This is a genomic window from Mesorhizobium alhagi CCNWXJ12-2, from assembly GCF_000236565.1.
GTDB lineage: Bacteria > Pseudomonadota > Alphaproteobacteria > Rhizobiales > Rhizobiaceae > Allomesorhizobium > Allomesorhizobium alhagi.
Genome location: NZ_AHAM01000278.1, coordinates 1 through 52,557 on the forward strand (window position 1 = coordinate 1; position 52,557 = coordinate 52,557).

Sequence of the window (52,557 nt, forward strand, 5' to 3'; positions counted from 1 at the left end):
GCCGAGGTTATCAATCGCCGCATCGGGTTACCCAAGAAGAATACGCAAGGCAGCGCCTCCTCATCCGACGCGGCGTCCGCACCCGAGGTTTTTGATCCGCCAGTCGGGGTCATCACCACGACGGAACGCCGGCGGTGGGTTGGCGGCGTCATGCATTTCTAGCTGGAGTCCTGATATGATCGACGTTCCTCGCCACCCTCTCCACAATCAAACGCCTCGTTTCGACATTCTCACGGCCGCGGCCGTCCTGGCGATGGTTCTGACGGTAGATCCCGCGTTCGCACAAGGGTCAGGCTCCGGTCCGTTCGCTCCGCTCGAGACGGCAGTGCAAATGATCGTCGACTTTATCACTGGCCCGTTCGGTCGCCTGCTCGCGATCATAGCCGTCATTGGCCTCGGTTTTCTCGCGTTTGCGGGACGTCTGTCCTGGTTCACCGCTGGCGCCGTCGTGCTTGGTATTGGGCTGGTCTTCGGAGCGCCAGCGATCGTCGACCAGATGATCTCGGCGGTCGGGAATTGAAGCGATGAACGACGTATCCGACGACAGGCCGCAACTCACGCCTTTGGTGATCGGCCTGACGCGGCCGCCGATGATGTGGGGTATCCCGCTCAACGCGTTTTATATCATCCTCGGCGTCACCTTGGTCGCGTTCCTGGTAACCACCAGCTTCTGGTCGGCGCTCGCGGGACCCTTCATCTATCTCGTTCTGTTTGCCTTCTGCAGCCGGGATATCCGCACTCTTGATCTCACTCAGGTCGCGTGCCGCCGCACTCCGCGGACCCCGAACCGGCTGTTCTGGCGCACCAACTCTTATGGGCCATGACCGATGCTGAATATCGTCGCAGAAGAACTTGGGTTTGGGCAGGAACGTCGCCGTGAGCGGGCGATTTCCACGCACATCCCCTATATGCGCCATGTCGCGGATACCGTGATCGGGCTGGAAAGCGGCGCGATCCTATCGGTGATTAAACTCGACGGCCTGTTCTTCCAGACCGAGGATCAGGCCGAGCTGAATATGCGCGCCAGCGTGCAGAACACGATGATCCGCGCGCTCGGCTCAAGTCGCTACTCCCTGTGGTCGACCGTCATCCGCAAAGAGGTGCACCCGTCGCTCGGCGGCTCGTTCTCCGATCCTTTCTGTGACCTGCTCAACAAACGCTATATGGCCGAATTGCGTGCCAAGCGCATGTTCACCAACGAGCTCTACCTCACCATCGTGCGCTCCGGCATGCGCGGTGCGTTGGGCGCGGCCGAAACCTTCTCGCGCGTGCTCGACCGGTCGTCGGGCCGCGGCGTTCTCGAGCAGCGTGCTCACGAGCGCATCAATGAGCTCGAGGAGGTCGTCGGGAATGTCGTCCGCGAGCTGCAGAAATACGGCGCGCGTCCGCTCGGCATCGTCCATCGCGCTGAGGAGCCATACTCGGAACCCTGCGAATTCATCAACACAATCCTGACCTGCGGTCTGTCGCGGCCGATGCGCCTGCCGCGGATGGGAATCCGAAGCTATGTCGGAACCTCGCGACTGCATTTTTCCAAACGGACCTTGCAGGCACAAGGGCCGACCGAGGCCGACAATCGCTTCGGGGCGGTGCTCTCGATCAAGGAGTATCCGCCGTTTTCGGGGCCGGGCATGCTCGACGGGCTGCTCCAGATGAACCACGAGTTCATCCTGACCCAGTCCTTCACAATTGCCGACAAGCCAATCGCTCAGGAACGGATCTCACGGCTGCAGCGGCAGATCCGCGCTTCGGACGAGGCTGGCAGCACGGTCGAGACAGACATCGATTTTGCGCTGAACAGTCTTGTCAACCAGGAGGCGGTCTTCGGCTATCACCATTTCAGCCTGCTCTGTCTGTCGCGCGATCTCGGCGGCCTCGACAAGGCAGTCGCTGAACTCGGCTCCTGCCTCACCGATATGAACATCAACTGGCTGCGGGAAGACCTCAACATGGAGGCTTCATTCTGGGCGCAGCTTCCGGGCAACCACAGCTACATCGCACGCTCCGCGATGCTGTCGAGCGCCAACTTTTCCGGCTTCTCCTCGATGCATAATTTCGCGACAGGGAGGGCGGCCGGTGTTCATTGGGGACTGCCTATCTCGATCCTCGAGACCACCTCCCAAACCCCTTACCATTTCAACTTTCATCAGCGAGACATTGGCCACTTCCTGGTCACCGGCCCGACTGGCTCGGGAAAGACGGTGGCGTTGACCTTCCTGCTCGCCCAGGCGTTCCGCATAACTCCGGAGCCGAAGGCCGTGTTCTTTGACAAGGACCGCGGCGCCGAGATTTTCGTGCGCGCGGTGGGCGGCGCGTATGAAGTTCTCGAACCAGGCATCATGACCGGTTTCAATCCGCTCCAGCTCGAGAACAATTCGGCCAACCGTGATTTCCTGCTTCGTCTTCTGCGGGCAATGCTTCAGCCGGCGGACGGCCGCGGGTTCAGCCAGGAAGAGGAGGATACGCTCGAGCGAGCGATCGGCCGCATCTGCCAGGAGCCGGTCGAGCGACGGACGCTGGCCAATCTGTCCGCCCTGCTGATGGGCCGCTCGCGCGCGGACGCCAACGACCTGCAGGCGAGGCTGAGACCATGGTTCGAGGGCGAGAAGGCCTGGCTCTTCAATGCCGACCGCGATGTCCTGTCGTTTTCGGGCCGTCGAATCTTCAGCTTCGACATGACGCATATCTTGGACAATCCGGAAGTGCGCACGCCCGCCCTCATGTACCTCTATCACCGGCTCGACGAGCTGCTCACTGGCGATCCGGTCCTCATCTTCATGGACGAAGGTTGGAAGCTGCTCCAGGACCCGACCTTCTCCGCCTACATCGTCGACAAGATGAAGACGATCCGCAAGCTAAACGGGATCGTCGGCTTCGGCACCCAATCAGCAGCTGACATTGCGCGAGCGCCACAGTCCCATGCGCTGATCGAGCAGTCCTCGACCAACCTGCATTTCCCCAATCCGCGCGCCGACGAGGAGAGCTACGTCGGCCGGTTCGGATTGACGGCGAAGGAGTTCAGTTTCATTCGCAACACCCCGCCGGAGCGGCGGAGCTTCCTGATCAAGCACGGCAACGATTCCGTCATTGCCAAGCTCGACCTCTCGGCAATCCCGGACATCGTAAAAGTGCTGTCTGGGAGGAAGGACACCGTCGAGGCCTGCGCCGCGCTGCGCGCGCGTTTGGGTGATCAACCGAGCGCGTGGCTTCCGGAATTCTGTGGCTGGGAGCGCACGGCATGAGCAGACGGCTTCCCCTCCTACTTGTCCTCCTCGCCTCGCCGGCGATGGCCGACATTCCGACGATTGACGGAACAGTCCTTGATCCGCGCAAGGAGCGTTATAAAATGACGACCGGCATCGAGGAAACCGATCGCGATCGATACACCAGCAACCAGGGTGTCACCTGCTCTGTCTATCGTCCCGGGCGAAGGGATCATCCGGTGGCTGCCGCGAACGCCAACGCGTCGATCGCCGGTCTGGTTAGGCGCATCGCCCGTGAAGAAGGGATCGACGAGAACCAATTCCTCGCACTGGTCTATCAGGAGAGCCGTTTCAATCCATGCGCAAAGTCGAGCGCCGGCGCCATGGGGCTCGCCCAGCTGATGCCAGGTACCGCTGATGGTCTTGGCGTCAATCCGCACAATATCGAGGAAAACCTGCGCGGCGGCGCCCTCTACTACAAGCAGCAGCTGCAGCGCTTCAACGGCGATGTCTCGCTGGCGCTTGCAGCCTACAATTCCGGCCCTGGCAACGTTCAGAAATACGGCGGCATTCCACCGTTTCGCGAGACGCAGGGATATGTCGCCCAGATCACCCGGAAATGGCTGCCGGCATTTGGTGGGTCCGACCAGTCCGGAATTCCCCACAACTACGGTGGTGGGAGTGCGACGTTTGAGGGTGCGCGAGACAGCACGCTGAAGGCCATGGGTTTAACGGCCGCCATCGAACGGGGATCGGGCGATGTCGCTTCTTGGCTGCAGCAGTTGGCAGGGATGGCGACGGGCACAATACATGACAGCTGGGACCACAATTCCGGCGCCCGCAACGCCAATATGGAAATGCTGAACCAGTTGATCCTGCTGGGGACCGCATTCGCCGACCTGACGAATTCGCGCAACGCCATGACGCTCGGCGACATGTCCGGCGCGAGCCGCTCCGGGCGTTACGAAGGCCCTGATACTGAAGATACTACGCCGGTCGCGGGCGTCTGCGATGAGCGGCAGGGCCTCGCTTGGGATGCAAACGCCAAAGCCTGCGCCCAAAAGCTCGACCTGGAGGCCGGGCTGCAGCTCACGCCACAATGAAGGAGGCGATCATGAAGCGCTTATTTGTTGTCCTGATGACGAGCGGAGCCGCCGTCTTGCCTGCGGCAGCCGACATACCCGTCATCGACAAGACGAACTATGCCGTCGCAAAAGAGACTGCCGACACAACGTCAAAAATCCTCGACACCAACAAGGGTATTCTGACCACAGTCGAGGAAACGCTGAAAGCGGTCACGGGTGACCGCGGCAGCGATGCCGGATCGCTCAAGGATCTTGCGATCGGCAACGGCTTCAGCGTCTCGTCGGTGCCAACCTTCGATAGCCTTCCGCAGAATGGCGTTGCCGACTTCGGACCGATGGGATCGGACATAGCCCAGGCGGCGACGCTATTCATCAACGGCTTGCAGCTCGTCAAATCGCTTTCGGGCAAGGACAACAGTTCGCTGGCTAGCGACAAATCCTACCAAGAACTCATGAAAACCGTGCTCGGCGTTTCGGCATTGATCACCGGTTCGCACCAGGCTGTGGAGACGAGACGCACAGCGCTCGAGAATGCAGGGCAGGGGATCGGGCAGGCCGAGGACATCAAGGGCTCTATCGACCAGAACACGCAGCTTCAGGTTCAGACTGGGCTAACGCTCAACGAGATGATCGGGGTTCTGAATGGTGGCGTCCAGTCGCTGCATGCGGAGAACCAGCGGCGCCTCACCGACATCTCAAACACACGCAAGGCATTGACCTACGAATGAGGGATGCGCGTGCAACTGTTGTCGGATTGGTTCTCGTTCTATCGGCGCTTGCAGCCGGATGCGGGACGCCAAAAGAGAAGACCGCACCGTGCAATCGACCGGCCAACCTGTCGAGCTACGCTTCCGAAGCCCGTCAGGGCTGTGGGCCGATGGCGGCGATCAACAACGATCCACGAGCCGCCCTTGCGGCAATCGATGAATTCGCGGAGTAGGGCAGAGCGGTGGAAGATTTCATTGGCGAACTGCTCCAGCGGATCGACGCGTCCGGCGAGAACTTTTCGCAACGCGCCTTCGAGGCGCTCAGCAACGACATCGAGCCCCTGCTTCGTCTCCTCTTCACCCTGGCGGTGCTGTTCTACGGCGTGCAATTGTTTCTCGGCACGTCCCGCATCAGCGTCGCCGAGATCATCGGCCGTATCGCACGCCTGTTTGTGATTCTGGTGCTGGTGAGCACCTGGGCGAACTTCAACGCGCTTTTCTATGACTGGCTGACCAAGGTTCCGGAGGCGGCAGGACGGGCCATCCTGGCCGCCTCGGCGACGGGCGTGACCGAACCGACCAACGGCCTCTCCCAAATATGGAAAACAGCCAACCTTGCTGCGGCCGCCTTCTCCGAACAGGCCGGTTACTTGTCCGTGCTGCCGGCGCTGATCGGCATGATCATCATGGTTTTCGCAGGCCTGTTCGTGGCGATTGCGCTTGGCATTCTCGTCCTCGCCAAGGTCGTTCTTTGGGTTCTTCTTGGCACAGCGCCGATCTTCGTCGCCTGCATGTTTTTCAACGTAACGCGCACCTATGCGCTCGGATGGCTGAACCAGTCGCTGCTCTACGCAATCATCCCGCTCTTCGTTTACGTGATTGCCGCGTTCCTCATCGCGGCGATGGAGCCTGAGCTGACGAAGATCGATCAGGTTTCGGGAAATCGGGAGCTGAAGCTGAGCGACTTTGCTGCTTTCATCATGCTTTGTCTCGCGGGCAGCTTCGTCCTGATCCAGGTTCAATCGTTCGCCCAAGGAATTGTAGGAGGGCTGGCCACACCCGTAGGCGCTCGCTCGCGGCAGATCGCCGGCCGAGGAATTTTCCAGAGCCGCGGGGCGGTTGGGCGATCGGCCGAACAGACCCAGGCCGCCGTGCATCGCGTGCAGGCGAGACTTCGCGCTCCGCAATCCTCAGCCGGCAGCGCCATGCAGCGCACGATCGCCGCGAACGGGACGCCAAGATAGACCCAGAGCGCCCACGAGAATGACACCGTTTCAACCAGGTATCGAAACGACGAATGGTCGAAAATTCCGAAAAAACACTACACACCTATTTCCAGCATGGCGACGTCTGGGAGCAGGAGATCATCAAGCGGGCGGCGCGCTCGGCCCGCGTCGCCTGGTTTTTCGCCGTAGTCTTCGCCGGGATCGCGATGCTCAGTCTGATCGCGATGGTGCTGATGCTACCGCTAAAAAGCTTCGAACCGTACGTCGTCACAGTCGACAGTACGACAGGTTTTGTCGAAGTGAAATCCGGTTTGACACGGCCAGCCAATCTAACCGAGCAGCAGGCGGTAACTCAGGCGAATGTCGTCCGCTACATCCGCAATCGCGAAGGCTACGATCCCTATGCGATCGAGGAATATTTCGGGATCGCCGCGCTGTTGTCCACGGACGAGGCAGCCCGGGAGTTGCAAGCGCTGTTCAGCGCCGCGAACCCGCAGAACCCGGCCAAGATTTATGGTCGCCTGAAGCGTGTGCTCGTCGATATCAAGTCGGTAACCTTCCCGAACGCCAGCACGGCAATCGTGCGCTTCTCGACCACCGAGAAGAGCGACACGGAATCTATCATCCGCCATTGGATCTCGATCGTCCGCTTCCGCTACACCGACACACCCATTCGCAACGAATGGCGGTTCGAGAACCCCCTTGGGTTTCAGGTCTACGCATATCGCCGCGACCAGGAAACGGTTACGCCGGGGGAGGGGTGATGGACGTACGCCCGGCCGCAGCAGCCTTCCTGATGATCAGCAGCCTGTCCTGCCCAGCCACGGGCGCTCAGACCCCGAAGGGTGGATCACTCGACCCACGCGTGACCAGCGTCACCTATCAGGAAAATAATGTCGTCCAGGTGTTCGCCACTTACGGCATCTCAACGATGATTGTCTTCGACGAGGAAGAGAGATTTGAGACGATATCCCTTGGCGACACAGAGAGCTGGCAGGTAGTCCCCGCAGAAAAGGGAAACATCCTCTTCGTCAAGCCGATTGCCAAAGATGTGACGACCAACATGAATGTCGTCACGACCAAGCGCATCTACTATCTCGAACTCCGTGATTTTCCACCCGATGCCGGCCGCAAGGTATTCGGAATCCGCTTCCATTACCTCGAGAAGAACCTGAATGCCGCGCTTCGCAAGGAAGCCGAGCAGCGCGCCGCGTGGCCGAACATCTCCGGTATCGACAAGGCGAACGTCAACATCGACTACTCCTTCTCGGGCGATGCGCGGCTGAAGCCGCTGATGGTGTTCGACGACGGCAGCAAGACGTTCTTCAAGTTCGACGCTCAAGTGCCCGCGATCTTCGCCGTCAACTCCGACTTTTCGGAAACGCTGATGAATTTCCGCAGGGAAGGGGAGTACATCGTGATAGACGGCACTTCGGCCCAGTTCACGCTGCGCGACGGCGATCAATGGATCTGCATCTTCAATCTGCGAAAGCCTGATTTCGGCGCGCCTGATCCCGGCATTTTCGGGCCCGTCGAGGATGATCAGGCAAAGCGACGGCGCAGGAGCGGCAACTGATGAAGCGCGCGCTCGAACTCGAAGCCCTGGGACAGGGTGACGATGCTGTTATTGCCGATCATTCGGTCCGCCGCAACCAGCTCATCGGCGGCAGCCTTCTCATCCTGTTCGGGCTTGTTGCCGGCTATTTTGTCGTCGCAGGCCGGCAGCAGCCAGTGCGAGACATGCTGCATGGCGACGAGGAGTTCACCACCACCACGTTCCGCCCGCCATCCTTTGTTCGCGAGAGAGAGCCGGTTCCGGCGGAGCCAGCGCCCGAGGTCGTCCAACTGCCTCCTCCTCCGCCCCCGCCTCCCGCGCACGAAGAGCCCGTCGATACGACGGGATTCGACGTTCCGCCGCCACCTGCACCCGCAACGGCAGCGCAGCCCCCCGATGTCGCTGAACCGCAGAAGGAGGGGTTCCCCGAGCGCTACCGCTCCAACATGGTCGTCTATGACAACATCACGGCTGAGGGCGATTCGAGAGGTATATTGGGCGGCGACGGAGAAGGTCCGTCCGTCGCAGGCGAGGACCGCAGCAGCGAGTTTCTGGCGGCGGCCGCGAGCCTCGGCGACCGTTCTGCCAAGGCAAGAAGGATCGAACGCATCGACGCCCTGATCCCGGAAGGAACACTCATTCCAGGCATCCTGGAAACCGCAATCGTCAGTGACCTGCCTGGCCAGATCCGCGCCACTGTCTCGGATGACGTCTACTCCTTCGACGGTCGTCGCATTTTGATCCCGACCGGCACGCGCCTGATCGGTGAGTACCAGTCGGATATCGTGCGCGGGCAAAAGCGCATCTTCGTCGTCTGGAGCCGCATGCTGCGTGACGACGGCGTCAGTGTGCGTCTCGATTCGATCGGCGCCGACAGTCTCGGCCGGTCAGGTCTTACAGGCCGGGTAGACAACAAGTTTCGCGAGCGCTTCGGCGCGGCGATTCTACTGTCGATCGTCGGTGGTGGCGCGAGCTACCTCACCGGCTATGGCAGTCAAGCGGCCACTGGCGACAGTGACGCGGCCGAACGCGAGGAAATCGCTCGCTCGACTATTGCACAAACCTTCTCGGACATGGCCAACCAGGCGCTCGGCGACAGCCTCAGGATTCCTCAGACGATAAGCGTAAGCCAGGGCCAGCGCATTTTCGTGTTCGTGCGCCAGGACCTCGATTTCTCGGAGTTGTACGAAGACCCGGTCACCGAAGCGCTGAAGGAGATCCGTCGTGAACTTGGTCTCAACTGAACGCGTCCGAAATGACCGGCATTACTTTCTCTATCGTGCGCTCGCGCCTCTGAACCCGCTCCTCGATGACAGCAAAGTTGTCGAGTTATCGGTCAACCGACCCGGTGAGGTCTATGTGGAGCGGCTCGGCGCTGACCATATGGAGTTCTCCTCCGTTCCCGGACTCACCACCTCGGAAATCATCAACATTGGCGAGCGTGTGGCGGCCGCTACCAGCCAGTTTGTCAGCCCGGCAAAACCAATCCTAAGCGCTGCCCTGCCTTCTGGCGAGCGTATCCAAATCATTCTTCCGCCTGCGGCGCCTGATGGCGGAGCGATCTCGATCCGCAAACAGGTCGTGAGCGATTTCACGCTCGACGACTATCGCGACAACGGCGCCCTCGACCATGTCGCGGTTGCCGTCAAAGGCCTGAGCGAAACGGATCGTCTTCTCATTGGCCATCTTCGCAGCGGTGACATCTACGGATTCATCCACACTGCCATCCGGGGTCGTGTGTCCATCCTGATCAGCGGCGGCACCTCAAGCGGCAAAACGACATTCCTCAATGCCTGCCTCAAATCCGTCGACGGCCACGAGCGCATCATCACCCTGGAAGACACGCGCGAGCTTTTCCCACCGCAGCCGAACGCTGTCCATCTGGTCGCCTCACGAGGCGATCAGGGAACAGCCAGCGTCACGATTCAGTCTCTGCTCGAGGCGGCGCTTCGAATGCGGCCGGACCGGCTTTTCGTCGGCGAGGTGAGGGGATCGGAGGCATTTGCCTTCCTGCGCGCAATCAACACCGGCCACCCCGGATCAATGTCGACCGTGCATGCCGACACGCCGCTCGGTGCCTACGAGCAGCTCGCTATGATGGTCATGCAGTCCGGCCTGTCCTCGGCGTATCCCAAGGCGGACCTGATCTCCTATATCAGCCAAGTCATCCCGATCGTGATTCAGCTTCGCCGCGACGGCGGCCGGCGCGGCGTCTCGGAGATCTTCTTTGCCCGCGATGGTGTGGCGGATCCATGACTGGCTCGTTGCGCCTGTGTTATCTGGCATTCTGCCTGGCGATTGCCTGCATCGTCTGGATGTTCGGCTACGGTCTGGCGCTGCAGTTCTTCTACAAAGACGGCCGGATCATTCAGACGATGATCACGACCAATCCCTTCGTGCCATTCCAGCAGTTGATGCTCTACGCCCACAACCCGATTTTGCAAACGATAGCGCTCGGCGCGATCGTGCCGGCGGTCGGTGTTGCCGGGATCATCGCTTATGCCGGTGTTCGTCCTAACAGCAATCCGCTCGGGGACGCGCGGTTTCAGAATGCAATGTCGTTGCGCCGCGGCAATTGGTTCCGCCGGAAGGGACACATTCTCGGAAGGTTCGGGCGTCAGATGCTGCGCGTCAATGACGAGCGCCATCATCTCGTTATCGGGCCAACTCGGTCGGGGAAGGGGGCTTGTTACGTGGTGCCGAACGCGCTGACCCACGAAGGTTCTATGGTAATCACCGACCTGAAGGGAGAGATCTTCCGCAGTACGGCTGGCTACAGGAGGTCAAGAGGCAACCAGGTCTTTCTGTTCGCGCCTGGTTCGGATCGTACACATCGCTACAATCCACTCGACTTCATCCGGCCGGACCGTGGTGACCGCACCACCGATATCCAAAACATCGCGAGCATTCTCGTTCCCGAAAACTCTGAATCGGACAACTCGATCTGGCAGGCGACCGCTCAGCAGGTGATGGCCGGCGCGATAAGCTACATCAGTGAGAGCGTCCTTTACCAAGGAAGACGCAACCTCGGTGAGGTTACCTCCTTTTTCAACTCAGGCGCCAACCTCCAGGCTCTGATGACCTCCATCAAGGAGAAAGAGCCTTACCTTTCGCGCTTCACGTTGGAGAGCTTCAACGCCCACATCGCACTGTCGGAACGAGCTGCGGCCTCCGCGCTGTTGGACATCCAGAAGGCCTTACGGCCGTTTCGCAACGAGCGCGTGGTGGCGGCGACCAGCGTCACCGACATGGATCTGCGCGCGATGAAGCATCGGCCGATCTCGGTCTACCTCGCCCCGAACATCACGGACATCACGCTCCTGAAACCGCTGTTGGCGCTGTTCGTCCAGCAAACGCTCGATATGCTGATGCTGGAACACCGACCGCGATCGGTGCCGGTATACTTCCTGCTAGATGAGTTCCGCCAGTTGAAGAAGATGAGCGAGATCACGGGCAAGCTGCCCTATGTCGCCGGCTACAACATCAAAATGGCCTTTATTATCCAGGACCTCAAGAATCTCGATGATATCTATGGCGAGACCGCACGCCATTCCCTGATGGGCAACTGCGGATATCAACTCGTCCTGGGCGCCAACGATCAGGTCACTGCCGAAACAGTTTCGAAGGGACTCGGCAAGCGAACCGTTCGTTATAGGACTGAGTCCCGCACGATCGAGCTGATAGGCCTTCATCGCCGCACCAAGGTGGAGCAGTTGCGCGAGCGTGATCTGATGATGCCGCAAGAGATCCGGCAAATGCCCGCGGATAAAATGATCATCATGGTGGAAGGGCAGGGGCCAATACTGGCTGACAAGCTGCGGTTCTTTGCGACCGCACCGTTTGCTCAATTGGAGGCGTTCTCCAGAGCGCATGTGCCCGACGTCCCGGTCATCGAATTTCTTCCGCATGCGCCGGTGCTCGCGACGACAGAAGCCTACGCCAGAGTAGGTGCCGAAAATGAACCGATCCCTGCCGCAGGCGATTTGCACCGCAATCTTTATTCAACGCCTGGGCACGTGGTCCGTGAAGATGCGGCTGTACGAGCTGCAGCCCATGTTGCACAAGGCGATCCTAGTGCAAAAGTGATTGAGGCGCGAATCTCAAGCCGTTCGGGCGCTGCTTCGCAATTGGCGAAGCCCACTCGACCGCCAAACGGAAAGGATTGCTCCGACTTTTCAGCTCTAGATTGGCCGTCTGGACCAGCTATAGCGGCACGGTTCGTTCCAGCCGCACGGAAACTGAAACGACTCGTCGAAAAGGCGCAAGCGTCGCAAACGAAGGAAGCGGGGAGCCGCGATTGGTCGACTATATTTGACGAGACCGTACCTGACGACCAAGAGGAGCCGGAACTAGCGATGGACGATCCGCAATCTTAACCGCGTGGTCGTATCCCGTCAGGCAGGCTCCTCGACGGTCTTGAAGCCGCTCGCCAGCGCACCGTTGACAGTGCTGCTATGGCGTGGGGCGAGGATTGGGGCCGCCGGCTATCTGGGGTCGACATTTCTTAATCTCCGGTTTCCTGACTACCGGTCAAAAGAGCCTCGACTGCGGACTTCACTTTCTACGGCAAAGTCCCGTTAGTGCTCGCGCACCAGGTCGAGCGCCGCGTTGCGGAACGCCTCGCTGCGGCGTCAGTTGCTCGGCCATCACGAACATAGGCCTGCAGCAGCCGGTGGACTTGGCTGCGGCTGAGATGAAGCAGTTCGGCCGCCTGGACGACGCTCAGCCGACGCTCACGGATCTTCTGGACGGCTTCAAGCCGATGCAACTCTTTCTGCGACAAGGTGACCAAACAAGGCATGACGGCTCCGCAAAACCTGGCCGATGACCAGCTGTGAAAACGTCAGCCTTCCTTTCCTGGCTCGTGTTCGCCAGTCCCAGAGAGGCGAGGAGTGTCGCATCTCTAACTGGCCCATGTGTCGCATTACTAAATGGCTGCTACATGTCAAAGTCGCATAACATATCTTATGGAACTTTCTAACATATTGAAATCATTTGGCTTTCTCGAGACGCCAGTCAAAGCAGCTGATATTCAGCCCGAAACGCTCGATCCACATCCGCACCGCCTCAGCTTCAGCGGCTGCCGACCGGCATCGCCATCGTCTCGGCGTCGCTTGTATCCGTATGCACCGCCTCGCGGATCAGTCGCTCTGTCGTCGCCTCGAAGTGGCTCCATAGATCAGAGTGCAGTTCGGAAAACTGCCGCCACACCACCGTGTCGATGAACCGTCGCGGCGCACGCACCATGATCGTCGTGCGCCGCTGCCGCGGATAACGGTAGGGCCGGATGCCATAGCGCCGGCACAAAGCCACAAACAGTCGAACCGCCCACGGGTCAGGCATCGAGAATTGCATCTCCACCGCAGGATCCTGACGGCCGATCTCCGAAAGCCGGGCCTTCAGCCGCTCGCTGGCAGCCCCGGCCGCCTCCCTCTCGCCAGCCGTCCCAGCGCCGAAATAGAGCGCTTCTACCTTGCGCAGCTTCTCGCGCAACTGTTCTTCAATTCCGATCATTCGTCGCCGACTGCCATTGGTCTTCACACAACGGCAGCATTCCCCGCGGCAACCGTCAACACCACCAGCCCCTGCTCCACAAGTTAATCCGTCAAGGTGGGTAACTCGCGGCGGTTACGATGGACTTGGCACTCAGCCGACGAAGCAAATTCTGATTGGCAGGATCCAAGCCTCGATTGTCTCGTAGACGTCAATCGCCGACGCTTCGATCGACCGCAGCACGCGCCCAAAATAGATCAGCGGCGCAATAGTCGCAAAGGCCAATAGAAGCCATGATCCTGGCCACCCACTATCATTGTTGGGCAGTTTGTCTGGAGGAGGGCCATATCTGTACGGCCAGTTCTCTTCAACTGGGGGCTACCTTTCATGATCGTCGTGTTCTCGATCATTCCTCTCTTCCATCTCGCGTTTCAGTTCGCGCAGGCGCGGGACATGTTGCTGTGGCGGGTCGGAGCGCGTAGCTTCTGAATTGGCTCGCTCTGCCCGCCTACCGGAGCGTTCCCGATCTCTTGACGTGAGACTTTCATCTCCAAGAACGCGGCGGTCGTCTTGGGTCTCTTGTTCTCCTTCGATATTGCGACTGGTTTCCTCGTGGCGTGTAATGTCGCGAATCTGTTCTGCCTCGGCTCCGATCGCAGCTGGCGCCCTATCGGACGATCTCTGGGTGAGCGAATTGCTAGTTGTCGATGCTGTCGCGTCAGCTGGTTCGGTAACCTCTCGGTCTGTCGGCCTGTCCTCGCGCGTGCGGCTTTGCCGATTGACCCGTTCGTTTCTCTCGATGGTCGTCTGTAGGTCTCGGTCGCTTGTAGCCACCTCCCTCAGCCAGGTGTTGCCTGCGAGGGCAAGCCGCGCAGCTGGGTCGACCTCACGGTCGAGGGCGTTTTCTGTATCACGTCCGTCTTCAACGGCTCGGTCAATTGACCGTCGAGCGGCTTCGATTTCCACCATGACGTCATCGCGGTTCTCAACCGCTTCTCGGCCGTGCTTCTTGACCACGCGATTCCGCTGGTCTGGGTTTTCGCTTGCAGTGCGCACTGGTTCACGAACATCGGCATTTACCTGCTGCTCCGTGAACTCGAGGTATTCCCGCCGGATGTCGACCACGTCTCGCGCCGCCGCGGCAACCTCCTCGAATTCCCTCCGTTCCGATGGTCTGACAGTAGTCTCAACATCAGCCAGGACAGCTTCGACGCGCTTTTCGTAGGCCTCGAATTCGAGGCGTGTCATCTCACGCATGGGTGCCTCTTCGCCTCCTATGAGTTCTCGCAGCATTACCATATTGGTACTGAGATTCGTATCTGCAACGCCTTTGTTGGCGTTTTCAACGTCGATTTGACGTTCTCGCAAAGCCGTGTGGATTCGCTCGATCTGGCCGCCGGCGAAGTCAGCAACCGAGGTTCCGCCATCCTCCCGTGCGAGTTCGCGCCAAGCCTGCGCGGCTTCAGCTGCGTATTCGGTACTTCTGTCGGAGCGCGCCGCCTGAGGTCGATTGGATCGCTTAGCTTCGTAGCGCACCTGTGCAAATTCACTCGTGCCCTCATGCTCGGTCCTGCCAGCATAACTGACCGGCCGGACCTGGTTGCGTGTGTATGCGGGAGGGCTCGCAAGATCTCGGCGGTCGGTCAGCTCCATTGCGATGCCATGTTCCCTCGCCTTCTCCGCCATTAGCGAACGCCACTCCCGGAAAATCTGCGGACTCGTCTCGATCCGCTCGCCGGTCTCCGATCGCATGGTAACGATGGCGTGCGCATGGATATGAGGACGCTTGCCGCCCTGCCCCATTTCCTTCGGGTCGTCGTAGGCATCATGCATGGCGAAGATGTACCGGTGACCGATGAACTGCTCGCCAAGGAAATCTCGAACCGCATTGTGGAATGCCGTCTCGTCGGTACCGGGGCGCGCCGAGACGATCAGGTGCATGACGTCCCTGCCCTTGCGGCTGTGCAGATCCTTGCGCCATTCCTTCTGCACGAGGTCGCTCGCCCGTTCGAAGCTCTCGATCGATCGGCCTGCGTCGTCTCGTACCTCGCCCTCGTGGGGCCGGACCAACTCGCGAACTCTCGCTGTCCCGAATTCCACGCCGTTACCGTAGCCGTGAAAGCGGAAGTGTGCGTCGACAGCGTTGCCAATGTCGCTTTCGTCAAAGCGCTGCTGAACGATCGATGAAGCCTTCACGTCCCCGGTCAGCCGCTCGCCATCCCGGTCGCGGAGCACGAGTACCCCGCGCACTTCCAACCCGCCGCCCTTCTCCTTGAAGGCATAGACAAAGTGGCGATCTCCGAAACCCGAGCGCAGGATTTCGCGCACGAGTTTGTCGTGGCCCCGGCCCGCCGCCGCCGCCGCCCGCTCTATGGTGACGCGGAACATGCCGAAGTCCCGACTGGCGGCGCGGTTGTCGAACAGGTGCTCCCATTCGGCGCGCTGTTCCGCGAGGGCGGTCTTTCCGGCGAGACGCTCACCCCTCTCGTTCTCGACGGCCAGTTTGCCATTCCGGGAGGCATAGCTCATCATCGCGACCGCACGTGCGCCACCGCCATAGGAGGCGAGCTTTACGACTGCGGGCTGGCTTCCGCGCGCCAGCGCCGCGAACCGGGAGAGCATGGACAGGCCGCGCACGCCCGCGTTGCTGCCAGGGGCCGAAGACCCGCCGCGGCTACGCTGCCGCCTGGCGCCTCCCCAGTCATCATCAGGAAGACGCGCCACCCCTCCCCTTCGCGGCAAATCCCACTCGACCTCCCTCGGCCGCCCCATCTGGATGTCATGAAGGAGGGCTGCGCGCCGTCGCTCCCACTCCCGCTCGAATGCGCCGAGGAAGAATTCCATCAACCGGACCGACCGCGTCGCGCGGTCGCCGCGCGCTGCGTCATATCTGCTAGTTCGACCACGACCGTGTTGGCGACAGCCCGCGCATCGGCGACCACGTTTGCCACGTCCGAAGCCCCTACTGATCGTCCGGCGTTAATAGCGCGAGCGACTTGATTGAGGTTGCTGCCGATGGCTCGCATGTCCCGAGCGAGCAGCCCAATGATGGCCCGATCGGCTTCGGTCAGGAATGGGCGCAGACCCGCACCCTCGAGCGAGAGCGACCTGATAAAGGCCGAAACGGACAGACCGGCGCGCTCAGCCGCCGCCTCGACGGCACAAAACTCGTCCTGCGACAACCGGATGTGCGCCACCTTCTCCTTCCGGGTGCTTTTGACCGCGGCGGATGTGTTCGTCGCCTTCATCGCCATCAGCGTCGGTGTTTACGGCCGCAGGCCGCGGATCGAGGGCCTGTCCCTCGATCGTCAGGAAAATGTATCACATTTTTCCGTATCCTGCCAACTCATTTTGACCTCCGTTTTAGCGAATTCTCTCCATCTTTTCTTTTTTACATAGTCATATCGGTTATGTTTTTTTACAATCATGCAGTCGTAGAGACATGTGAATCCACGATCCTACAAAGATGGATTCGTGCGTGAGTAGAAACACATTTTCATGGAGGGAGCAGATGCCGATCGTGATCGCAGCCATCAACGGCAAGGGAGGCGCCGGCAAGTCGACGGCGCTCATGAACATCGCTGGCGAATATGCCTTGCGGGGCAAGACTGTCGCCATGATCGACATGGACGCCCGCAGCAATCTGACCAGATGGTGGAGCGATTGCCGCGAGAAGGATGCTCAGGCCGAGGGCATCGACGTGGTCGGACACAAGACCGCTAAGGCGCTGAACGGCTTCCTCGGCCGCAACGGGGAAGGCTTCGACTACATCCTCATCGACACGCCCGGGGAAGACACCGCGCTTGTCGATCCGGTCATCGGATGGTCCGATCTGGTGATTTCACCCATCCAGCCGTCGAAACGTGAGGTGCTGGGCGCGATCGATTGCTTCGAGGCGATTTTGCGGGTCAACGAAGCGCGTGGCCGCAGCTGTCGGCATGGCGTACTGAAAACACGTATTTCTCTCACCGTCCGCTATACGGAGCTCTATCGGAAAATTCGTCCGATCATCGAGGACAAGGTCGGCACGTATCTGTTCCGGACCGAGATCATGGAGAGGAACGTTTACAAGGATATCCAGAACGGCATCGGTACGCTTCAGATGCAGGACACGACCGAGGCGGTCGCCAAGGCTCGTCGCGAGACCCAAAATCTCGTTGGCGAGATCGACGCTCTGTTGAGCGGTGCAGATGGTTTCGGGAGAACGTCATGAACCGTCAGGAGAACCTTTCGCTGGACGAGTTCGCAACGGCGCCGAGAAAGCGGGCTGCAGACCGGATGGCGCCCATGACGAACGCTGAAGCTGCCGACGAACATTTCGGCAGGCCTTCACCGCCGGATCAGCCGGATGAAAATTTGCGACAGCTGGAAGCCAGAAAGGCGTTGCGCCAGGTGAAGCGGGAACGCAAGAAGGGAGAGAGCCACTTCGTCAATGTCAGCCTCGACCGGCAGACCAAACGGCGCTTGAAGTTTGCCTCGTTCAACGCGGAGACGTCGATGCAGGCGATCATGGAGCGGGCGATCGTGAAATATCTTGACGAACTCGGTTTGTGATCGAAGCAGGAAAGAGCTTTCCTCCATCAACCGCGGAGCAAATTGATTTCGAGGCATCCGACCTGCTAAGGATGGATCAGATTGGTCCTGATTTTGCGACATCAGGGCAAAGTGGGGCGATTATCCACGTCATGCAGACGTGGTTTCTCGCGGGCAACAGGAGCAGGCCGAAGCCGTCGCCATGGCAATCAAGGATGTACAAACCTACATCGACGAACATGGGCTCGTCGAGACGAGTGATGATGAGTCCGAAAAGCCCATCTACCGAAAGCCCGGATTTGAAGGGGTCAAAACCTTCAACGAGATGGAGCAGGCGTTCAGCCGGTTCATCCGCGAGCGGCGCGACGCCAACAGGCTGAACCGGGCGCAGATGGGCATGATGGTGGGGCTCCATGAGACCATTTTCGCGCGATATGAGCGAGCCTTTTCCAAGCTGCAGGCGACGCGGCTGATCCACCTTTGCGAAATACTTGATTGCTCGCCGATCGAGATGCTTCATGTCGCGGCTCCGCATTTTTTCGGCGGCAGTCGCCATGAGGCAGACGACAAGCTGAAGCTGATCATGCGCATTTTGAACATGCCTCCTGCCACCGCTTCCAATCTGCTCAACCTTGTCGAGGGGCTTGTGCGCGACAGCACACACGGCGACAGGCAAAAAGAACGGTAGACGGGTTTAGATCGCCACCGGCGTTGATTCACTGTTTTCCATGCAGGACGACATGGCCCTCGCGGCTGTGTAGTGGCCGCTCTTAGGCCATATCCGGGGGCCCGCCGATGGTGACGGCGAACCTCGACCGAGATCTGCCCCCTTCCATAACTGCCGTGAATCGATTGGCGCTTATTGATTCAAAACATGCGTTGGACGGCAGAGCGCGCGCCGGTGAAAAGTCCAGGAATGAGCGAACCTCCCGGACCGCGATTTTTCCGTCGCATCGATCCCGCGCGCAATATGGCGCGGTTCTACGTGGTGATGTTGCAGCCGACCCTCTTTGGCGAGATGGCCGTTGTGCGCCAGTGGGGACGCATCGGCACGCGCGGCCGTGAGAAGACGGAGTATTTTAGAGGCGATGCAGAGGCGATCTCAGCGGCCACAAGGCTTGCTGAACGCAAGATGCGACGCGGCTATGCAGACCTGCGCGACTGACCCCGACATCAAATGCAAATGGGATATCGGATCCCAAAAAGGAGCCAGAGCATTGGACGACATAATCTCAGCGCTATGACGCGGAGCGGCTTAATCCGATTCGGTTTATGTTGGATTCGACATAAGCCGAAGAGCACGAATGGGTCTTCGGGGTCGGCCGAGACGATCAGCCATGAAGCAGATGCATCGGGCGTGAAGAACTTGACGACCGGCATGGAGTCGAAATCGGCATCCTGTCGGTACCGTGAGCCATTCTCCAGCAGAGTGGCGCGGATGTCGTCGGTGACGAGTTCCACTGTAGGACTCCTTTGTCATTGGCGGCTGAGGCCGGCCCCGCGACATTGCGGGGCCGGCGAGTGCGGCGGTCAGGCAGGGTCGTTCCAGAGGATCACTTTCTTCGCGGGATCGCCCCCCGGGGCGGGAGCCACGTTGCCAAAGATCACACCGATCTCTGGCGCTTCGAGCTTTGTCGAGATGTACTCTTCTCCGGTCCGCTGCGAGACCCGGTTCCAGGCGGCGCCCATCTCGAAGCCGTTGCGGCGATTGACGATGCGGTAGTCGGGCGCGTTGTCGCTCGACTTCTGGTCGTTCGGGACGATGGCGATCGAGGCGCTGACGCGCAGCGTCGCAAACACGCCCTCCAGAGTGCCATCCTGCTTCTGCGTGAGGGTTGCGATCGTGGTGGCCATGGTATTTCTCCTATCGGTTGCATCGGGACCATTCCCGATGGCGCCGCAGGAGAGGGCCGCCCACCGCGGTCACCGAGCGCAGCGAGGGGAACCCCCTTGCGGGGTTGGCCGCTAGGCGGGCGGGCTTCTACAAAGGCGACATGAAAAGGGAATGGTCCGGGTGCGGCCGATCCAGGAGCGGACGCCAAGGCCACCTGGCAAGCTCACCGAAGCAAGCTCACCGAAGCTGTGTCCGAACGCGGCGGCTTGCGCCACGTCGGCCGTCAGCGCCTCGATCGCCAGCGTCACGACCAGACTCCACAAGCGTGGGCATGCGCTCGCCTGCCGCATCTACAACCGCCCCATTGATGGAGACAACTCGGCTGGAACCGGGTCTCGCAGCGGATGGGAAAAGGAGGCCGCCGGGCCGGCAAGCGATGGGAATCTGGGCTTCGGCAATTTGGCTCTTGCTCTGGACGGAGACCATTTCCGATTGGCGCCTATCGACAGAGATTGACGCATTCTGATAGCCGTATCCGCCGCCCCGCATGACCGCGGGGTCGATCTGTGCGTCCGGCGCCGGGCCCTCCAAGCGGAAAATGTCTCCGCGACCCTTTCGGGCGATTTTTCATCATGACTGGCTTGCAGAAACGGCGAGCGCGTCCTGATAGGGATAGGATGAGCCGTCGATTCTGTCGCAATCGGGCTCATCGACGACGGCCCAGTTCGGCCCGCGCTTGCTCAATACGCGGTGCGTCTCGAAAGCTCGACGGGCTTGCTGTTGTGCGACCACAGCTCGTTGCGTCAGTCCCGTGCGATCGCGAGCATCGGCGAACCGATGCTCCGCAAAAAAGCGGCGCTTATGCGCCGCTCTCCGTGAACCGCCAGATCGGGATGCCAAAGCGGCGGGCCTTGTCGCACAGGTTTTCCGTGATGCCGGAGCCGGGGAAGGCAATGATGCCTGCCGGCATGACCGACAGCAGCTGGTCGTTGCGCCGGAACGGCGCCGCCTTGGCGTGCCGGTTCCAGTCCGGCTTGAAGGCGATCTGCGTGGCGCCGCGGGCTTCGGCCCAGCAGGCTGCGATGCGCTCGGCGCCACGCGGGCTGCCACCGTGGAGAAGAACCATGTCGGGATGCTTCTCGCGCGCCCTGTCGAGCGCGGCCCAGATCAGCTCGTGGTCGTTAAAGTCCATGCCGCCCGCGAAAGCAATCTTCGTGCCGGCCGGCAGCAGAACCTCTGTCTCGGCGCGGCGGCGGGCGGCGAGAAAGTCGCGACTGTCGATAACCGCCGCCGTCACGTTCGCGTGGTTGACCTTCGAGCCGGTACGCGGCCGCCATGCGGAGCCGGTGTGCGCCTTGAACAGGTCGGCCGCCATATCGCGCATGAACTCGAACGCGTTGCGGCGGTCGACAAGAGTGAGGCCTTCTTGCGTGAGCCGCTCCAGCTCGACGGACTTAACTTCGGTCCCGTCCTGCTCACGCTGGCTGTCGCGCTGGGCGTCCTCATTGCGGTCGAGGTCGCGGGTGATGCGGTCGCCTGCGCGATGGAAGAGATTGACGAACGACCAGAGCAGATCATCGAGGTCGGGCTCGAGACGCGTGTTGCCCAACATGCCGGCGAAGGTCTCGAATGCAGCTGCAAGTGCGTCGCTGAGCGCCGTCTCGTCCGGCAGCGGCCGCGGGTCCGGGTCGTCCTGGTGAAAGCGGTGGCCGTACAGCTGCATCTCGATGACGACGCGCTCGGTTGGGGACGAGGCGTGGTGGGGCTCGTAGCTGTCGTCGAATGGAAGATCGAGGTTCATGGCTTGTCTCCGTCGGGTTGAAGACCGCGCCTTTCGCGGCCTGACGGCGCACCCGTGCCGCGCGCCGGCTCCGGCGGGCACCGCGAGCAAAGCCGAGCGGCCGAAGCGCAGCGGAGGACGGCGCAGCCGTTGCGGCCGGCGCCGGGGTGTGGCGGGTCGCCTCTCAGGCAGGCCGCGAGCGCGGTCCCTCCACCCGCCGCGGCCAACCACGAATCGCCGGTTCCGGCGGCGGCGCCCTGCCCCGCGATCCGGTGCCGGGGGTCAGCCGGAGGGCAGATGCAGCCGCGCGTCTTCGGGGGCGAGTTGATCCCGCAGCCATCCCCGCGAGACGCCCTAGCCGCCGCAGGTCTTCGTTGAAGTCGCCAAGCCGTGGGCAAAGCACGAGCGTGACGACGCCGGCCTCGCCTGCTCGCCGGCGCAGTCGCTCGATGCCGCGCCGCCCAGCGGCATTGCGTCTGCCGCGATGTAGAGACGCTCGCAGCCGGGCGGGGAGGATCAGGGCCGCAAGGTGATTGGCCGAGGTTGAGGCGAACGCCACCCAGTTCGACGTGAGCCTAGTCGATTGACGTTGATCAAATCGTTCAGGTGAGCCCGATGGTATGGAAGTGCTCGTTAACTGCCACGGAGATCATCAATGCTGCGCAGCATCGTCGTAGCCCTCGACGGATCGGCTTCTAGCGTCGAAGCTGGACTGTTGGCGCTTGAACTTGGCAAACGCCACCGCGCTAACGTCGAAGTCCTTGGCATCGTCAATTCGGCATGGATCCAGCGTCCTGAGCCGGTTCCGATCGGCGGCATGGCATACAAAAAGGCGCTCGACCTGACATTGCTCAAGGATGCGTCCGATCGCGTCAACGCCGTTCTCAGGACCTTCAGTGAGCGTGCAAAGGACGCAGACTTCGCCGCCTTTGAAACGAAGAGGGTGGATGGCGATCCACGAATTCAGATCGAGTTCGAAGCAACCGCTCATGATTTGGTGGTGGTCGGTCGTAACAGCCTGTTCGACGAGGACGGAGAGCTTTATGAAATGCCGTTGTGCATTGATCGGGTCATTCGAGGCGAACCCCGGCCGGTGCTTCTCGTCCCTCCCGACGGCAAACCGGGTGACGTTCTGGCCGCGCCAGTGCTGATTGCCTTCGATGGGAGTCCCGCGGCATCACGGACCCTACATATGTTCGCGTTGCTCGGGCTCGCTGCGGAACGGGAGGTCCATGTCCTCACCGTCGACAACAGTTCCGAGGATGCCGCGGTCGCGACCGCTGCCCGCGCCTGCGCTCTCCTGCGACGGCACGGCGCCAAACAGGTTCATGGAATTGGATTGGGAGATCTTCAAGCCGGTACACCGGCAGAAGCGATTCTTGGGACGGCGAAAGCTTTGGGCGCGGGCATGATCGCGATGGGTGCGTACGGGCACAGAGGAATCCGCGAGATCTTCGGCTCCTGTACGCGCGCCGTCCTGGCAAATTCGTCCAAGCCCCTGTTTTTGTATCACTAGTCTTCTTCGACTTGCAACCGACGTCTGCCGTCAAAACTGTGGCGGGATGCACGCGGGAACTGCGGCCGTCAGCCGCCTTTTAATCCTGCGCGTTGCAAGCCTTTGCGCATGCACGAGCACGAGCGCATCAATTGCCACAACAGGCTGCTGCTTTCATTCTCGATCCTCAGGACCACAGGGCCTTCGTTCAGGCCAAAGCTAAAGATACCATTGGGACTTTCCGGGATGCGTCGGATTGAAGGGCTTTGAAGCCATGGGCGTGGCAGCTTTGATTTTGGCCTGATGCATGCAGAAGACGGCCGCCGGCCGGCGATCGCCGAAAATTCCTTGATGTACATAGGAATCCAAGCCCATTTACCAGCTACCGGGTGGAATGCGCCTGAGATGGAACACAGAAACCAAACCGGACAACGCCGATGGTGTTCACTGGGGTCGAAGCTTGGGCGATAGTCTATTTGGCCTTCGAATGGGCGATCCGCCTAGTGATGATTGTCATCGTGCCCTTGCGGCGTTCTCCTGAGGCCGCACGGAGCTGGCTCCTACTGGTATTTTTCCTGCCAATCCCTGCGCTTCTAATCTACCTTCTTCTTGGAAGACCTACTTACCCCCGGTGGCGCCGCGAACGTTTCCTCAGGCTGCCGAAAATTCTCGCGGCTGCATCCAAAGAGATTGCCCATTCGCGCTTCTGCCGCCGTCCCGACCTCCCGAGAAACTTGGTAGGGCCGGCGCTTTTGATCGAAAAACTTGGGCAATTCCCCACACTCGCCGGAAACGACGTCGAACTTCTCTCCGAATACGATGACGTGATCGACCGAATGATTGGTGACATTGAGGAGGCACAGCAAACGGTGCATCTTCTGTTCTACATCTTTGCCGATGACGAGACCGGCCGGCGCGTTATGGACGCGCTGGACCGGGCCGCGCGACGAGGAGTCAACTGCCGGGTTCTGATCGATGCCATTGGCTCCCGGCCATGGGCGCAACGCGTGGCGAAGCGGCTCGCCTCTGCCGGCGTGGAGGTTCGGCTCGCCTTACGGGTCGGAATTTTCCGACGCAGGTCGGCACGCGCAGATCTGCGCAATCATCGCAAGATTGCCGTCATCGACAGCCGTATCGGCTACGTGGGATCCCAAAACATCGCCAATGCAGATTTTCGCACGGGTATCGTGAATGAAGAGCTGGTCGCCCGCGTCTCCGGTCCAGTCACGACCGAACTCCAAGCAGTCTTTATCGCCGACTGGTTCTTGGAAGCCGATGAGGAACTGGACGCGCCAGCCCTATTCCCTCACCATCCACCCGACGCTGGGGTCATGGCACAGGTTCTTCCCAGCGGTCCCGACTACCCGGATGCCGGAATCGGACACTTGATCGTCGCGCTGGTTCACGGCGCGCGCGAGCGTGTCGTCATCACGACACCTTATTTCGTCCCGGACGAGGCACTCGTGCAAGCCCTCAAGACGGCGGTGCTGCGCGGCGTCGAGGTGCACTTGGTCGTTTCGCACCTGACTGATCAGTATCTGGTGCGTTTTGCGCAGCAATCATATTATTCCGAACTTCTCTTGGCCGGTATCAAAGTGCTCCTGTACAAAGGACGTTTTTTGCACGCCAAGCACATGACATTTGACGATGAGATCGCGCTTCTGGGCTCCAGCAACGTCGATATCCGATCTTTTGTCCTCAATGCCGAAGTGACTTTCGTCGCTTTTGACCGAGGTGTCGTGAAGCGCCTGCAAAGCGTGCAAAACTGCTATTTCGGCGCTAGCACGGCCCTGACAGTCGACGCTTGGGAAAACCGCACGATTGTTCGCAGGATCTGCGAGAACTTGGCTCGACTGGCAAGTCCTCTCCTGTAGATGACATGTGGCCCACCTGTGTGGTCAATGTCGTCGACCTATGACGCTGCAGGCAAAGAAGATTCATCCGCATGGCCTCTCTGACCTGGATAGGACGCTAGCGCAAGGCCGGTAGCGGGGAGGCCTGCGCGGCCAGATGATCGCGGCTGGCGGAGGTGCTCACAATGTCACTACGGCTGGTTTCCGACGGATGTATCCCATAGGTTGACGGCCTGTGGAGAGTTAGCCGACCGATAGGTGGTCGAATACACCTTTGACGCCTCTGACGCCCTCGGCAACCACGCGGGCAGCATCCCGTTCGCTCTGCGAGGAGACTACTCCCGAAAAATGGACCAGACCGTCGCTGACGGTGAGAATTAGGCTGTTTCCCTCCACGCCGGCGTCGTCTCGCAAGCGTGTAAGAATGCTGCGTCGGATGGCATTGTCGCCGGACGCCGTGTCGTCAGTTTTGGCCTTAACCAAAACACGCAGGAGATCGGCACGGCTGACGATTCCAATTAGATGCGTTCCTCTCATCACCGGCACGCACTTGATGCCGCGCTCTGTCATGAGGTCCGCTATCTGGGTTAGCGAAGTTCCCTCGTCCACAACAACGGGATCCGCAGTCATTACGTCCGCCACTTTCCAGCTGTGGCTTTTCACGTAAGCGCGCGCGCTGTCCTCGCTCGTGGTGAATTGCCGACCAATGGGCGCGAGCGCCTGGACACCGAGTTCCGACCGGCGCATCAGGTCGCCCTCGGTCACGATGCCCACCACGCGGCCATTGTCGTCAAGCACGGGCAGGCCGCTGATCCGATGATCCAACATGAGTTGCGCCGCATGCCTCACGCTGTGGTTAGGCGAAACGGAAACCACATCCGCGGTCATGACATATTCTGCTTTCATCTGCCTCTCATATGCTCAGTTAGAGGTACTGGGGTGGCGCCTGACGGCAGTTTGGCATCTGAAGAAGATCCAGAGATCGGTCCAACAGCTCTCGCAAACGAACGGCTTACGCGTCGGGTCAATATCGGCTCGTCTCGGCGCCGCTGCGAGCCCCGATTGGCGTTATGATAGAGCAGGTAAACGAGCCTTCTTTGAGCCAGATCAAGTTGCCGGCCCGAAACTAGTCCATGGAGTGTCTTTGCTCGCCCGAACGATGAACCCGGCGACAAGCAGCAGCCAATCCTGAGATATGCCGAGCAAAAAGGCCGCGCTTCCTCCAACAGCCGTCCATAGAAATGGAACCGCAACCAGCCTTTTACGGTCTTGCCCTTAGCGCCACATCCACTGAGCGCGGCGCCGTCCCGTTCAAACCAATGCCGATCGTCAATGCGATAGCATTACCGGCAGCCGCAGATCATCCAGGATGCCTTCCGTCGCGCCGCCAAGGACGAAATCGCGTACGCGAGAATGGCCATAGCCGCCCATGACCAGGAGCGTAGCTCCGCTTCGGATCGCGTGTTCCTGCAGCGTCGCACTGATCGGGCAATCCTCCGCCCGGATCGCCACGGCTTCCGCCGACAATTTACGCTTGCGCAGACTTCCCGCAAGGCGTTCGCCCGCGTCCTTTTCATGAAGCGGCTTCTCATCGACGACGGTGAGAACAGAAATCCTCGCGGCCCGTTGGAGCAACGGCCCAGCGTCTGCGACAGCACGGGCGGCAACGCGACTACCGTCCCATGCAACTGCGACATGATCGATCGGGTCGGGTTCCGAGCGTTCAGGAACCAGGATCGTGGGGCGACCGGAGCCGAAAATAACGGCTTCCGCCGTCCTGCGAGATGTTTGATTGTTCGCTGCCCATCCGACGAGCGCAAAATCGAAGTATCGCGCTTGCGTCGCGGCCGCGTCGCCGAGGAGCGCGGGCGCAGCTGCAAGCGTATTGGTCGTAATCTCGACGCCAATCTGCCCGGCCTGCCCGGTCACTGCTGCGAGCATTTCTGTCCCGCGCTCTCTACTCATCGCCTCCGCGTGCCGGATCAGTTCCGGCGTGTTCAGCAGAAGTCGTAATAGGGCATTTGGAACGGGAGGAATATCGACATTCACCGCCAGCGCGTACAGATCAGCATCGAGCCGCGCCGCCATCGCGGCGGCGTTCGCAGCCGCCGCGTCCGAAATTGGATCGGGATAGGTGACGAGCGGAAGAAGGGCCTGGCGTTTCATTCTCGATCTCCCCGCCGTGACAGTCCGTTGATTTCTCAAATCCGCAGCGAACGAAACGGGAGACTGCTTATACGGCAAGTACGCCCTTCGTTCCTTGATGTGCCTCAACAACCTCCCCAATCGACTCGCGTTCGGATCGGGGAGCGCTTAGGCCCGCTAATGCGACAGGAAAAGCGGGACAGGGGTATCGTCGAGCATCGATCGGGTGACGCCGCCGAGCACCGCCTCGCGAAAGCGCGAATGCACGAAGGCACCCATTACAATCATTTCAACGTCTTCCTCGGCAACAAACAGACGCAGGCGCGCTGCCACGTCTCCACCTGCGCCAGCAAGGGTGGCGAGCTTGCAATTCCTAATGCCGTGCCTTGCAAGATAGCTGGCAAGATCGGCCCCCGGCGCCATGCGCGACAGGTCCTTCTCGCCGGTAATGGTCACCGCAACAACCAGGTCGGCGGCAATCAGAAAGGGCAGCGCGTCCTTGACGGCGCGGGCGGCCCGCGCACTGCCATCCCAGGCGATCGCGATGCGACGCGGCGAGACGTTCCCGGCAAATCGTGGGATCAAGACCACTGGGCGCCCGCTGTCAAACAGCATGTCCTCGATCACTCTTCGGCCCGAAGAGTCTGCCGCGGCCGCTGCATCGAATATCACCACATCGTGAACCCGCGCCAGTTGAACAAACCGTGCGTCGCGAGGCTCGAAAAGCGCGTTGGCGTGTTCAGCAACTAGATCAACCCCGGCCTGTGAGACGAGTTTACTGGCGGCGCGTGTGGTGGCGGCGGTCTGTTGCTCCAGACGCTCCGTCTCGTTCTCCAACCAAGCCGAGGCCGATCCAGTGGTCATCGGCCATGGAGCCGATGGGGGCGGCGCAAACACATAAAGGGACAAGCTGGCTCCGCAATCGGCGGCGAGGCTTATCGCATACTCCAAGGCGGGCGTTTCCACGAACTCCGGCGCTGCTTCGATACCAACCAGGATGCATCGCATCCCACCCGATGCATTGTTCGCTCTGTCAGTCATGGTTGCTGCAGACTCCCGATATAGTCGATGATTGCCGCGATTTGACCTGGCGTCGCTACGAATTCGGGCATGTCCGGATGCCCGGTCGATATGCCCTCAGCGAATGCCTCCTCCAGAGCGTCGAGCGGATACCGCTGCGACAGAGTACGAAAGGCGGGCGCGTCGGGATGGCTGCTCTTATCGACACTTCCAGTCGCATGGCAACGCCCGCAATTGGCTTCCACCAACGCCTTGCCCTGCGAATTGTCCGCGTTCGCCGTCCCGGGGAAATTCAAGACAGCAATCACCGCGCAACACAAGGCGATGTGCATCAGGTTCGCGCAGTGGGGATGAGCGGGTTTATGAGCCATTTGCGAAATCTACCCGACTGACGTCAGCCGGCTTTGACATCCATCAAATTTGCTCGGAGCTCGCAAGCGATACCGTCTATCCACCCATTTGTCGAACTCCATCACAACGAGCAGCGCAAAAGCGAACGCCAGCATCACAGCCCATTCACGTAACGAAACCGGCGAAAGCCCGAGTGTTTCGCTCATAATTGGAACGTGCATCGCTCCGATATGCAGCGCCTGCGCACCGATCACGCCGACGACGAGGAGCGGATTGGCGAACAGGCTTTGCCGGAAAACCGATCGATGCTCGGATCGGCTGTTGAAGGTCTGAAAATTTTCGAACAGCACAAACAGCAGAAGCAGGAGGTTGCGGGCATCGTGTTCGGCATGGCCTTGCAGGAGTAGCCACCAGAAGACGATGAAACCGCCCACGCCCATGACGACGGTGGAAAGAAGGATGCGCCGGAGCATTATCCGGTCGAAAATCGGCTCCCTGGGACGTCGTGGCGGATAGGAGAGTTCATCGCCTTCCGCTTTCTCGGCGGCCAGTGCGACATCCTGGATGCCGTTGGTGACAAGATTCAGCCAAAGAAGCTGGACCGGCAACAATGGCATTGGCAAGCCAAGCGGGATCGCCAGAAGAAAGAGGACGACTTCCGCCGCGCCCGTCGAGACGAGCATGAAGATGACCTTGCGGATATTGGCGTAGGCGACGCGACCTTCCCGAATGCCGGAGACGATCGACGCGAAATTGTCGTCGGTAACGATGATGTCAGCGCTTTCCTTGGCGACATCGGTCCCTTTCCTTCCCATGGCGACCCCGACATGGGCGTGCTTCAGCGCCGGAGCGTCATTGACGCCGTCCCCGGTGACGGCAACGAAATGGCCGTTGCGCGCCATCGACAGCACGATCGCCAGCTTCTGCGCCGGCTCGACGCGGGCGTAAATGCGGGCGTCCCGCGTTAACACATCGAGCGCCGCCTCACCTTGCTGCTCGGCACCGCGCACCAGTTCGCCGGTGACCACTTGTTCTGGCGTAACGTGGAGGCCGGCCTGCCCTGCGATGGCCGTCGCCGTCTTCGGATCATCACCGGTGACCATCGCCACCTCGACGCCTGCGCTCTGACAGGCGCGGATTGCTTCGGGAACTTCCGGGCGTAGTGGATCCTGCATGCCCGCGAGACCGAGGAATACAAGATTGACGAGATGCTGGCTTCCGTAGGCGCTGGCGGCGTCGATCTCGATCTCGCCCTCGGCGAAGGCGAGCACGCGCAGTCCCCGTGCAGCGAGTTCCTCCTTCTGTGCAACGAGCCGCGCCCGATCGACAGGCACGGTCCCGCCTGCGCTATCCATCCGGCTGGCCATGGCAATCAAGGTTTCGGGCGCACCTTTCACAAAAATACGCACGCGATCGCCGCAATGATGGAATGACGCGGCATATCTGAGGTCGGGTTCATAGGGAATACGGGCCACGAGCGGATGTTTTGCCGAAACGTCCTCATGGACGATTCCTGCTTTCCGCGCGGCCACCAGTAAGGCGATGTCGACGGTGTCGCCCAAACCCGTCCAGGCGTCACCGTCCCGTACGAGGGTCGCTTCGTTCGGCAAAGCAGCGGCGCGCAGGAGACCGGCGGCCCGGATCCTCGCCTCCTGGTCCTCGACATTAGGCGACCGGACGGCGCAGGCGTCGAGATCGTATCCGGCCTCGAAGGTGACCGACGTCCCATCGGGCAGCCGCATCTCGATCACCGTCAACTCGTTCATGGTTAGCGTGCCGGTTTTGTCAGTCGCGATCATGGTGCAAGAACCGAGCGCCTCGATCGCCGGCATGTTGCGCACGATCACGTTCGCCTTCGCCATGCGCCGCATCCCAATGGCAAGCGCGACCGAGATGGCGACCGGAAGCCCTTCAGGGATGGCGCTGACCGCGAGCCCAACGGCCATCAGGAAAAGGTCATGGAAGCCCATCTCGCGCAGCATCCCCACCGCAATCAGCGCTGCGATTGCGGCGCCGACGGAGTATGCGATCGTGCGCGAGAAGCGCTCCATCCGGATCATCAGAGGCGGCAGCGAGATGGACCGGGCAGCGAGCAGATCGGCGATCCTGCCGATCTCGGTTTCGGCTCCGGTCGCCGCAGCAATGCCCCTGCCCCTGCCCCGCGTCACCATAGTTCCGGCAAACGCATGGCCAGCACGCAGAGCCTCGCGGCCGTCTCCTGAGCCGATGGACTTGCTGACGGCTGCGGATTCTCCCGTCAGCAGCGATTCATCACAGCGAAGGTCCTCGGTTTCAACCAGGCGAAGGTCGGCGGGGACGCGGCTGCCGGCTTCCAGCAGGACGAAGTCGCCGGGAACAATTTCGCGGGCGTCGATTTCCTTCCTTGCCCCTCCGCGAATGACGGTCGCATGTGGTTGTTCGAGGCTGCGCAAGGCGGCGGCGGCCTGGCTGGCGGAGTATTCCTGTACGGTTCCTATGATGCCGTTGATCAGCAGCACAATCCCGATGAAGACGGCGTCCTTCAAATCGCTCACAGCGGCAGAAACTACGGCGGCTGCAAGCAGAATATAGATCAGCGGGCTGAGGAACTGGCGCAGGAAGACGAGGCCAAGCGATGGCGGTCTCGCTTTCGGCAATGCGTTTGGGCCGTATTGCCGAAGCCGTCCGGCGGCTTCGGTTTCGGACAGCCCCGAAGCCTCAGCAGTCGTCGAAGTGATCGCGTTCATCTGGAAATGCCTGACGGGTTCGAGCTTACAGGCAGTCAATTTGCCCATCCTCGAACAGACGGGCTTTGATCGGTATCAAGCTTGTGATCGTTCCGCGCTACGTTCTGAGGACGTACGTTCCTGGAGATGGGCAAATCGGTCGATAGCCGGCGGCTCCGCCTCCCGGGAGCAGCGGTGTGGTTTCCCCGCTGGAATGCGTCTGCAGCCACTGCGTCCAATCCGGCCACCACGATCCCGAAATCTCGGCGGCAGATGAAAGCCAGTGGTCTGGATCGGAAAGGGCCGGCCGTTAGGATGGGGAGGGATAGACCGGCTGTTCCGTCGACTTGAGATTTTAATAATGCGCTCGGCAAACGCGCAGCGTTGATCCGGATCAAGGGGGCATCTCGTATCGCGGCCTAGTTTGTCCGCAGATTCCCCGCACGTGTCCCTTGCGCGTGCGCCGGCATTCCCACGGAGTAGACGCTATGCTGAACCTAACCAAGCAGTCACCAGTCGCCATGCTGTCGTTGCCCATGATGGCAACGGGTCACAATCCCTTCTTCGCCGCCACGCGTTTTCAGGCGAACGCGTTCAAGGGGATGATGCGCTACCAGATCGAGACACTTTCCTTTCTGACGCACCGCTACGAGCAGGACGTGAAATTGGCCGACGATCTCCTTGCCAGCGACGAGTTCAACGACGCCTTCGATGTGCTCGGCAACTTCATGCAGAATGCGACTTCCGATTATGCTGCCGAGGCCGGGAAGATCGCCACGATCGGAGCAAAGCTCGCCTCAGAAACTGCCAAGCGCCTCCGCAAGGAGGCCGAGGCCACTATCGAGGCCATAGCGGCGAGAACCGTCGCCTAGGCCGAGTAGCAGCGACCAGCAGATCGGGACTGCCGGCGCTTCGGCGAGAGTGTAAATGGCTGCTCGCAGGGCTGGCGCACTACAAGGTGAGGCCCGTCAAATTCCTCGCGCTTTACACTCGCCGGCTTCGGGGCTGTTCCACCAACGTCGCCTTGAAGCCAATCGTGGAGATGCCCGACAGGCGGCCGATGCGGGCGGAAACGGTCGACGTCTTCCGCGACGCCGACCGGCTTGTGCATGCGGCCCTCGCGTCGATGACCTTCGGCATCTCGCCGGCCAGCGTCGTGCAGGCATGGCAGGACTGGGCGCTGCATCTCGATGCGTCGCCGGGCAAGCAGCAGGAATACTTATCAAGGCAGTTGAGAAACTTAACCGTCTGGCGAATTTCCTGGCCGGATGCGCAGCGGAAAAGGGACTGGCCCGCACATGCATTTCGCCGCTGCCGCCGGACCGGCGCTTCCGCCATTCCGGCTGGCAGATCTTTCCGTTCAGCGCGTATGAGCAGTCCTTCCTGCTGTGGCAGGGTTCTGCCTTGGCGGAACGCTGCATTCAATCGCGGCGTCCGCCATGGCACGTAGCGGCGGCGAGCGGCTGAAATCGCCTTCGCTGTACGCCGCGCAGCTTGATTTCAAGGAACCGGGCGAGCTTGGCCTGTTCGTCGACGAGGGCCAGGTATCGATGCTCGAAGATTTGATGTGGAGCGAGGGTTTTCTCGATCAGCGGCGAATGGCTGGAGCCTTCCGCATGCTGCGCTCCCAGGATATTGTCTGGTCGCGAATCGTGCGGAAATATCTTATGGGCGAGCGCGCGCCGATGTCCGACCTCATGGCCTGGAACGCGGATGCGACACGGCTAGCGCTGCGTTCCGAATATCTGCGCCGGCTCTATCTCAACAACGACTTCGCTCAGGGTCGATGGAAGGCCGATGGCCAGCCGGTCCATGTCGAGGACATTCGGGTTCCGGTGTTCGCGGTTGGCACAGTGACCGACCACGTGGCGCCTTGGCGATCCGTTTTCAGGCTGACGCACCTTCTCGACACGGAGGTTGATTTCGTGCTGACGCCAGGCGGACACAATGCCGGCGTCCTATCCGAGCCGGGTCACAGGGCCCGCAGCTACAAACACCTGCGTCAGGCCGGGCAGCCCCGTTGATAGTCCGGCGCTCAGCAATGATCATCATTCCAGTTTCGCCAATCCCCGACTGCCCGTTGATGCGGATCAATGTGGGCGTTTGCCGCAAGGGCTTAGATGTCATCCTTGTCAGGCCGAGCCGAGCTGGGGCACGACGAACCGTCGCAAGACGTGAATTCGCGAAGTCACCGACAGTCCGGCGATGATACTTGGCAAGCGGGTCCGCTGTCCTCCAGCTCTGGCGCCTCTAGGGATCGAAAGCTGGAAGAGTAGAGGCAGCGGTGCCTGTAGGTGAACTCATTTCGAGGAGCACAACAATGCGCGAAGCTGCCACCAAACTGCCTATTAAATCCGAAAAGTCCTCCATCCCCTCCCAGTCCGGCAACTGGCCGATCCCGTTCGAGAATCTGCGCCGCGAGATCGACCGCCTGTTCGACGATTTCCACCCATTCGGCTGGCGCCTGCTGTCGCCGCGCTCAATGTTCGATTTAGAAATGCCGAAGCTGGGCGGTGCCGCATGGGCTGTCGCGCCGGCGATGGATCTCGTCGAGAAAGCCACGGAATACGAAATTACGGCCGAGTTGCCCGGCATCGACGAGAAGAACGTCGAGATCAAGCTGTCCAATCACATGCTTACGATCAAGGGCGAAAAGTCGGAAGAAAAAGAAGAGAAGGAGAAGGACTACTTCCTCTCCGAGCGCCGCTATGGTTCCTTCCAGCGCTCGTTCCAACTCCCTGAAGGCGTTGAAGTCGACAAGATCGACGCAACCTTTGCCAGGGGCGTGCTGACTGTAAAGTTGCCTAAGACTTCGGATGCGCAGAAAGCAGAAAAGAAGATCGCGGTTAAAGCGGCGTGAAATGCACCATCAATATCTCATCGGCGCGCCAATCGGGCGCGCTGATGGTTGCTTACGATCGGAGAGATAATGAGCGACGACCTTGAAATCGACTCCCGCCTCGGACCTGCTCCTGCCTTGAGCATCGCCACGCTTGCCGATCTTGGACTTTCCGATGCAATGATCGCACGTTACTTCGCAATAGACTTGGGGAGGCTTTATACCCTGCAAAAACGGGGTCGCCTTGCCGAGGCGAGTTCCTTCCGGGCGAATTACCGGGAAGGCTTGAGCACGCTGAGACAAGGCAACTGATCAGGAAAAGGTACACCTGCTCACCAAACCTCCGAAAGTCAGTTTAATTTGATCTGAAACAAGGTTCGCGGCCATTTGCGTATGCCATATTGCCTTGGGGTGGGCGCACGCAGGGGCGGTCGAACAATCGGCGGAACGGCTTGATGCCGCCGCCGACGTGAAGGCAGCTGCCTGCATCTGTTGGCAAGAGGGATGCATGTTGGCTCGTTCAACCTCACGCGCGATCGTGACTGATCGTTGCGCCTCACTCGGTTGCTCGGTTTGTCGCGGAATTGACTCCGCGATCAAGCAGGAACTGGAACGACTTGCCCGTGTCAGGCGGTATGCCGCCGGCGAAACCGTTTTCGGCGAGGAAGAAGAGATCCCCTTCGTTGGAAATGTCGTCAGCGGTGTCTTGCGCATGCAGAAGACGATCCCGGATGGTCGACAGCAGATCGTTGGACTACTCGTGCCGTCGGACATGTTCGGACGCGTGTTCTCGCACAGATCCCAGGTGTCAATCGAGGCGGCCACACCAGTCACCTTATGTTGCTACAGCCGTAGGGCGTTCGAAGCCCTGCTCGGCCGCTTTCCCGCTCTAGAACACAGAATGTTGCTCTCTATCCTCGATGAACTCGATGCGGCGCAAGATTGGATGATGCTTCTGGGCTGCCAGACTGTCATGGAGCGCGTTGCAACTTTTCTGCTGATTGTCCGAGGCCGCTCGCCTGGACTGTCAGCGCCCGCACCAAACCGCCCGACTTCGTATGAGATCGAAGTTCCAATTAATCGGCGCGACATGGCCGCCTATCTAGGGACCACGGCCGAATCCATCAGCCGATCGATTCAGGAAATGGCCAGACAAGGAGTGCTCCGCATCGCCGACGCCTGCCACTTCGAGATATTGAACGAGCGGCAGTTGATATGGCTATCTGGCCGTGGCGAAGCGGAAAGACGACCAGAGCGTCAGTTACTTATCGCCTAGGGGTGTTGAGGGCAACGAATTGATCCGGCTCAATGCGCATTGCTGCCCGACTCGCAAGATGCCGACCGAGTTCATTCGGGAGCAGGAGCAAACGTCATGAATCACACGACCGTGTCCGGCTTCACGCAGGCAGCCCAGCAGGCCCAGCAATGGGTGAACGAGTTGGCCGATGACCTGGATTGGGACGAGCGCCGAGCCTATCGGTTGCTGCGATCTGTTCTTCACGCGCTTCGCGACTGGCTGTCGCCGGAAGAAATGACCGATCTGTCGGCACAGTTGCCGATGCTGATACGTGGGGCTTATTTCGAAGGCTGGAAGCCTGGCGATGCCCCGGTATGGGAGCGTAAGAAACAGGATTTCGTCACGCGTGTCGAAGGCGATTTCGCCGACGACATGCTCTACAATACGGATGCCGCGATTGCCGCCGTTTTCCGGCTCCTCGATCGTCATATATCCCAGGGCGAGATCGTTCAGGTGAGGAATTCGATGAAGAAGTCGTTGCGCCAGCTCTGGCCGGTGCATTGACCGATGTTCCGCGATCGACAGGAAGCCGGACAGAGGCTCGCCATCGAGTTGGCGAAGCTCCATTTGCACCAGCCCGTGGTGCTCGCCTTGCCGCGGGGCGGCGTGCCTGTTGCCGCAGAAGTGGCCAAGACCCTAAACACTCCCCTGGATTTGATCATCGTCCGGAAGGTAGGGGCGCCGGGAAATCCGGAACTGGCCGTTGCCGCCATCGTCGACGGCGACCCGCCGGACGTCGTACTCAACCGCGAGATCATCGAAGCCTACTCACTCGACGATGTCGAACTTGGCGCATTGATCAGAAAGGAGCGTCCGGAGTTGGAACGGCGCCGGCTTGTCTACCGCGGAAAGCGGAAGCCCTTGTCGATTACCGGGAAGACCGCAATCATCGTGGATGACGGAGCCGCGACGGGAACCACGATGAAGGTCGCGATCCGCGCTCTTAAGCGCCGGTCGCCTCGCGAGATCATCGTGGCTATTCCTGTTGCACCCCCGGATACGGTGGCAGAACTCGCTCAGGAGGCCGATCGTGTGGTGTGCCCCAGTCAACCGGCTCGCTTCCATGCCCTTGGCTACCATTACCTGAGCTTTCCTCAACTCATCGATTTGGAGGTAGCCAACGCGCTGCAACAAGCTTCGCAACGACGCGGCGCCGGACTCCCGGTGCGGCGAAACAGAACCACCAAGCCCACGAGACCTTGACGGTATCGCTGCGCCGGCGCCACTATCCATTCGCGTGCTGTCTCCGGTTTGATGAGGATCAAGGCGATATCCTGATGCACCTTAAGGCTTGGCGGGCTTGTTGAGGCCTGCCAAAAATGAAAGCGGCGATCTTTTCTGCACGTGACACAACCAAAGTTTATCGCTCCGGCGAAGTTGATGTCTTCGCCTTGCACGGTGTCTCCCTAGATCTCTTCGAGGGCGAGATGGTCGTCCTTTTGGGGCCTTCGGGAAGCGGCAAGTGCACGCTCCTCAACATTGTGGGCGGCCTGGACCACGCGACGTCGGGAACGATTCGTTTCCGCAACGAGGAACTCACTGCTTTTTCCGAGAGGCAACTCACCAGCTACCGGCGCGATCACATGGGCTTCGGACGCAAGCCGAACTTCTTGCGGCGCGGTGCTGCTCGCTCTGGAGTGGGAATTGCCGAAAGCGAACTGCCGCGGGCACAAACCGCGTTGCGGCTGGCGTAGGGAGATCGCACGCGGGCACTGAAGCTCTTCGGTCCGGGAATCATTTCCGAAAGCGCCCTGTCGAAGGCCACCAATCAGGTGGAAATGCTGAACGCAGAACTGGAGGCCGCGAAGGCCACAATTGGATTCCGCCGAGCGGGGCTGGCCAGCGCGGAGGCGTGGCTGCTGCGACCCAATCCCTTGGACCCGACCGGCGAAAGCTGTTGTGTCAACCTTCTCGCTCCCATCGACGGAACCGTGCTTTCGGTCGTGGCCAAAAGTGAGCAGGCGGCGGCGCCCGGCACGAAGATCGCGGAAATCGGCGATACGAGTGATCTGGAGGTTGCGGTCGACTTGCTATCCACTGATGCGGTGGGCATAGCGCCCGGCACGAAGGCGGTGATCAGCGGGGTGATCGGACCTGAGCGCGACGGTGCGACGCATCGATCCGGCTGCGTTCACCAAGGTATCCGCGCTAGGGTTCGAAGAGCAACGCGTCAATGCGGTATTGGATTTGGCGGAAGCGGACAGCCGACGCGGTCATGGCTACCGCGTTTTTGCCGAGCTGACCGTCTGGGAATGCGCCAACAGTCTGCAAGTCCCCATAAGCGCGCTGTTTCGGAACGGCGCCGAGTGGAACGTCTTTGCGGTCTTGGGCGAGCGCACGCGGCAGGTGGACGTTGAAATGTCCATATGGATGAAGTGGCGGCCGAGGTGGCGGTGGGGGCAAAGCCGGCGGACGTCGTAGCGGTTCATCCGCCAGACACGATCCGCAATGGGAGCCTGGTCGAACGCCGGGAGTGACTCGACAGCGGTTGCTATCCCGAATTTGACACGAGTCAACGCCAGGTGGCGCCCGAGAAGCACAAGGTTGGTGGAGGGTCGAAACTGCGCCACGTAACCTGGCTGAAAACCTACCGGTTTCAGAAACTGCGGGAGATCGAACAATGATTGTCCAGACGCTGCCGGCGCTCGAATGCAGGAAACTGCTTGCGGCAAATCGCGTTGCCAGCTTGGCCTGCTCAAGGAACGGGCAACCCTACGTCATTCCGATCTACTATGCTTACGCCGATACTCATCTTTATGCGTTTTCCATGCCCGGAAAGAAGATTGAGTGGATGCGAGGCAATCCCTTGGTGTCGCTTCAGATAACCGAGAAAGGCGAAGCACGTGAATGGAAAAGCGTGGTTGTCGACGGCCGTTATGAGGAATTGCCTGATCGGATCGGCCACAAGCGCGAGCGGGATCATGCATGGTCGTTGTTGAGCAAGCATTGCGACTGGTGGGAGCCGGGCGGGCTCAAACCGATCATACCTCCGGAGTCGGATCACTCGCCACATGTGTTCTTCCGAATTTTGGTAGAGCAAATGTCCGGGCGGGAAGCAAAGGATTAGCACGCCGCGCTTTGCCGGCCTTGCCCTTTGCTGGGTTCCTGTCGCACTTGCGGCAGCGGGCCTCAATCGAGATCGCACGTTAGCCCCAACAGCAAAAGGCCGGCAGCAAAGCCGGCCCCGCACGTTCAAGATGCAACCCTGTCACCGCGCCATCAGGATCGGTAACGACTGGTTTTCAAGCATTGACTTCGTCACCCCACCGAAAATGCGCTCGCGCAGGCGCGAATGACCATAGGCGCCCATCACCAGCAGCTCCGCCGAGATATCGACTGCATGGCGCCGAAGCACTTCGGCGACCGCATGGCCGGCGCTTGGGAGCCGATCCACAGCAACCTTGACGCCGTGACGGGCAAGATATGCTGCCGCGTCGGCGCCCGGCTCCGCGCCGTGTTTGTCTTCGCCTTCCATCGGATCGACCAGAACAAGCCGGACATCTTCCGCAGCGTCCAGGATCTCGAGCGACTCGCGAAGAGCGCGAGAAGCCTCGATACGCGAATCCCACGCCACCAACACCCGCTTTGGCTTCAGTGTCGGTTGCGAGCCGCCTTCGGGAACAAGCAGCAAAGGCTTTCCGGAAGAGAACAGAACACCTTCGACAACCTTGTCCTTGAGCGTCTCGCCGGCAAGCAACCGCGGGCCAACAACCGTGAGATCGGCGTACCGCGCGCGCCGGCCGACCGTTTCGTCGGCCCATGCGATCTCCGGATATTCGCTGGTGACGTCACTCGAGACATCGCTACGGGCGAGGAAAGCGGAAACGGCAGCCACCCTTTCCTTCGATCGGTCCAGGTCGGTCTGCCGTTCCTCCAGCCATCCGTCGGAAACCATCGCCGCATACTCCCCAATGGGTGGCGGCGCCGCGAGCGCGAGGACGAGGACTGAAAGATGGGCCTCGATCTCTGCGCACAGACCGGCTGCAACCTTGAGATCGCTGTCACCATCATCAAGTCCGGTGACGGTAAGTACTGTCTTGAAAGCCATGACGGCCACTCCTTCCGCGCGTTGATCCAATCGTCGCCACAACCCTAACGGCACGGACCATGCGCGGTCATTGCGCTGAATCAAAGTTCACGCGCCGCGCGGCAATTGATCCGGATCAAGGTGCGCCTGAGCCGGCGGAATAGGCTCGCGAATAAGTGCAATCCGTGGGGAAAGCGCACATGAAATTCCTGAACGCGCTGGTCCTGGCAAGCGTGGCTTGCGGCAGGACGGCCGCGGCGCAAGAAATGAGCTATGGGCAGGCAGAATACCTTGACTCCTGCGCGGTCTGCCATGGCGTCGAGGGCAAGGGCGACGGGCCCCTGGGCGATGTGTTGCTGGAGCGGCCGGCCGATCTGACCATTCTTACTGAACGGAACGGCGGCGCGTTTCCCTATTGGCGCGTCTTCGCGATCATTGACGGCCGCTACATCGTGCCCGGCCATGGAGGCCGCGAGATGCCTGTGTGGGGCCGCCAGTTCCTTGAGGAAGATGCAAAAATCTTCGGTCCGAACGGCGGCGAGGTCGTCACCACCGAACGCATTCACAATCTGGCCGGCTACGTCGAACAACTGCAGCGATAGGCGACGGCGGGCAACTCCCGCCAACGCCGGTCGTGTCGTCCCAACGCTCGGCGAATCAGACAGGGAGCCAGGCGATGATCGCCCAAGACCAGGAAGCCGCAGTTTCGCTGTTGATGAATCCGAACTTCTACGGTGAGACCGGACCGGTCGAGGCTATCGAGACACACATTTCGCGCATTTTCCTGGTGGGTGGGCGGGCCTACAAGATGAAGCGCGCGGTGAAGCTGCCCTACGTCGATTTCTCGACGCCGATACTCCGGCTTGCAGCCTGCCAGAAGGAAGTGGAGCTCAATTCGAAGACGGCGCCCGGCCTCTATCTCGGCGTGCGGCGCATCACGCGAGAGCCTGGCGGCAAGCTCATTTTCGACGGAACCGGCGAACTGGTCGATGCGGTGATCGAAATGGTTCGCTTCGACCAGTCAAAGCTGCTGGACAGAATGGCCATCGCCGGCGACCTCACACCTTCGCTCATGACGGCGGTCGCACGCATGATTGTACAATTCCATCGCGTCGCACCCGTGCTCCACTCCTGCAGCGGTTCGGCGAATCTGGCGGATGTGCTCGACATAAACGAAGCCGGCTTTGCCACCAGCCATGTTTTCAGCGAGGCCGAGGTCGACGATTTCAGCGGGGCTTTGCGCATCGCCCTCGCCCTTCATTGCGGACTGCTTGATCAGAGAGAGGCTGCAGGCAGGGTCCGCCGATGCCACGGCGATCTGCATCTGCGCAACATCTGCCTGCTTGACGGCGAGCTGCGGCTCTTCGACTGCATCGAGTTCAACGACAAGATCGCGACCGTCGACGTGCTCTACGATCTTGCCTTCCTGCTCATGGATCTTTGGCATCGCGGCTTTCCGGAACTCGCCAATCTCGTGATGAACCGCTACCTTGATGAAGCCGACGACGAGGACGGTTTCGTCCTCCTGCCCTTTTTCATGGCGGTGCGGGCGGCGGTGCGCGCGCATGTGACCGCAACGCAGATCGAAGAAGGCAGTACCGGTTCCGAAAAGCTCGTCGCCGAGGCCAGATCCTATTTCGAACTTGCCCGCGCGCTTCTCCAGGAAAAGCCACCGCGGCTGATTGCGATCGGCGGCTTGAGCGGTTCGGGCAAGACGACCGTCGCCGAGGCTCTGGCCGCGCACATTGGTCCGCCGCCCGGCGCGCGCATTGTCGAAAGCGACCGAATTCGCAAGGCCATGCATGGCGTGCCCGCCGAAACACGGCTTCCTGACAAAGCCTATCGGCCGGAAATATCGCACAAGGTCTATAGTGAGATGGCATGGAGCGCTGGCCGCCTTCTATCAGAAGGCGGTTCTGTCGTAGCCGATGCCGTCTTCGACAGACCGACCGACCGCGCGCGGATCGAGGAGACGGCGCGCGACCGGCGGCTCCCCTTCGCGGGCTTCTGGCTGGATGCCGATCCGGTCATCCTTTGGCAAAGGGTCAGCGAGCGCAAAGCTGGACCGTCGGACGCAACTGTAGACGTTCTCTCGCGGCAATTGCAGCGAGCCGCCCCACAACTCGCCTGGCGCAGGATCGACGCCGCACGAAATCCCGCTGAGATTGTTGCTGAGATCGTTCGGATCTCACCGTTGCCGGAGTCCGCGACGGGCGGCACACGCCGCGCGGCATCCTGACAAACGCTGGCGTGCAACGAATTGCTTCAGCCAAGGTCGAGCGTTGCGAACGAAAGACCGGGCTCGTTGGGATGGTGCGCTATCGAGAAGCCGAATTCGCGGCACATCGCCAGCATTTTCGAATTCTCGGTCAGGACCATACCCTCGACCCGGCCGATCCCCTCCATCTTGGCGTAGTCGACAATTTGCCTGAGCAACGCCCAGCCGAGACCGTGACCCTGGAGATCCGTCCGCACGAGCAGGCCATATTCGGCGACGGCACGGTCAGGATCGCAGGACAGCCGACCAACGCCCGCGAGCGCGCCGGTTTCTTCCAACGCCACGAAGGCCATCTCGCGGTCGTAGTCGAGCTGGGTCATCCGCTTGAGCATCTCGTCAGGAAAGTTTTTGCGCGGGGCGAGGAAGCGAAGATGGATGTCGTCAGGCGAAACCTTGGCAAGGAAATCCGGATAAAGCGCGACGTCTGCGGGCTTGATCGGCCGGATTTGGTAGCGAACGCTGTCGGCTACAAGATCGGTGTTCCAGCCCGACGGGTAAGGCCGGATCGCGAGTGCCGGATTGGGTCCTGGCTCATCAACGCGTTCGGGTTCAATCTCGATGCGGGCGTCGAGCGCAATCACTCCGTCCGCGTCCGCCAGCAGCGGATTGATGTCCATGGACACGATGCAGGGAAAGTCGACGATCATCTGCGACAGCGCATTCAGCGCTGCGACCATCGCTGCGCGGTCGGCCGGCTGGCGGTCGCGGAACCCGGCAAGCAGCCGGCCGATCCGCGTGCGTTCGATGAGGTCGCCGGCAAGCACATCATCGAGCGGCGGCAAGGCGATTGCCGTATCGTCGACCGTCTCGACCGCAACGCCGCCGGCTCCAAACAGGATGGCCGGACCGAAGATCGGATCGCGGCTCATGCCGAGAATGAGCTCCTGCGCATGTTTTCGGACCACCATCGGCTGGACGGCATAGCCTTCGATGGCGGCTTCCGGCGCGTGTTTTCGCACCCGATCCTCGATGGACGTGGCGGCCTGTTCGGCGGCAGCGGCGGTCTCGACATTGAGAACGACGCCGCCAACATCGGACTTGTGCGAAATTGCCTTCGACAGCAGCTTGACGACAACCTTTTCCGAATTCCCGAGCAGCCGCCCGGCCGCCTTTCCGGCTTCCTCAGGCGATTTCGCAATGACGACCTCGGGTACTGGAATGCCGTAGGCTGCAATCGCCGACTTCGCCTCCGGCTCGGTGAGCATCCGACGGTTTTCCTTTGCGACCCGGAGGAAGATGTCGAGAACGGCCTGGCGGTCGCTGGCGACGTCCTCGCTTCGGCTCGACGGCACCCGCATCAGCGCCCGCCGCGCCCGCGACCAGTCGCTCAGGTACGATACCGCACTCGCCGCATCGGCAGGCGTTTCGAAGCTGGCAACGCCGGCATTCTGAAGGATGCGTCGGCCTTCGCGCGCGGTATGTTCGCCCAGCCAGCAGGTCAGAACCGGTTTGCCATTGATCTTGCCTTCCTTCGTGAGTTCGGCCACGGCAGCCGCAGCTTCAGTCGGCGAGGCAAGTCCCGTTGGACAGTTCATCACCAAAACGGCGTCTGTTGCCGCATCGGCGGCGACGGCTTCAACCGCGGCCCTGTAGCGCTCTGCGGGAGCATCGCCGATAATGTCGACCGGATTGGCGTGCGACCAGGTCGGGGGCAGCACCACATTGAGCCGTTCAATCGTAGCCGGCGAAAGTTCGGCCAGTTCGCCCTTGCAGTCGATGAGTTGGTCAACCGCGAGTACGCCGGCACCCCCGCCGTTCGTGACGATACCGACACGGGCACGTTCGAGCGGTGCAAAGTGAGCTGTTGTCTCGGCGGCATCGAACAGTTCGGCAAGTCCCTTGACGCGCAGAACGCCGGCCCTCTGCAGCGCGGCCTCGATGACGCGATCGGCGCCCGAAAGCGCTCCGGTATGCGTTGCGGCGGCCTTCGCCGCCTGCTCGTGCCGTCCCGATTTGATCGCGATCACCGGCTTGAGACGCGCCGCCGCGCGCGCCGCCGACATGAACTTGCGGGAATTTGGGATCGTCTCGAGATACATCACGATGGTCCGTGTTGCTGCATCGCCCGCGAGCAGGTCGAGATAGTCCCCCACGTCGACATCCGCCATGTCGCCCAGCGATACGATCTGCGAAAAGCCGACATTGTTCTCCGCCGCCCAGTCGACCAGCGAGGTGGCAATGGCGCCGGACTGCGACAACAGCGCTATGTTGCCGGGTTTCGCCGCCATGTGGCCAAAGCTGGCGTTGAGCTTGACGGGCGGGATCATCAGGCCGAGCGTGTTTGGGCCGATGATGCGAAAGAGGTTCGGCTTTGCCGCATCGAGCATTGCCTGGCGCAGGCCGTTTTCGCGCGTCAGCCCGGCGGTGATGACGACCGCCGCGCGTGTTCCCTTTTCACCAAGGTCGCGGATGATATCGGGAACCGTCCCGGGCGGCGTCACGATGACCCCGAGGTCCGGAATACCCGGCAGATCGGCCGCTTTGGCATAGCACCGTCGGCCGGCCACCTTCCGATACTTCGGATTGACCGGCCAGACCTCGCCCTCGAATCCACCTTCGACGATGTTGTCCATAACAACGCGGCCAACGGAGTGCTCGCGGTGGGATGCACCGAAGACGGCAACGGACTTCGGTCGTACCGCATATTCAAGGTTCCTGATCGTCAAGGCCGTCGCTCCCTTCCCTTGCCACCGTTGGCAAGCGATCTTGCACCGTCATTGCGTTGGATCAAAGCGCCGGCGCGCACGCAGGATTAGCTGGCTCGAAGGGTGGCAGCGCCGCAACGGATCGCGGCGTGTGGATGCCCGATTGTCACCAAGCGAGTGCAACGTCCGGAGTTCCGCAATGTCCTACTATTTCAGCAAGACCCTCACCATGCCGTTCGACGACGCCATCGTCCACGTGACCGACGCCCTTGCGGCAAAAGGCTTCGGCGTCCTCACAACGATCGACGTTCGCGCGACGATGAAGAACAAGCTCGGCGCCGATTTCAAGCCGTACACGATCCTAGGGGCCTGCAATCCGCATTTGGCGTGGCGCGCGCTTCAAGCCGAGGACAAGATCGGAACCATGCTCCCCTGCAACGTGATTGTCACCTACAGTGCGCCTGGAAAGGTGGAAGTCGCGGCAGTCGATCCCGCCGCCTCCATGGCGTCAATCGACAACCCGGCACTGGCGGAAATCGCGGCCGATGTACGCCGCATGATGCAGAACATCGTCCAGGGACTCTAGCGCCGTTGGCATCCGCAATGTCTGAGATGCATGTGCTGAACGAGTCGGTCCTGCGGCGGGCCCTGCTGGCGACGGCGATCCTCGGTCTGGCCACTGGCGTTGTCGTTTGGCGAACCGGCTTTGGCGCCATGCAGCCGGAAACGTTCTGGACGGCGGCGACCCTGCCCGTTGTGGCGATGCTTGCCGTCTCGATCCTGCGCGATTTCTGGATCGGCCGCTTTGGCGTCGACGCCATCGCGCTCGTTTCGATGTCCGCGGCGCTTCTGCTCGGCCAGTCCCTTGCCGCGGTGGTCGTCGCGATCATGTATGCCGGCGGCACGGTGCTCGAAGACTTCGCACGCGGCCGCGCCGAACGGAATCTCAGGGCGTTGACCGATCGATCGCCACGGGTCGCGCATCGGAAGTCTGGCGAACAAATGGTTACGATTCCAGCCGCAGAAGTGGCAGCCGGCGACGAACTTCTGGTTCGCGCAGGCGAGTTGCTGCCCGTCGACGGCGTCCTGCTCGATCCTTTGGCTTCCCTCGATGAGTCAGCGGTGACGGGAGAGCCGCTGCCGGAAAAGCGGCGCGCGGGCGACATGCTTCGCAGTGGCACCCTCAACGCCGGCGAGGCTTTCAGCATGCGCGCCTCGGCCGTGGCCGAGCAGAGCACCTATGCCGCGATCGTGCGAATGGTTGCGGCGGCCCAGACTGCCAAAGCCCCGTTCATTCGGATGGCCGATCGCTTCGCCCTGTTCCTGTTGCCGGCAACGCTTCTGGTTGCCGGCGTCGCCTGGCATCTTTCGGGTGACCCCGTGCGGGCGCTCGCCGTGCTGGTGGTCGCCACCCCCTGCCCTCTCATTCTGGCAGCGCCTGTCGCCTTCATCGGCGGCGTCTCGCGCGCCGCGCGTGCCGGCATTTTGATGAAAGGCAGCCCGGCTGTGGAGGCGCTAGCCCAGGTGCGCACGGCGGTTTTCGACAAGACAGGCACCTTGACCCTCGGCGGCGCCGAGCTGATCGAGATCGAAACGCCCCCCGGCCGTGACGGCAATGAAGTGTTGCGGCTGTTGGCGTCGTTGGAACAGGCCTCCCATCATGTGCTGAGCGATTCTATCATTCGAGCCGCCCGCGGCAGAAGCCTTAGGCTTTCCCATCCGTGCAATGTCATGGAGTATCGCGGATCGGGCATGGTAGGCTCTGTCGACGATGTTTCAGTCAGGGCGGGATCCCGATCGCTGGCACTCGTCGACGAACCGCTGCCCATTTGGGCGCAAAGCGGCGAGAGGCGGTATCAGAGCCAGCCAGTGCTACGGGTTTTCGTGGCGCTCGACGGGCGGATCGCCGGCATATTCACCTTTGGCGACTCGCTGCGCGCGGATGCGCGTGATGCGCTGCGCGAACTGCGGTCGGCCGGGATCGCGCGGATAGTCATGCTGACAGGCGATGACGGGGCGGCGGCGAAGCGCATTTCCGCCCTGCTTGATCTGGACGCCGTCGTCGCCGACGCAACCCCTGCCGAAAAAGTCGCGGCGGTTGAAGCCGAGAAAGTCCGGGCGCCGACAATGATGGTCGGCGACGGCATCAACGATGCCCCCGCACTCGCGGCCGCCACTGTTGGCATAGCCATGGGCGCGCGCGGCGCCACCGCATCGTCGGAGGCCGCGGATGTCATCGTGCTGACCGACAGGCTCCAGCCTGTCGCTGACGCGGTGCGTATCGCGCACCGCACGCGGGCGATCGCCATGCAAAGCATCGTCGCCGGCCTGGCTCTCTCCGCCATGGCGATGGTCGCAGCAGCCTTGGGACAGATCACGCCTGTCGCTGGAGCATTGCTGCAGGAGGGCATCGACGTGGCGGTGATCCTCAATTCGCTTCGCACGCTCGGCGATGGACGAACCATACCGCCACAGGCGATGATCCAGATACCGAAGGTTGAGCGGAAATCATCATGACACAGGAAAACCTGGTCGTTTGCAGCAAATGCGGCGGCGTCAATCGCATCCCGGCAGCACGTCGCGCCGAGAATGCGAAATGCGGAAAATGCAAAACCAAACTGTTCTCAGGTCATCCGGAAGACATCGACGGGGAAATATTCGATCGCCACGTCGCGCGAAGCAGCCTTCCCGTTCTCGTCGATATATGGGCGCCGTGGTGCGGTCCCTGCAGGACGATGGCGCCAGCCTATGAGGCAGCCGCGCGTGAACTGGAACCGCATGTGCGCCTGATCAAACTCAATTCGGACAACGAGCAGGCCGTTTCAGCCAGGCTCGGCGTTCGCGGCGTTCCAACCATGATCCTTTTTTACAACGGGCGTGAGATCGCGCGCGCATCCGGCGCGATGACGTCGGGACAGATCGTCAGGTGGGTTCGCGACCACCTGCCGTCGGTCGCCTGAAAGCGGGCGCATATCCATGGACCCGCTCATCGCGCGGCTCGGACTTGCCCTGGCGATCGGCCTCCTCGTCGGATTGGAGCGCGGCTGGCGAGAACGAGACGCTCCTGACCGAAGCCGGACGGCCGGAATCCGTACCTTTGGCATATCCGGCCTGCTTGGTGGCGTCGTCGCGGCCCTTGCCGACGCAATCGACGCGGCATCGGTGCTGGTTGGAGGCTTCGTCGCGTTTGCCGCCGTCTTGGCATGGTACAAGGCGCGCGAGGCGGCCCATGACGAAGATTTCAGCGTCACGGGGGTGGTTGCCGGCCTTGCCGTGTTCGCGCTCGGCGCGCTTTCGGTTGCGGGCGATTTCCGCGCCGCGGCTGCCGGAGGGGCAGCGTTGGCGGCGGTCCTCGCCAGCCGAGAGATCCTGCACGGCCTATTGAGGCGCCTGACCTGGATCGAGCTTCGTTCGGCGCTGATCCTGGCGGTGATGACCGCGATCGTACTCCCCTTGCTGCCGAACCGGACCGTTGACCCTTGGGGCGGTTTCAACCCTTGGGAGGTATGGCTTTTCACGGTGCTGACAGCATCGATATCCTTTGCCGGCTATGTCGCCGTTCGCGTCTTTGGTGAAGCCCGTGGGCTGCTCGTCAGTTCGCTCGCCGGCGCTGTGGTCTCTTCCACCGCCGTGACCATCGCCCTTGCCCGCAACGCCAAAGGTGTGGGCAATCCAATGCCATTGGCGGGCGCGGCTGCGCTGGCGGCAATGGTTTCGATCCTGCGTGTTTGCGTTATCGTCCTGATCATCGAGCCGCGCGCTTTCGTCACGATTGGAGTTGCAGCGCTTGCGGCTGCGCTGATTTTCGCGACATTCGGAACCTTTCTTTTGAACCGCAACGGCGAGCATGGCGGGAAGAAGGGTGCGTCTGCGCGCAATCCATTCGAACTGGGTCCGCTGCTCCTCTTCGCCCTGGTGTTCGCGATTGTAGCGACCATGAGCGCCGCATTGGCCGGGAACTACGGCGGGAGGGGATTGCTGGCAACGTCGATCTTCTCGGGCGCTTTCGATGTCGATGTCGCGGTGCTGAGCGCCTTGCGTCTGGTCAAGCAGTCGGTTCCCGCCGAGGCGGCGGGACAGGCCGTTCTCGCGGCGCTGGCGGCGAACGCAGTCGGCCGACTGTCGCTGGCGATCTTCGCTGGCCCGGTACGGTTCTGGCTGCCACTGGCTGTGACAACCCTGATCGCAACGGGCGTCGGGTATAGCGCAATGGTTTTCCGCTGAGCTTTTGACGCACCGAGCGCTCGAATTCCGATTTGACGCGGATCAAGGCCGGAGTCGCCTGTTGCGCTACGATGCCTTCAGAGGAGTTCGCCATGACCAAGCTGAAAGACCTTACCCCAAAATTCCGGCATGTTCGGATGTTGCTTGCCCGCGAGAAAGGCCATCCCGTAGGAGACGCTGAGGAAGGCTATGATCTCCTCGCTCCGCTGGACAGCGAGGGACGCCTCGATGCCGCCGAATGGAAGTTGCATCAGACAGCTTGTCGTGTGCGCCGGTTTCGTTCCGGCGAAGAAGACCGGATCGGCCGATTGCTGCGCAAGCCGGGCGGACAGTGGTACTTTGACTATGCACAAGGCGACCGCGACGACGAGGTTGGCTTCCGTCTCGACGAGGAACGCTTCGTGACGGGCGAATACGTTTCGATCCCACATGACGGAACCATGCACACGTTTCAGGTGGCGCGCGTGGAAAAGCCCTAGCTTATCGCAGAGGCACGGCAGAGCAAAGCATGCCGCGCCACAACTTGGTCGTGATCGGCCGTCCGGAGCCGTCTTCGTCCCGGCATTGCCGAGCTTTGGCAAATGCCTACGTTGAAGGTGCGGAAGAGGCAGGACACGTGTCCGCCTGTTCGATTTGCGGCGCTCAGTCTTCCTTTGCTTCGAACCAGGATGCCGTGGTGGCGGGACATGAACTTAATGCGGCCGCCGCGCCAGCCGTGCCTCGGATTGCGGCCGTTTGTGGGCGCTGTATTTGTCCGCCGATAACGAAGCCGAAGGCGATATTGGGCGCGGCGAATACCAGGTGGTGCATCGGCGGACATTAGGGCGCCGACGCCTGAAGAACGCCAACTCTTCGACAATCACTTGCAAATTCATGCAATTGTCTTTATGTAAGCGTCACCGGGAACGATGGTGCCCGTGCCAGGAGGATCAGCAATGAAAAAGGTCACTGACAAGCTCTGGATAGCGCCGCAACCGCGCAAGGACGATCTGGCCGATGCGGCAAGGCGAGGGATTTCCGCGGTCATCAACAATCGGCCGGACGGTGAAGAGCCTGGGCAGCCGAGTGCGGCCGAAAACCGGCAGGCCGCCGAAGAGCTTGGCATGGACTACATTCACATCCCGATTGTGCCCGGCCAATTTCAGGAAGGCGAGGTGCGCGATTTCCAGAAGGCGCTCGCCGAAGCCGGTGGACGTGTACTGGCGCACTGCAAGACTGGAACCCGTTCGCTGACGCTATGGTCGATCGGCGAGGTGCTGGACGGTCGAATGACGACGGCAGAACTCGTTCCGTTTGGCCAACGTCTCGGAGTCGATCTGACAGGCGCGATCAAGTGGCTCGAGAGCAATTCCGGACCACTCAGGTCAGCGGAAAAAGACCACTGGGCCACGCGGAATCCGCAGGTTAAGGGCTTTTTCGATAAGCGTACGTTTTCCATACAGTACGTCGTCGCCGACCCTGAGACCAGGAAGTGCGCCATCATCGATCCTGTCCTGGATTTCGATGAACGGTCCGGAGCAACGGCGACGAAGAATGCCGACGCGATTCTAGACTTCGTTCGGGAACAAGGCTTCGAGGTCGAATGGATCCTGGACACACACCCCCACGCCGATCACCTCTCTGCCGCCCGATATCTAAAGGAAAAGACCGGGGCCCCGACAGCGATCGGCAGCAGGGTGACCGAAGTCCAGGAGCTCTGGAAAGGCATTTACAACTGGCCTGACTTCCCTGCCGACGGCTCGCAGTGGGACAGGCTCTTTGCGCAGGGCGACACTTTTATCGTAGGATCCATTCCCGCGAAGGTGTTGTTCTCGCCCGGACACACGCTGGCTTCCATCACTTATGTGATCGGCGATGCCGCCTTCGTCCACGACACCCTGTTCATGCCGGACAGCGGTACGGCACGTGCCGACTTTCCTGGAGGCAACGCCAATCGCCTCTGGCAATCCATCCAGGAGATCCTGTCGCTCCCGGACGAGACGCGCGTCTTCACCGGACACGACTATCAGCCGAACGATCGCGAGCCGCTCTGGGAGTCTACGGTCGGAGAGCAAAAGGCCAACAACACGCACATCGCAAAATGCAAGAGCGAGGCTGAGTTCGTGAAGGTACGTGAGGCGCGTGACAGGACGCTGCCGATGCCCAAACTCATCCTGCACGCGCTGCAGGTGAACACGAATGGCGGACGGCTGCCCGAGCCTGAGGCGAATGGCAGGCGCTATCTCAAATTTCCCCTCAATGTGCTCGAGGGCGCGGCATGGGATTGACGAGGATGAAAACCGATCTGGCACCCGAAACCGAGGACATGATCGAGCAGGCGGACGCCGCGGCTGACTTTTTGAAGAAGCTGGCGAACCCCAACCGCCTGATGATCGTCTGCGCGCTTGTGGAGGGTGAACTCTCGGTACGCGCGCTGGAGGACACGCTCGGGATACGTCAGCCCGGCCTTTCCCAGCAGATCGCCGAACTCCGCGAAGCGGGATTCATCGTCGGGCGCAAGGAATCGAAATCCGTCTTCTACTGCCTGGCGGATGACCGCGTGAAAGAGTTCGTCACCATGATGCACCGCATGTTCTGCGAAACGCCATCGGCCGCACAACCCGATTAGAGGCTCTTATGACTGAGTTCACACCAATCGCTTCTCTGTTGGGCGGCGCAATGATCGGTCTTTCGGCCGTTCTTCTGATGCTATGGGAGGGCCGGATAGCTGGGATCAGCGGCATCGCCAGCGGACTCCTGCCGCCCTATCGCGACGACGCTTTCCCATCGCGGTTCGGCTTCGTCCTTGGCCTGATAGCCGCGCCGCTGCTTCTGATGACCTTCACGGGCACCGAGATCACGCAGACCGTTTCGTCAAACGTGCCCCTGATGATCGCGGCTGGCCTCTTGGTGGGTTTCGGCTCCGTCTATGGCAATGGCTGCACTTCGGGCCACGGCGTCTGCGGATTGTCGCGACTTTCGGGGCGTTCGATGGTCGCGACCGCGGTCTTCATGGCGATGGCTTTCGTCACCGTCTTCCTCGTCCGTCACGTGATTTGAGGCTCAGCATCATGTCCTTTCTGGTAAATCTCGTCCTCGGGCTGCTCTTCGGCATCGGCCTGGTCGTCTCGGGAATGTCGGACCCCGCAAAGGTCCTGAACTTCCTCGATCTCTCTGGAAGTTGGGACCCCTCGCTGGCCTTTGTCATGGGCGGCGCGGTCATTGTCGCATTCTTCGGTTATCGTCTGGTCCTGAAGCGCGATGCACCGATTGTCGGTGGCAGGTTCCATCTACCGGGCCGGAAGGACATCGACGCGCGCGTTGTAGCCGGTCCGGCGATCTTCGGCATCGGCTGGGGACTTGGCGGCTTTTGCCCGGGTCCGGCCCTCACCGCGCTCGGGCTGGGGGCGACAGGCACACTTGCTTTCCTGCCCGCAATGATCGTCGGTATGTGGGCCGCCCGTCTGCTTGCACTGGCAAGCCCCAGACCCCGCACGGTTTGAGCTCAGGTACCGAGGGCAATCCGTGACACGCCTCGCCCGATACCTCCCGATACTTGATTGGGGGCGGCAATATCACCGAGACGTGCTCACCAGCGATCTCGTGGCGGCGGCGATCGTGACCATCATGCTGATCCCGCAATCGCTGGCCTACGCCATGCTGGCAGGGTTGCCTGCGGAAGTAGGCCTTTACGCGTCCATCTTGCCCCTGATCGCTTATGCGATCTTTGGGACGAGCCGCACGCTCGCGGTCGGGCCAGTGGCCGTCGTTTCTTTGATGACGGCATCCTCGATCGGTACGATTGCCGCACAGGGAACGCCTGACTATCTCACGGCTGCCGCGCTGCTCGCCTTGATCTCAGGCGCGATGCTGATGGCAATGGGGTTGCTTCGCATGGGCTTCATGGCGAATTTCCTCAGCCATCCGGTCATCTCTGGTTTCATCACCGCTTCCGGGCTGCTCATCGCAGCCGGCCAGGTGAAGCACATCCTCGGTGTGCGGGCGGAGGGTCATACTCTTGCCGAGGTCGCGGGCGAACTGTTCTTCAACCTTCATGAGACGAACATCGTCACCCTCCTTGTTGGCGTGAGTGTTCTAGATGCCGTAATGGGCCGGCGCTCCTCGCATAGCCAGGAAGGCGGCTGTCCCTCAGAGTGATGATGTTGAAACGGGGTCCGATTGTGTCGGCCCCAAGCATCAAGCGAGGGACAACCATGGACTATTATGCAGGAATTGATGGTGCGCCGTGACGGCGCGGGAGGTGAATATGGAATAGCCACCTC

The 52,557-nt window shown here is 61.0% G+C and carries 53 protein-coding genes and 4 pseudogenes; 40 read left to right on the forward strand and 17 right to left on the reverse strand.

What is annotated here, in order from left to right:
- Positions 1-175 precede the first annotated feature (175 nt).
- The 11 genes from MAXJ12_RS29265 (at position 176) to MAXJ12_RS29315 (ending at position 12,152) form a co-directional block, all read left to right on the forward strand.
- Complete coding sequence (locus MAXJ12_RS29265) at positions 176-520, forward strand: TrbC/VirB2 family protein (RefSeq protein WP_008839770.1); 345 nt, start codon at positions 176-178, stop codon at positions 518-520.
- A 4-nt stretch (positions 521-524) separates the two neighbouring features.
- Complete coding sequence (locus MAXJ12_RS29270) at positions 525-824, forward strand: VirB3 family type IV secretion system protein (protein ID WP_008839771.1); 300 nt, start codon at positions 525-527, stop codon at positions 822-824.
- Between the two features lie 3 nt (positions 825-827).
- Entirely contained in the window at positions 828-3,242 is a 2,415-nt protein-coding gene (locus MAXJ12_RS29275; protein WP_008839772.1) for a VirB4 family type IV secretion/conjugal transfer ATPase, read from the forward strand.
- Positions 3,239-4,306: a lytic transglycosylase domain-containing protein gene (locus MAXJ12_RS29280; RefSeq protein WP_008839773.1), complete on the forward strand. Its 1,068-nt coding sequence runs from the start codon at positions 3,239-3,241 to the stop codon at positions 4,304-4,306. The genes MAXJ12_RS29275 and MAXJ12_RS29280 overlap by 4 nt, the downstream gene beginning before the upstream one ends.
- An 11-nt stretch (positions 4,307-4,317) precedes the next feature.
- A complete protein-coding gene (locus tag MAXJ12_RS29285) occupies positions 4,318-5,016 on the forward strand; it encodes a type IV secretion system protein (protein WP_139044102.1) in 699 nt (232 codons plus the stop codon).
- A 221-nt stretch (positions 5,017-5,237) separates the two neighbouring features.
- Positions 5,238-6,239: a TrbL/VirB6 family protein gene (locus tag MAXJ12_RS29290; RefSeq protein WP_008839775.1), complete on the forward strand. Its 1,002-nt coding sequence runs from the start codon at positions 5,238-5,240 to the stop codon at positions 6,237-6,239.
- A 53-nt stretch (positions 6,240-6,292) separates the two neighbouring features.
- Positions 6,293-6,985 carry a VirB8 family type IV secretion system protein gene (locus tag MAXJ12_RS29295; protein ID WP_008839776.1) on the forward strand — a complete coding sequence of 231 codons (693 nt, stop codon included), beginning with the start codon at positions 6,293-6,295 and terminating at the stop codon, positions 6,983-6,985.
- A gap of 32 nt (positions 6,986-7,017) precedes the next feature.
- Complete coding sequence (locus MAXJ12_RS29300; protein ID WP_040588726.1) at positions 7,018-7,797, forward strand: TrbG/VirB9 family P-type conjugative transfer protein; 780 nt, start codon at positions 7,018-7,020, stop codon at positions 7,795-7,797.
- Positions 7,797-9,020: a type IV secretion system protein VirB10 gene (virB10, locus tag MAXJ12_RS29305; protein WP_008839778.1), complete on the forward strand. Its 1,224-nt coding sequence runs from the start codon at positions 7,797-7,799 to the stop codon at positions 9,018-9,020. Before MAXJ12_RS29300 ends, virB10 begins: the two co-directional genes overlap by 1 nt.
- On the forward strand, positions 9,007-10,032 hold the full coding sequence (gene virB11, locus MAXJ12_RS29310; RefSeq protein WP_008839779.1) for a P-type DNA transfer ATPase VirB11: 1,026 nt from the start codon (positions 9,007-9,009) through the stop codon (positions 10,030-10,032). Before virB10 ends, virB11 begins: the two co-directional genes overlap by 14 nt.
- Positions 10,029-12,152, forward strand: coding sequence for a type IV secretory system conjugative DNA transfer family protein (locus tag MAXJ12_RS29315; protein ID WP_008839780.1), 2,124 nt, complete (start codon positions 10,029-10,031; stop codon positions 12,150-12,152). The genes virB11 and MAXJ12_RS29315 overlap by 4 nt, the downstream gene beginning before the upstream one ends.
- Before the next feature lie 207 nt (positions 12,153-12,359).
- On the opposite strand, the pseudogene MAXJ12_RS36000 reads toward MAXJ12_RS29315, so the two are convergent.
- From MAXJ12_RS36000 to MAXJ12_RS29330, 4 genes and pseudogenes are all read right to left on the reverse strand, one after another.
- Positions 12,360-12,577, reverse strand: a pseudogene (locus tag MAXJ12_RS36000) (helix-turn-helix domain-containing protein); the annotation flags it as partial.
- 272 nt (positions 12,578-12,849) lie between these two features.
- Complete coding sequence (locus tag MAXJ12_RS29320; protein WP_008839782.1) at positions 12,850-13,290, reverse strand: hypothetical protein; 441 nt, start codon at positions 13,288-13,290, stop codon at positions 12,850-12,852.
- A 357-nt stretch (positions 13,291-13,647) separates the two neighbouring features.
- Positions 13,648-16,113 carry a relaxase/mobilization nuclease domain-containing protein gene (locus MAXJ12_RS29325; RefSeq protein ID WP_040588705.1) on the reverse strand — a complete coding sequence of 822 codons (2,466 nt, stop codon included), beginning with the start codon at positions 16,111-16,113 and terminating at the stop codon, positions 13,648-13,650.
- Positions 16,113-16,517, reverse strand: a complete 405-nt coding sequence (locus MAXJ12_RS29330) for a plasmid mobilization protein (protein WP_040588735.1) — start codon at positions 16,515-16,517, stop codon at positions 16,113-16,115. Before MAXJ12_RS29330 ends, MAXJ12_RS29325 begins: the two co-directional genes overlap by 1 nt.
- A 263-nt stretch (positions 16,518-16,780) precedes the next feature.
- Here MAXJ12_RS29330 and MAXJ12_RS29335 point away from each other — a divergent pair, with 263 nt between their 5' ends.
- From MAXJ12_RS29335 to MAXJ12_RS29350, 4 genes are all read left to right on the forward strand, one after another.
- Positions 16,781-17,482, forward strand: a complete 702-nt coding sequence (locus tag MAXJ12_RS29335; protein ID WP_008839787.1) for a ParA family protein — start codon at positions 16,781-16,783, stop codon at positions 17,480-17,482.
- Positions 17,479-17,823 (forward strand): hypothetical protein, encoded by a 345-nt coding sequence (locus tag MAXJ12_RS29340; RefSeq protein ID WP_008839788.1) that lies wholly within the window; start codon positions 17,479-17,481, stop codon positions 17,821-17,823. Before MAXJ12_RS29335 ends, MAXJ12_RS29340 begins: the two co-directional genes overlap by 4 nt.
- Positions 17,824-18,004: 181 nt before the next feature.
- A complete protein-coding gene (locus tag MAXJ12_RS29345) occupies positions 18,005-18,490 on the forward strand; it encodes a helix-turn-helix domain-containing protein (protein WP_008839789.1) in 486 nt (161 codons plus the stop codon).
- 228 nt (positions 18,491-18,718) lie between these two features.
- Complete coding sequence (locus MAXJ12_RS29350; protein WP_008839790.1) at positions 18,719-18,967, forward strand: WGR domain-containing protein; 249 nt, start codon at positions 18,719-18,721, stop codon at positions 18,965-18,967.
- An 8-nt stretch (positions 18,968-18,975) separates the two neighbouring features.
- On the opposite strand, the gene MAXJ12_RS34715 is transcribed toward MAXJ12_RS29350, so the two are convergent.
- The 5 genes and pseudogenes from MAXJ12_RS34715 to MAXJ12_RS39920 all read right to left on the reverse strand — a co-directional run.
- Positions 18,976-19,263, reverse strand: coding sequence for a DUF2958 domain-containing protein (locus tag MAXJ12_RS34715; RefSeq protein ID WP_008839791.1), 288 nt, complete (start codon positions 19,261-19,263; stop codon positions 18,976-18,978).
- A 69-nt stretch (positions 19,264-19,332) separates the two neighbouring features.
- Entirely contained in the window at positions 19,333-19,656 is a 324-nt protein-coding gene (locus tag MAXJ12_RS29360) for a DUF736 domain-containing protein (RefSeq protein WP_008839792.1), read from the reverse strand.
- Positions 19,657-19,767: 111 nt separating this feature from the next.
- On the reverse strand, positions 19,768-19,944 hold the full coding sequence (locus MAXJ12_RS37900; RefSeq protein ID WP_157999683.1) for a hypothetical protein: 177 nt from the start codon (positions 19,942-19,944) through the stop codon (positions 19,768-19,770).
- Between the two features lie 551 nt (positions 19,945-20,495).
- Positions 20,496-21,437, reverse strand: coding sequence for a DUF2493 domain-containing protein (locus tag MAXJ12_RS29370; RefSeq protein WP_008839794.1), 942 nt, complete (start codon positions 21,435-21,437; stop codon positions 20,496-20,498).
- Positions 21,438-21,698: 261 nt separating this feature from the next.
- Positions 21,699-21,966: pseudogene (locus MAXJ12_RS39920) on the reverse strand (toprim domain-containing protein); the annotation flags it as partial.
- A 105-nt stretch (positions 21,967-22,071) separates the two neighbouring features.
- Between MAXJ12_RS39920 and MAXJ12_RS29375 the strand changes: the two are divergent.
- Together MAXJ12_RS29375 and cls are read left to right on the forward strand one after the other, a co-directional pair.
- Complete coding sequence (locus tag MAXJ12_RS29375; RefSeq protein WP_008839795.1) at positions 22,072-22,932, forward strand: universal stress protein; 861 nt, start codon at positions 22,072-22,074, stop codon at positions 22,930-22,932.
- A 416-nt stretch (positions 22,933-23,348) separates the two neighbouring features.
- The gene (cls, locus tag MAXJ12_RS29380; RefSeq protein ID WP_008839797.1) at positions 23,349-24,785 is read left to right on the forward strand and encodes a cardiolipin synthase; all 1,437 of its coding nucleotides are present in this window, start codon (positions 23,349-23,351) and stop codon (positions 24,783-24,785) included.
- 222 nt (positions 24,786-25,007) lie between these two features.
- Here the strand turns inward: cls and MAXJ12_RS29385 are convergent, their stop codons facing one another.
- The 6 genes from MAXJ12_RS29385 to MAXJ12_RS29405 all read right to left on the reverse strand — a co-directional run bounded on the left by MAXJ12_RS29385 (position 25,008) and on the right by MAXJ12_RS29405 (position 31,006).
- Positions 25,008-25,670 carry a CBS domain-containing protein gene (locus tag MAXJ12_RS29385; RefSeq protein WP_040588706.1) on the reverse strand — a complete coding sequence of 221 codons (663 nt, stop codon included), beginning with the start codon at positions 25,668-25,670 and terminating at the stop codon, positions 25,008-25,010.
- Positions 25,671-25,871: 201 nt separating this feature from the next.
- Complete coding sequence (locus MAXJ12_RS39305) at positions 25,872-26,021, reverse strand: DUF6064 family protein (RefSeq protein ID WP_244421649.1); 150 nt, start codon at positions 26,019-26,021, stop codon at positions 25,872-25,874.
- A 72-nt stretch (positions 26,022-26,093) separates the two neighbouring features.
- Positions 26,094-27,038, reverse strand: coding sequence for a universal stress protein (locus MAXJ12_RS29390; RefSeq protein ID WP_244421646.1), 945 nt, complete (start codon positions 27,036-27,038; stop codon positions 26,094-26,096).
- 48 nt (positions 27,039-27,086) lie between these two features.
- Positions 27,087-27,950, reverse strand: a complete 864-nt coding sequence (locus MAXJ12_RS29395) for a universal stress protein (protein ID WP_244421647.1) — start codon at positions 27,948-27,950, stop codon at positions 27,087-27,089.
- Complete coding sequence (locus MAXJ12_RS29400) at positions 27,947-28,261, reverse strand: c-type cytochrome (RefSeq protein WP_008839801.1); 315 nt, start codon at positions 28,259-28,261, stop codon at positions 27,947-27,949. Before MAXJ12_RS29400 ends, MAXJ12_RS29395 begins: the two co-directional genes overlap by 4 nt.
- A 48-nt stretch (positions 28,262-28,309) precedes the next feature.
- Positions 28,310-31,006 (reverse strand): cation-translocating P-type ATPase, encoded by a 2,697-nt coding sequence (locus MAXJ12_RS29405; protein ID WP_050898924.1) that lies wholly within the window; start codon positions 31,004-31,006, stop codon positions 28,310-28,312.
- A 467-nt stretch (positions 31,007-31,473) separates the two neighbouring features.
- Here MAXJ12_RS29405 and MAXJ12_RS29410 point away from each other — a divergent pair, with 467 nt between their 5' ends.
- The 11 genes and pseudogenes from MAXJ12_RS29410 (at position 31,474) to MAXJ12_RS29460 (ending at position 38,188) form a co-directional block, all read left to right on the forward strand.
- Positions 31,474-31,857 (forward strand): phasin family protein, encoded by a 384-nt coding sequence (locus tag MAXJ12_RS29410; protein WP_008839803.1) that lies wholly within the window; start codon positions 31,474-31,476, stop codon positions 31,855-31,857.
- A gap of 254 nt (positions 31,858-32,111) precedes the next feature.
- Positions 32,112-32,435, forward strand: coding sequence for a poly-beta-hydroxybutyrate polymerase N-terminal domain-containing protein (locus tag MAXJ12_RS40245; protein WP_420492402.1), 324 nt, complete (start codon positions 32,112-32,114; stop codon positions 32,433-32,435).
- Entirely contained in the window at positions 32,425-33,009 is a 585-nt protein-coding gene (locus MAXJ12_RS29420; protein ID WP_008839805.1) for an alpha/beta hydrolase, read from the forward strand. Before MAXJ12_RS40245 ends, MAXJ12_RS29420 begins: the two co-directional genes overlap by 11 nt.
- A 296-nt stretch (positions 33,010-33,305) precedes the next feature.
- A complete protein-coding gene (locus tag MAXJ12_RS29425) occupies positions 33,306-33,845 on the forward strand; it encodes an Hsp20/alpha crystallin family protein (RefSeq protein WP_008839806.1) in 540 nt (179 codons plus the stop codon).
- 69 nt (positions 33,846-33,914) lie between these two features.
- The gene (locus MAXJ12_RS29430; RefSeq protein ID WP_008839807.1) at positions 33,915-34,136 is read left to right on the forward strand and encodes a hypothetical protein; all 222 of its coding nucleotides are present in this window, start codon (positions 33,915-33,917) and stop codon (positions 34,134-34,136) included.
- Between the two features lie 196 nt (positions 34,137-34,332).
- Positions 34,333-35,100 carry a Crp/Fnr family transcriptional regulator gene (locus MAXJ12_RS29435; RefSeq protein WP_008839808.1) on the forward strand — a complete coding sequence of 256 codons (768 nt, stop codon included), beginning with the start codon at positions 34,333-34,335 and terminating at the stop codon, positions 35,098-35,100.
- Between the two features lie 96 nt (positions 35,101-35,196).
- Positions 35,197-35,625, forward strand: a complete 429-nt coding sequence (locus MAXJ12_RS29440) for a DUF2267 domain-containing protein (RefSeq protein WP_008839809.1) — start codon at positions 35,197-35,199, stop codon at positions 35,623-35,625.
- Positions 35,626-35,628: 3 nt separating this feature from the next.
- Positions 35,629-36,324: a phosphoribosyltransferase gene (locus MAXJ12_RS29445; protein WP_008839810.1), complete on the forward strand. Its 696-nt coding sequence runs from the start codon at positions 35,629-35,631 to the stop codon at positions 36,322-36,324.
- A gap of 116 nt (positions 36,325-36,440) precedes the next feature.
- Positions 36,441-36,713: pseudogene (locus MAXJ12_RS29450) on the forward strand (ATP-binding cassette domain-containing protein); the annotation flags it as partial.
- 514 nt (positions 36,714-37,227) lie between these two features.
- On the forward strand, positions 37,228-37,542 hold the full coding sequence (locus MAXJ12_RS39315; RefSeq protein ID WP_008839812.1) for an efflux RND transporter periplasmic adaptor subunit: 315 nt from the start codon (positions 37,228-37,230) through the stop codon (positions 37,540-37,542).
- Positions 37,543-37,741: 199 nt separating this feature from the next.
- Complete coding sequence (locus tag MAXJ12_RS29460) at positions 37,742-38,188, forward strand: pyridoxamine 5'-phosphate oxidase family protein (protein ID WP_008839813.1); 447 nt, start codon at positions 37,742-37,744, stop codon at positions 38,186-38,188.
- A gap of 141 nt (positions 38,189-38,329) precedes the next feature.
- On the opposite strand, the gene MAXJ12_RS29465 is transcribed toward MAXJ12_RS29460, so the two are convergent.
- Positions 38,330-39,169 carry a universal stress protein gene (locus MAXJ12_RS29465; RefSeq protein ID WP_008839814.1) on the reverse strand — a complete coding sequence of 280 codons (840 nt, stop codon included), beginning with the start codon at positions 39,167-39,169 and terminating at the stop codon, positions 38,330-38,332.
- A 179-nt stretch (positions 39,170-39,348) separates the two neighbouring features.
- Between MAXJ12_RS29465 and MAXJ12_RS29470 the strand changes: the two genes are divergently transcribed.
- Both MAXJ12_RS29470 and MAXJ12_RS29475 read left to right on the forward strand, forming a co-directional pair.
- Positions 39,349-39,750: a c-type cytochrome gene (locus MAXJ12_RS29470; protein WP_008839815.1), complete on the forward strand. Its 402-nt coding sequence runs from the start codon at positions 39,349-39,351 to the stop codon at positions 39,748-39,750.
- A gap of 74 nt (positions 39,751-39,824) precedes the next feature.
- Positions 39,825-41,387, forward strand: coding sequence for a bifunctional aminoglycoside phosphotransferase/ATP-binding protein (locus MAXJ12_RS29475; RefSeq protein ID WP_008839816.1), 1,563 nt, complete (start codon positions 39,825-39,827; stop codon positions 41,385-41,387).
- A 26-nt stretch (positions 41,388-41,413) separates the two neighbouring features.
- Here MAXJ12_RS29475 and MAXJ12_RS29480 read toward each other — a convergent pair whose 3' ends face one another.
- On the reverse strand, positions 41,414-44,092 hold the full coding sequence (locus tag MAXJ12_RS29480) for a bifunctional acetate--CoA ligase family protein/GNAT family N-acetyltransferase (protein WP_040588709.1): 2,679 nt from the start codon (positions 44,090-44,092) through the stop codon (positions 41,414-41,416).
- A 178-nt stretch (positions 44,093-44,270) separates the two neighbouring features.
- Between MAXJ12_RS29480 and MAXJ12_RS29485 the strand changes: the two genes are divergently transcribed.
- The 10 genes and pseudogenes from MAXJ12_RS29485 to MAXJ12_RS29530 all read left to right on the forward strand — a co-directional run.
- Positions 44,271-44,657 (forward strand): DUF302 domain-containing protein, encoded by a 387-nt coding sequence (locus MAXJ12_RS29485; protein WP_008839818.1) that lies wholly within the window; start codon positions 44,271-44,273, stop codon positions 44,655-44,657.
- Positions 44,658-44,683: 26 nt separating this feature from the next.
- Complete coding sequence (locus MAXJ12_RS29490; protein ID WP_008839819.1) at positions 44,684-46,588, forward strand: heavy metal translocating P-type ATPase; 1,905 nt, start codon at positions 44,684-44,686, stop codon at positions 46,586-46,588.
- Positions 46,585-47,031: a thioredoxin TrxC gene (gene trxC, locus MAXJ12_RS29495; protein ID WP_008839820.1), complete on the forward strand. Its 447-nt coding sequence runs from the start codon at positions 46,585-46,587 to the stop codon at positions 47,029-47,031. Before MAXJ12_RS29490 ends, trxC begins: the two co-directional genes overlap by 4 nt.
- 16 nt (positions 47,032-47,047) lie before the next feature.
- On the forward strand, positions 47,048-48,295 hold the full coding sequence (locus MAXJ12_RS29500) for an MgtC/SapB family protein (protein ID WP_008839821.1): 1,248 nt from the start codon (positions 47,048-47,050) through the stop codon (positions 48,293-48,295).
- A 92-nt stretch (positions 48,296-48,387) separates the two neighbouring features.
- Positions 48,388-48,774: a hypothetical protein gene (locus MAXJ12_RS36015; RefSeq protein WP_008839822.1), complete on the forward strand. Its 387-nt coding sequence runs from the start codon at positions 48,388-48,390 to the stop codon at positions 48,772-48,774.
- Between the two features lie 456 nt (positions 48,775-49,230).
- Complete coding sequence (blh, locus tag MAXJ12_RS29510; protein WP_008839823.1) at positions 49,231-50,562, forward strand: bifunctional sulfur transferase/dioxygenase Blh; 1,332 nt, start codon at positions 49,231-49,233, stop codon at positions 50,560-50,562.
- Positions 50,563-50,567: 5 nt separating this feature from the next.
- Positions 50,568-50,903 carry an ArsR/SmtB family transcription factor gene (locus MAXJ12_RS29515; RefSeq protein ID WP_008839824.1) on the forward strand — a complete coding sequence of 112 codons (336 nt, stop codon included), beginning with the start codon at positions 50,568-50,570 and terminating at the stop codon, positions 50,901-50,903.
- A gap of 8 nt (positions 50,904-50,911) precedes the next feature.
- Positions 50,912-51,334: a YeeE/YedE family protein gene (locus MAXJ12_RS29520; protein ID WP_040588723.1), complete on the forward strand. Its 423-nt coding sequence runs from the start codon at positions 50,912-50,914 to the stop codon at positions 51,332-51,334.
- A gap of 11 nt (positions 51,335-51,345) precedes the next feature.
- The gene (locus MAXJ12_RS29525; protein ID WP_008839826.1) at positions 51,346-51,777 is read left to right on the forward strand and encodes a YeeE/YedE family protein; all 432 of its coding nucleotides are present in this window, start codon (positions 51,346-51,348) and stop codon (positions 51,775-51,777) included.
- A gap of 22 nt (positions 51,778-51,799) precedes the next feature.
- A pseudogene (locus MAXJ12_RS29530) lies at positions 51,800-52,372 on the forward strand (SulP family inorganic anion transporter); the annotation flags it as partial.
- Positions 52,373-52,557: the final 185 nt, after the last annotated feature.

Coding starts and splice junctions, on each gene's coding strand:
- MAXJ12_RS29265 (WP_008839770.1), top strand. CDS start 176: ATGATCGACGTTCCTCGCCACCCTCTCCACAATCAAACGCCTCGTTTC.
- MAXJ12_RS29270 (WP_008839771.1), top strand. CDS start 525: ATGAACGACGTATCCGACGACAGGCCGCAACTCACGCCTTTGGTGATC.
- MAXJ12_RS29275 (WP_008839772.1), top strand. CDS start 828: ATGCTGAATATCGTCGCAGAAGAACTTGGGTTTGGGCAGGAACGTCGC.
- MAXJ12_RS29280 (WP_008839773.1), top strand. CDS start 3,239: ATGAGCAGACGGCTTCCCCTCCTACTTGTCCTCCTCGCCTCGCCGGCG.
- MAXJ12_RS29285 (WP_139044102.1), top strand. CDS start 4,318: ATGAAGCGCTTATTTGTTGTCCTGATGACGAGCGGAGCCGCCGTCTTG.
- MAXJ12_RS29295 (WP_008839776.1), top strand. CDS start 6,293: ATGGTCGAAAATTCCGAAAAAACACTACACACCTATTTCCAGCATGGC.
- MAXJ12_RS29300 (WP_040588726.1), top strand. CDS start 7,018: ATGATCAGCAGCCTGTCCTGCCCAGCCACGGGCGCTCAGACCCCGAAG.
- virB10 (WP_008839778.1), top strand. CDS start 7,797: ATGAAGCGCGCGCTCGAACTCGAAGCCCTGGGACAGGGTGACGATGCT.
- MAXJ12_RS29315 (WP_008839780.1), top strand. CDS start 10,029: ATGACTGGCTCGTTGCGCCTGTGTTATCTGGCATTCTGCCTGGCGATT.
- MAXJ12_RS29320 (WP_008839782.1), bottom strand. CDS start 13,290: ATGATCGGAATTGAAGAACAGTTGCGCGAGAAGCTGCGCAAGGTAGAA.
- MAXJ12_RS29325 (WP_040588705.1), bottom strand. CDS start 16,113: ATGGAATTCTTCCTCGGCGCATTCGAGCGGGAGTGGGAGCGACGGCGC.
- MAXJ12_RS29330 (WP_040588735.1), bottom strand. CDS start 16,517: ATGAAGGCGACGAACACATCCGCCGCGGTCAAAAGCACCCGGAAGGAG.
- MAXJ12_RS29335 (WP_008839787.1), top strand. CDS start 16,781: ATGCCGATCGTGATCGCAGCCATCAACGGCAAGGGAGGCGCCGGCAAG.
- MAXJ12_RS29340 (WP_008839788.1), top strand. CDS start 17,479: ATGAACCGTCAGGAGAACCTTTCGCTGGACGAGTTCGCAACGGCGCCG.
- MAXJ12_RS29345 (WP_008839789.1), top strand. CDS start 18,005: ATGGCAATCAAGGATGTACAAACCTACATCGACGAACATGGGCTCGTC.
- MAXJ12_RS29350 (WP_008839790.1), top strand. CDS start 18,719: ATGAGCGAACCTCCCGGACCGCGATTTTTCCGTCGCATCGATCCCGCG.
- MAXJ12_RS29360 (WP_008839792.1), bottom strand. CDS start 19,656: ATGGCCACCACGATCGCAACCCTCACGCAGAAGCAGGATGGCACTCTG.
- MAXJ12_RS29370 (WP_008839794.1), bottom strand. CDS start 21,437: ATGAACCTCGATCTTCCATTCGACGACAGCTACGAGCCCCACCACGCC.
- MAXJ12_RS29375 (WP_008839795.1), top strand. CDS start 22,072: ATGCTGCGCAGCATCGTCGTAGCCCTCGACGGATCGGCTTCTAGCGTC.
- cls (WP_008839797.1), top strand. CDS start 23,349: ATGGTGTTCACTGGGGTCGAAGCTTGGGCGATAGTCTATTTGGCCTTC.
- MAXJ12_RS29385 (WP_040588706.1), bottom strand. CDS start 25,670: ATGAAAGCAGAATATGTCATGACCGCGGATGTGGTTTCCGTTTCGCCT.
- MAXJ12_RS29395 (WP_244421647.1), bottom strand. CDS start 27,950: ATGACTGACAGAGCGAACAATGCATCGGGTGGGATGCGATGCATCCTG.
- MAXJ12_RS29400 (WP_008839801.1), bottom strand. CDS start 28,261: ATGCACATCGCCTTGTGTTGCGCGGTGATTGCTGTCTTGAATTTCCCC.
- MAXJ12_RS29405 (WP_050898924.1), bottom strand. CDS start 31,006: ATGAACGCGATCACTTCGACGACTGCTGAGGCTTCGGGGCTGTCCGAA.
- MAXJ12_RS29410 (WP_008839803.1), top strand. CDS start 31,474: ATGCTGAACCTAACCAAGCAGTCACCAGTCGCCATGCTGTCGTTGCCC.
- MAXJ12_RS40245 (WP_420492402.1), top strand. CDS start 32,112: ATGACCTTCGGCATCTCGCCGGCCAGCGTCGTGCAGGCATGGCAGGAC.
- MAXJ12_RS29420 (WP_008839805.1), top strand. CDS start 32,425: ATGGCACGTAGCGGCGGCGAGCGGCTGAAATCGCCTTCGCTGTACGCC.
- MAXJ12_RS29425 (WP_008839806.1), top strand. CDS start 33,306: ATGCGCGAAGCTGCCACCAAACTGCCTATTAAATCCGAAAAGTCCTCC.
- MAXJ12_RS29430 (WP_008839807.1), top strand. CDS start 33,915: ATGAGCGACGACCTTGAAATCGACTCCCGCCTCGGACCTGCTCCTGCC.
- MAXJ12_RS29435 (WP_008839808.1), top strand. CDS start 34,333: ATGTTGGCTCGTTCAACCTCACGCGCGATCGTGACTGATCGTTGCGCC.
- MAXJ12_RS29440 (WP_008839809.1), top strand. CDS start 35,197: ATGAATCACACGACCGTGTCCGGCTTCACGCAGGCAGCCCAGCAGGCC.
- MAXJ12_RS29445 (WP_008839810.1), top strand. CDS start 35,629: ATGTTCCGCGATCGACAGGAAGCCGGACAGAGGCTCGCCATCGAGTTG.
- MAXJ12_RS29460 (WP_008839813.1), top strand. CDS start 37,742: ATGATTGTCCAGACGCTGCCGGCGCTCGAATGCAGGAAACTGCTTGCG.
- MAXJ12_RS29465 (WP_008839814.1), bottom strand. CDS start 39,169: ATGGCTTTCAAGACAGTACTTACCGTCACCGGACTTGATGATGGTGAC.
- MAXJ12_RS29470 (WP_008839815.1), top strand. CDS start 39,349: ATGAAATTCCTGAACGCGCTGGTCCTGGCAAGCGTGGCTTGCGGCAGG.
- MAXJ12_RS29475 (WP_008839816.1), top strand. CDS start 39,825: ATGATCGCCCAAGACCAGGAAGCCGCAGTTTCGCTGTTGATGAATCCG.
- MAXJ12_RS29485 (WP_008839818.1), top strand. CDS start 44,271: ATGTCCTACTATTTCAGCAAGACCCTCACCATGCCGTTCGACGACGCC.
- MAXJ12_RS29490 (WP_008839819.1), top strand. CDS start 44,684: ATGCATGTGCTGAACGAGTCGGTCCTGCGGCGGGCCCTGCTGGCGACG.
- trxC (WP_008839820.1), top strand. CDS start 46,585: ATGACACAGGAAAACCTGGTCGTTTGCAGCAAATGCGGCGGCGTCAAT.
- MAXJ12_RS29500 (WP_008839821.1), top strand. CDS start 47,048: ATGGACCCGCTCATCGCGCGGCTCGGACTTGCCCTGGCGATCGGCCTC.
- MAXJ12_RS36015 (WP_008839822.1), top strand. CDS start 48,388: ATGACCAAGCTGAAAGACCTTACCCCAAAATTCCGGCATGTTCGGATG.
- blh (WP_008839823.1), top strand. CDS start 49,231: ATGAAAAAGGTCACTGACAAGCTCTGGATAGCGCCGCAACCGCGCAAG.
- MAXJ12_RS29515 (WP_008839824.1), top strand. CDS start 50,568: ATGAAAACCGATCTGGCACCCGAAACCGAGGACATGATCGAGCAGGCG.
- MAXJ12_RS29520 (WP_040588723.1), top strand. CDS start 50,912: ATGACTGAGTTCACACCAATCGCTTCTCTGTTGGGCGGCGCAATGATC.
- MAXJ12_RS29525 (WP_008839826.1), top strand. CDS start 51,346: ATGTCCTTTCTGGTAAATCTCGTCCTCGGGCTGCTCTTCGGCATCGGC.